The 48,932-nt window shown below is 41.0% G+C and carries 40 protein-coding genes and 3 pseudogenes (1 of these 43 only partly in view); 27 read left to right on the forward strand and 16 right to left on the reverse strand.

From position 1 onward, the window contains the following. Positions 1-16, forward strand: the 3' portion of a protein-coding gene (glpD, locus tag MF4642_RS04590) for a glycerol-3-phosphate dehydrogenase (protein ID WP_078425450.1). 1,502 nt of this gene lie to the left of the window's left edge; only the last 16 of its 1,518 coding nucleotides appear in the window; its start codon lies off the left edge, out of view; its stop codon occupies positions 14-16. A gap of 71 nt (positions 17-87) precedes the next feature. Here the strand turns inward: glpD and MF4642_RS04595 are convergent, their stop codons facing one another. Together MF4642_RS04595 and MF4642_RS04600 are read right to left on the reverse strand one after the other, a co-directional pair. Continuing rightward, positions 88-456 (reverse strand): hypothetical protein, encoded by a 369-nt coding sequence (locus tag MF4642_RS04595; protein ID WP_078390144.1) that lies wholly within the window; start codon positions 454-456, stop codon positions 88-90. A gap of 102 nt (positions 457-558) precedes the next feature. After that, positions 559-2,391 carry a phosphoenolpyruvate carboxykinase (GTP) gene (locus tag MF4642_RS04600; RefSeq protein ID WP_078425451.1) on the reverse strand — a complete coding sequence of 611 codons (1,833 nt, stop codon included), beginning with the start codon at positions 2,389-2,391 and terminating at the stop codon, positions 559-561. 415 nt (positions 2,392-2,806) lie between these two features. Here MF4642_RS04600 and MF4642_RS04605 point away from each other — a divergent pair, with 415 nt between their 5' ends. From MF4642_RS04605 to MF4642_RS04655, 12 genes and pseudogenes are all read left to right on the forward strand, one after another. Beyond that, positions 2,807-3,730, forward strand: coding sequence for a diacylglycerol/lipid kinase family protein (locus MF4642_RS04605; protein ID WP_078425452.1), 924 nt, complete (start codon positions 2,807-2,809; stop codon positions 3,728-3,730). Next, positions 3,727-4,503: a metallophosphoesterase family protein gene (locus tag MF4642_RS04610; protein ID WP_078425453.1), complete on the forward strand. Its 777-nt coding sequence runs from the start codon at positions 3,727-3,729 to the stop codon at positions 4,501-4,503. The genes MF4642_RS04605 and MF4642_RS04610 overlap by 4 nt, the downstream gene beginning before the upstream one ends. A gap of 194 nt (positions 4,504-4,697) precedes the next feature. Further along, a complete protein-coding gene (gene groES / locus MF4642_RS04615) occupies positions 4,698-4,988 on the forward strand; it encodes a co-chaperone GroES (protein ID WP_010326285.1) in 291 nt (96 codons plus the stop codon). A 67-nt stretch (positions 4,989-5,055) separates the two neighbouring features. Then, on the forward strand, positions 5,056-6,690 hold the full coding sequence (gene groL / locus MF4642_RS04620; RefSeq protein ID WP_004694331.1) for a chaperonin GroEL: 1,635 nt from the start codon (positions 5,056-5,058) through the stop codon (positions 6,688-6,690). 478 nt (positions 6,691-7,168) lie between these two features. After that, entirely contained in the window at positions 7,169-10,003 is a 2,835-nt protein-coding gene (locus MF4642_RS04625) for a type VI secretion system Vgr family protein (protein ID WP_078425454.1), read from the forward strand. A 4-nt stretch (positions 10,004-10,007) separates the two neighbouring features. Continuing rightward, a complete protein-coding gene (locus MF4642_RS04630) occupies positions 10,008-11,093 on the forward strand; it encodes a LysM peptidoglycan-binding domain-containing protein (RefSeq protein ID WP_078425455.1) in 1,086 nt (361 codons plus the stop codon). 11 nt (positions 11,094-11,104) lie between these two features. Continuing rightward, positions 11,105-12,094, forward strand: a complete 990-nt coding sequence (locus MF4642_RS04635) for a tetratricopeptide repeat protein (protein ID WP_004694326.1) — start codon at positions 11,105-11,107, stop codon at positions 12,092-12,094. A 231-nt stretch (positions 12,095-12,325) separates the two neighbouring features. Continuing rightward, positions 12,326-12,514, forward strand: a pseudogene (locus MF4642_RS04640) (IS5/IS1182 family transposase); the annotation flags it as partial. Between the two features lie 442 nt (positions 12,515-12,956). Then, positions 12,957-13,349, forward strand: coding sequence for a hypothetical protein (locus MF4642_RS04645; protein ID WP_078425456.1), 393 nt, complete (start codon positions 12,957-12,959; stop codon positions 13,347-13,349). Between the two features lie 923 nt (positions 13,350-14,272). Next, entirely contained in the window at positions 14,273-14,512 is a 240-nt protein-coding gene (locus MF4642_RS17125; protein ID WP_227518515.1) for a hypothetical protein, read from the forward strand. A 146-nt stretch (positions 14,513-14,658) separates the two neighbouring features. Further along, positions 14,659-15,474, forward strand: a complete 816-nt coding sequence (locus tag MF4642_RS04650) for an SPASM domain-containing protein (RefSeq protein ID WP_227518516.1) — start codon at positions 14,659-14,661, stop codon at positions 15,472-15,474. A gap of 272 nt (positions 15,475-15,746) precedes the next feature. Next, a complete protein-coding gene (locus tag MF4642_RS04655; protein ID WP_078425457.1) occupies positions 15,747-17,231 on the forward strand; it encodes an arylsulfatase in 1,485 nt (494 codons plus the stop codon). A 113-nt stretch (positions 17,232-17,344) separates the two neighbouring features. Here the strand turns inward: MF4642_RS04655 and MF4642_RS04660 are convergent, their stop codons facing one another. Further along, positions 17,345-17,821, reverse strand: a complete 477-nt coding sequence (locus tag MF4642_RS04660; RefSeq protein ID WP_078425458.1) for a copper resistance protein NlpE — start codon at positions 17,819-17,821, stop codon at positions 17,345-17,347. A gap of 277 nt (positions 17,822-18,098) precedes the next feature. On the opposite strand from MF4642_RS04660, the gene MF4642_RS04665 reads away from it, so the two are divergent. Then, complete coding sequence (locus MF4642_RS04665) at positions 18,099-18,695, forward strand: 1-acyl-sn-glycerol-3-phosphate acyltransferase (protein ID WP_171253441.1); 597 nt, start codon at positions 18,099-18,101, stop codon at positions 18,693-18,695. 65 nt (positions 18,696-18,760) lie between these two features. Here the strand turns inward: MF4642_RS04665 and MF4642_RS04670 are convergent, their stop codons facing one another. The 4 genes and pseudogenes from MF4642_RS04670 to mrdA form a co-directional block, all read right to left on the reverse strand. Continuing rightward, the gene (locus tag MF4642_RS04670; protein WP_058869234.1) at positions 18,761-19,096 is read right to left on the reverse strand and encodes a hypothetical protein; all 336 of its coding nucleotides are present in this window, start codon (positions 19,094-19,096) and stop codon (positions 18,761-18,763) included. A 164-nt stretch (positions 19,097-19,260) separates the two neighbouring features. Then, positions 19,261-19,371, reverse strand: a pseudogene (locus tag MF4642_RS17130) (sulfite exporter TauE/SafE family protein); the annotation flags it as partial. 885 nt (positions 19,372-20,256) lie between these two features. After that, positions 20,257-20,829 carry a 16S rRNA (guanine(966)-N(2))-methyltransferase RsmD gene (gene rsmD / locus MF4642_RS04680; protein WP_058869235.1) on the reverse strand — a complete coding sequence of 191 codons (573 nt, stop codon included), beginning with the start codon at positions 20,827-20,829 and terminating at the stop codon, positions 20,257-20,259. A 2-nt stretch (positions 20,830-20,831) separates the two neighbouring features. Further along, entirely contained in the window at positions 20,832-22,880 is a 2,049-nt protein-coding gene (gene mrdA, locus MF4642_RS04685; RefSeq protein ID WP_058869254.1) for a penicillin-binding protein 2, read from the reverse strand. Between the two features lie 241 nt (positions 22,881-23,121). On the opposite strand from mrdA, the gene MF4642_RS04690 reads away from it, so the two are divergent. The 4 genes from MF4642_RS04690 (at position 23,122) to MF4642_RS04705 (ending at position 26,037) form a co-directional block, all read left to right on the forward strand. Next, positions 23,122-23,640: a hypothetical protein gene (locus MF4642_RS04690; RefSeq protein ID WP_004980918.1), complete on the forward strand. Its 519-nt coding sequence runs from the start codon at positions 23,122-23,124 to the stop codon at positions 23,638-23,640. A gap of 63 nt (positions 23,641-23,703) precedes the next feature. Beyond that, complete coding sequence (locus tag MF4642_RS04695; RefSeq protein ID WP_004694304.1) at positions 23,704-25,020, forward strand: hypothetical protein; 1,317 nt, start codon at positions 23,704-23,706, stop codon at positions 25,018-25,020. A 77-nt stretch (positions 25,021-25,097) separates the two neighbouring features. Continuing rightward, a complete protein-coding gene (gene adk, locus MF4642_RS04700) occupies positions 25,098-25,757 on the forward strand; it encodes an adenylate kinase (RefSeq protein ID WP_004980915.1) in 660 nt (219 codons plus the stop codon). Between the two features lie 94 nt (positions 25,758-25,851). After that, entirely contained in the window at positions 25,852-26,037 is a 186-nt protein-coding gene (locus tag MF4642_RS04705) for a hypothetical protein (RefSeq protein ID WP_279688797.1), read from the forward strand. A 12-nt stretch (positions 26,038-26,049) separates the two neighbouring features. On the opposite strand, the gene nth is transcribed toward MF4642_RS04705, so the two are convergent. Together nth and MF4642_RS04715 are read right to left on the reverse strand one after the other, a co-directional pair. Continuing rightward, complete coding sequence (nth, locus tag MF4642_RS04710) at positions 26,050-26,760, reverse strand: endonuclease III (RefSeq protein ID WP_010326297.1); 711 nt, start codon at positions 26,758-26,760, stop codon at positions 26,050-26,052. 2 nt (positions 26,761-26,762) lie between these two features. Next, on the reverse strand, positions 26,763-27,557 hold the full coding sequence (locus MF4642_RS04715) for an RnfABCDGE type electron transport complex subunit B (RefSeq protein ID WP_078425460.1): 795 nt from the start codon (positions 27,555-27,557) through the stop codon (positions 26,763-26,765). 347 nt (positions 27,558-27,904) lie between these two features. Between MF4642_RS04715 and gdhA the strand changes: the two genes are divergently transcribed. Then, entirely contained in the window at positions 27,905-29,248 is a 1,344-nt protein-coding gene (gdhA, locus tag MF4642_RS04720; protein WP_078425461.1) for an NADP-specific glutamate dehydrogenase, read from the forward strand. Between the two features lie 75 nt (positions 29,249-29,323). Here the strand turns inward: gdhA and MF4642_RS04725 are convergent, their stop codons facing one another. From MF4642_RS04725 to rlmH, 3 genes are all read right to left on the reverse strand, one after another. Beyond that, entirely contained in the window at positions 29,324-30,106 is a 783-nt protein-coding gene (locus MF4642_RS04725; RefSeq protein ID WP_078425462.1) for an META and DUF4377 domain-containing protein, read from the reverse strand. Between the two features lie 140 nt (positions 30,107-30,246). Then, complete coding sequence (locus tag MF4642_RS04730; protein ID WP_078425463.1) at positions 30,247-31,023, reverse strand: dioxygenase; 777 nt, start codon at positions 31,021-31,023, stop codon at positions 30,247-30,249. 108 nt (positions 31,024-31,131) lie between these two features. Further along, the gene (gene rlmH / locus MF4642_RS04735) at positions 31,132-31,614 is read right to left on the reverse strand and encodes a 23S rRNA (pseudouridine(1915)-N(3))-methyltransferase RlmH (protein WP_004980899.1); all 483 of its coding nucleotides are present in this window, start codon (positions 31,612-31,614) and stop codon (positions 31,132-31,134) included. A 146-nt stretch (positions 31,615-31,760) separates the two neighbouring features. Here rlmH and MF4642_RS04740 point away from each other — a divergent pair, with 146 nt between their 5' ends. Beyond that, complete coding sequence (locus MF4642_RS04740) at positions 31,761-32,702, forward strand: M28 family peptidase (protein ID WP_078425464.1); 942 nt, start codon at positions 31,761-31,763, stop codon at positions 32,700-32,702. 246 nt (positions 32,703-32,948) lie between these two features. Here MF4642_RS04740 and MF4642_RS04745 read toward each other — a convergent pair whose 3' ends face one another. From MF4642_RS04745 to MF4642_RS04760, 4 genes are all read right to left on the reverse strand, one after another. Beyond that, complete coding sequence (locus MF4642_RS04745) at positions 32,949-33,329, reverse strand: VOC family protein (RefSeq protein WP_004980894.1); 381 nt, start codon at positions 33,327-33,329, stop codon at positions 32,949-32,951. Between the two features lie 129 nt (positions 33,330-33,458). Then, positions 33,459-35,888 carry an endopeptidase La gene (gene lon, locus MF4642_RS04750; RefSeq protein ID WP_078425465.1) on the reverse strand — a complete coding sequence of 810 codons (2,430 nt, stop codon included), beginning with the start codon at positions 35,886-35,888 and terminating at the stop codon, positions 33,459-33,461. 148 nt (positions 35,889-36,036) lie between these two features. Continuing rightward, a complete protein-coding gene (locus MF4642_RS04755; RefSeq protein ID WP_078425466.1) occupies positions 36,037-36,627 on the reverse strand; it encodes a 5-formyltetrahydrofolate cyclo-ligase in 591 nt (196 codons plus the stop codon). A 71-nt stretch (positions 36,628-36,698) separates the two neighbouring features. Beyond that, positions 36,699-37,094, reverse strand: coding sequence for a MerR family transcriptional regulator (locus tag MF4642_RS04760; protein WP_078425467.1), 396 nt, complete (start codon positions 37,092-37,094; stop codon positions 36,699-36,701). 82 nt (positions 37,095-37,176) lie between these two features. Between MF4642_RS04760 and MF4642_RS04765 the strand changes: the two genes are divergently transcribed. The 7 genes and pseudogenes from MF4642_RS04765 (at position 37,177) to MF4642_RS04795 (ending at position 47,922) form a co-directional block, all read left to right on the forward strand. Further along, positions 37,177-40,116, forward strand: coding sequence for a heavy metal translocating P-type ATPase (locus MF4642_RS04765; protein WP_078425468.1), 2,940 nt, complete (start codon positions 37,177-37,179; stop codon positions 40,114-40,116). 339 nt (positions 40,117-40,455) lie between these two features. Continuing rightward, positions 40,456-41,367 carry a LysR family transcriptional regulator MumR gene (gene mumR / locus MF4642_RS04770; RefSeq protein WP_078425469.1) on the forward strand — a complete coding sequence of 304 codons (912 nt, stop codon included), beginning with the start codon at positions 40,456-40,458 and terminating at the stop codon, positions 41,365-41,367. A 345-nt stretch (positions 41,368-41,712) separates the two neighbouring features. After that, positions 41,713-42,967: pseudogene (locus tag MF4642_RS04775) on the forward strand (NRAMP family divalent metal transporter). Positions 42,968-43,002: 35 nt separating this feature from the next. Further along, positions 43,003-43,785: a LamB/YcsF family protein gene (locus MF4642_RS04780; RefSeq protein ID WP_078425470.1), complete on the forward strand. Its 783-nt coding sequence runs from the start codon at positions 43,003-43,005 to the stop codon at positions 43,783-43,785. Further along, the gene (locus MF4642_RS04785) at positions 43,778-44,584 is read left to right on the forward strand and encodes a putative hydro-lyase (protein WP_078425471.1); all 807 of its coding nucleotides are present in this window, start codon (positions 43,778-43,780) and stop codon (positions 44,582-44,584) included. Before MF4642_RS04780 ends, MF4642_RS04785 begins: the two co-directional genes overlap by 8 nt. A 33-nt stretch (positions 44,585-44,617) precedes the next feature. Then, a complete protein-coding gene (locus MF4642_RS04790; protein WP_078425472.1) occupies positions 44,618-46,201 on the forward strand; it encodes an urea amidolyase family protein in 1,584 nt (527 codons plus the stop codon). Beyond that, positions 46,201-47,922: an acetyl/propionyl/methylcrotonyl-CoA carboxylase subunit alpha gene (locus MF4642_RS04795; RefSeq protein ID WP_101495438.1), complete on the forward strand. Its 1,722-nt coding sequence runs from the start codon at positions 46,201-46,203 to the stop codon at positions 47,920-47,922. Before MF4642_RS04790 ends, MF4642_RS04795 begins: the two co-directional genes overlap by 1 nt. Positions 47,923-48,932 lie beyond the last annotated feature (1,010 nt).

Consider the following 48,932-nt stretch of genomic DNA (forward strand, 5'->3'; position numbering starts at 1 on the left):
GGGGGATGCTGCATAGTGTTAAGTATGTGTAATGGATACAGTTGATTTCGTTCTATTAAAAAAGCCGCTATCGCGGCTTTTTTAGATTTAAATTTCGATACCGCCGAGCTGTTTACAGTCTACAGGTGTCTTCCATTTTACAGCCGTTCCCCAAACGACTGGGCGAACAATACGCCAAGGCCAAAAGCCAAAACGTTGGCTGGCATTGTAGTTGATGACGACATTACCACCGACTTGATGTGCACGCTCAGCAAAACGCGGATAGAGTTCAACCACGCTGCCATAAGTGCCTTTAGCGACTTTGATGCGCTTTTTGATTTCAAATTGAGTTGAATCAGGTGTGCCTTTGATTGCGCAAACATGAAGTGCTGGCTGAGTTGTTGCTACTTCTGTTTGAGCCATGACTAGGCTTGATAAACCCAGTAGACCGATTGTGAGTGTGAGTTTTTTAAGCATGAATTACCCCTTGATAAGTTTTTGTTGAGTTATAAAGTTTTAAAATTATAAATAGATTAAAAAAAGACCGCTTACGCGGTCTTTTTTGGCTTAATTTAAAGATTAAGCATATTGCTTAACAGCATCTAAAAGTTCGTTTTGGCGAGCTTTAAGTGCAGCTGGTAGGCGTTCACCAAGTTTGTCGAATAGCTCAGTATGGCTTTCAAGCTCTTTGATCCATTGATCTTTGTCTTGAGAAGTCACAAGGTCAAATTGGGCTTTAGTGAAGTCAGAACCTGTCCAGTTCAACTGTTCATAAGTTGGAACTAAACCAATTGGTGTTTCAACTGCATCAGCACGGCCTTCACAACGGTCAATAATCCACTCAAGAACACGCATGTTTTGACCGAAACCAGGCCATACGAAGTTGCCTTCAGCATCACGACGGAACCAGTTCACGTTGTAGATGCCTGGAAGTTTGTTGCCCGCAGCTTTAGCTTTCGCTGCAACTTCTTCACCAAGCTCTAACCAGTGAGAGAAGTAATCCGCCATGTTGTAACCCGCAAATGGAAGCATTGCGAATGGGTCACGACGAACAATACCTTGTTGGCCAACGGCAGCTGCAGTTGTTTCAGAGCCCATAGTTGCAGCTTTGTAAACACCATCTACCCAGTCAAATGCTTCTGAAATTAGAGGCACTGTGTCCGCACGGCGACCACCAAAGATGAACGCTGAAATTGGAACACCGGCTGGATTTTCCCAGTCAGCATCAATAGAAGGACATTGACCAGCTGAAACAGTGAAGCGCGCATTTGGATGAGCCGCTTTTTCTGCGCCAGTGTGAGGTTGACCTTTCCAGTTGGTCAGGTTAGCAGGTGCTTCTTTAGTTAGACCTTCCCACCATACTTCACCATTGTCAGTTACCGCAACGTTGGTATAGATGACATCTTTAGTCAATGTTGCCATGCAGTTCGGGTTGGTCTTGGTATTTGTACCAGGCGCTACACCGAAGAAGCCTGCTTCTGGGTTGATTGCGTATAAGCGACCGTCTTCACCTGGTTTGATCCAAGCAATATCGTCACCAACAGTTTCAATTTTCCAACCTTCGTAGCCTGCTGGTGGAATCAACATTGCGAAGTTTGTTTTACCACAAGCAGAAGGGAATGCTGCTGCGATGTAGTGTTTTTCACCTTGAGGATTAGTCACACCAAGAATCAGCATATGTTCTGCTAACCAACCTTGTTGACGACCCATAGAAGACGCAATACGTAAAGCTAAGCATTTTTTACCTAACAATGCGTTACCGCCGTAACCAGAACCGTAAGACCAGATTTCACGTGTTTCTGGGTAATGCACGATGTATTTTTCATGGTTGCAAGGCCATGCAACATCTTTTTCGCCATCAGCAAGCGGCGCACCAACAGTATGTACGCAAGGAATAAATTCACCGTCTGTACCAAGAACGTCATAAACAGCTTTACCCATGCGAGCCATTTTAGACATGCTAACTGCTACATATGGAGAGTCAGTTAATTCGATACCAATGTGCGCAATATGAGAACCCAATGGGCCCATAGAGAACGGTACTACATATAAAGTACGACCTGCCATTGAACCGTCAAACAAACCATTTAGGCGGGCACGCATTTCAGCAGGCTCTTCCCAGTTGTTTGTTGCACCAGCATCTTCTTGTTTTTCAGAGCAGATGTAAGTACGACCTTCAACACGAGCAACGTCAGAAGGATCAGAATTAGCAAGATAAGAACCAGGATGCGTTTCTTGGTTAAGCGCTTGCATTGTGCCGTTAGCGATCATCAAGTTGATATAACGTTGATATTCTTCTTCGCTGCCGTCACACCATTCAATTTTCGCTGGTTTTGTTAATTTTGCAATTTCTTCCACCCACGCAATAAGCTTAGGGTGACGAACGAATTCTGGTGCGTTCACTTGGGTCATGGTGAGGCCTATCTCAAATATGTACACGTTTGTACAAAGTACAATCTCAGCAATAAAATTTACTGCAGAGATGAAAAGATGAAAAAAAAGTGGCTGTATTAAAGCATAATTTGATAAAAAAAATAAGACCAAAGGCGTATCTAAATTATGAACAGTTCGATGGGGTTGCTCCATTTTAACTATTAAAAAACAATAGTTTGGTTTAATTTTTGACTTTTATTTTGTGTATTTATTATATTTATGAGGATTATTCATTTAAGATATTAGTATTAAAATCATATATTTGCATTTATTTTGTGATTGAGATTTATTATTGATTAAATAAATGGTAGTCATTTGAATTTTACATAACAAAACTGTTAAGTGTTGAATATTTGGACAAAAATAGAGCAATTACTTCAAGTTTAGGTGCAAAATGTCAGAGCAACTCAAACCTTTATCACTTATTTATAATAAAAAATCAGGTTTTCATGCCGCAAATAAAGATGAAGTATATGAACAGTTGGTAGCAGATCTGAGTACCGCGGGTTTTGAAATACAGTCATTTGAGTTAAGTGAGTGCATGAACTTTGATCAGATGATGCAAGAGATTTTACTACGCCATCGTCAAGCGGAAAATGTAGGGGTCGTGGTTGCTGCAGGTGGGGATGGTACTTTAAATGCAGTTGCATCTAAATTGATGGGAACGGATATTCCCATGGGGATTTTGCCTCTAGGTACCTTTAACTATGTTGCGCGAGTGTTGAATATTCCGTTGGATTTATTAGAAGCGGCCAAAGCCATTAGTGAAGGGCAGCCACGTTCTGTACATGTGGCACAGTTGAATCAACATATATATCTGAACAATGCCAGTTTAGGGCTTTATCCTTTATTTATTCAAAAAAGAGAACAGTTTAATAAGCATTTTGGACGTTTTCCATTGCATGCGTATACCTCGGCATTGGATGTTCTCATCCGCGACCGTAAAGAGTTAAAACTTGAAGTGGAAGTCGATGGACAGCGCTATCCAGTGAAAACGCCATTGATTTTCTTTGGCAATAACCAACTTCAACTGGCTGAAATGAAACTACGTATTGCCGAGGCGGCGGAAGCAGGCAAAGTGGCTGGCGTGGTAGTAGCAAAAAGTGATAAGCGGACTTTGTTCAAGACCTTATGGCAGCTGATTAAAGGCAATTTGGATCAGGCTTCCGATGTTTATAGTTTTGCAGCAGATGAAGTGATTGTTCATTCAAAGCGCAATAAGCTCACGGTTGCGGTAGATGGAGAAATTGTCACGATGACACCACCGCTGAAAATTACAGTACGTAAGCATGCATTAAATATTATGGTTCCCGCATGATTTTACATTTGTCGGATTTACACTTTGGGACCGAACGCGAAGCCTGTTTGCAGGCCATTCGTCAGTTATGTGAGGAACATCCTTTTGAAGCCGTAGTGGTCAGTGGGGACTTGACCCAGCGCGCACGGTTTATTCAGTTTTATGCTTGTAGGCAGTTTTTAGACAGTTTGAAGCTGCCGTATTTGGTGGTGCCGGGGAATCATGATATTCCTCTGTACCATGTATGGAATCGTTTTTTTAGCCCTTTTGCACGTTATCAACTGTTTTTTGGGGGGATGGAAAACACCTTAGAAACTGAACATTTTTATGTTATTGGTGTGAATAGTATTCGTCGGCGTTACCATACGCGAGGGCATATTTCACTGAGCCAAATTCAAGAGATTGACCTGAAGTTGCAGCAAGCACCTGCACACAAAATTAAACTGATCGCCGCACATCAGCCTTTTTATACTCCGCCAGACCATAGTCATGGTGTGAAAGACTGTCCAATGCTTGGTCGTATTGCGTTGGAGCAATGGAGCCAGCATGGTTTAAATGGACTCTTGCATGGGCATTTACACCACGCTGCCGTTTATGATTTGAATCAGATTTATCAACTTGGGGTATCACATCCGGTGCTGGATATTCATGCGGGAACGGCAACGTCTTATCGTTTACATGCGGGCTTGCCCAATAGCTTGAATATTATTTTACCGAATGCCGATGTACAACATTTGAGCTTTAACGCTGCAACCAATCGCTTCGAGTTGATGCAGCAAAATACCTCAGATTGAATCGAGTGTTTAAACTTTGATGGGGTTTGCTTAAAAAGAGCGCAAAAATATAAAAATATTTTGTGTTTGCCCTTGAAGCGTTTTATTCCATCCCCACAAAAGTGTCATATCAAAATTTTGTTGATGACCTAGGAATAAGAAGTCATCTTCACATCGTAAACAACGGCATTTTGAAAATGTCTATGGAGCAAGAAATGAGCAAAATTCGTCCTTTACATGACAACGTTGTGATTCGCCGCGTAGAGAAAGAAACTAAAACTGCAGGTGGTTTAATTTTGAGTACTTCTGCTGCTGAACAGCCAGCTCAAGGTGAAATTATTGCAGTAGGTAATGGCAAAATTACAGACAATGGCGTTCGTGCTTTAGACGTAAAAGTGGGCGACAATGTACTGTTTGGTGCATATGCAGGCACTAAAGTTAAAGTCGAAGGCGAAGAACTTCTTGTGATGAAAGAGTCTGATATTTTAGCGGTTCTTGAAGGTTAATTCAGAACGTTCATTTGCTGTTTAAGCAATACAATTGATTAAAATTTAAGAATATTTGGAGTTTAGTATGTCAGCTAAAGACGTAAAATTTGGTGATTCAGCTCGTTCTAAAATGATTGCAGGCGTAAACGTGCTTGCAGATGCTGTAAAAGTAACTTTAGGTCCTAAAGGCCGTAATGTTGTGATCGACCGTTCTTTCGGTGCGCCGCACATCACTAAAGATGGTGTAACGGTTGCGAAAGAAATTTCTCTAAAAGACAAATTTGAGAACATGGGCGCTCAATTGGTTCGTGAAGTATCTTCTAAAACCAATGACATCGCGGGTGACGGTACAACAACTGCAACTGTACTAGCTCAAGCAATTTTAAATGAAGGCATCAAGTCTGTAACAGCGGGCATGAACCCAATGGACTTGAAACGCGGTATTGACCTGGCTGTTAAAGCATTGGTTGCTGAAATTAAAGCAACAGCAAAACCGGCTTCTGATACTAAAGCGATTGAACAAGTGGGTTCAATCTCTGCAAACTCTGACGAAACAGTAGGTAAACTCATTGCACAAGCAATGGAACGCGTAGGTAAAGAAGGCGTGATTACCGTTGAAGAAGGTTCAGGCTTTGAAGATGCTTTGGACGTTGTTGAAGGTATGCAGTTTGACCGTGGTTATATCAGCCCATACTTTGCAAACAAACAAGACACATTAACGGCTGAACTTGAAAATCCGTTCATCTTGCTTGTTGATAAAAAAATCAGCAACATCCGTGAATTAATTACTGTACTTGAAGCTGTAGCTAAAACAGGTAAACCACTTTTAATCATCGCTGAAGATGTTGAAGGTGAGGCCTTAGCTACACTTGTTGTTAACAACATGCGCGGAATTATCAAAGTATGTGCGGTTAAAGCACCTGGTTTTGGTGACCGTCGTAAAGCAATGTTACAAGATATCGCAATCTTGACGGGCGCGACTGTAATTTCTGAAGAAGTAGGCATGACTTTAGAACAAGCTTCTCTTCAAGACTTAGGTACTGCGCACAAAATCACTGTGTCTAAAGAGAATACTGTGATTGTTGACGGTGCTGGTGATGCAGCTCAAATTGCTGAACGTGTTACGCAAATCCGCGCGCAAATTGAAGAATCATCTTCTGAATACGATAAAGAAAAACTTCAAGAACGTGTTGCTAAATTAGCAGGCGGTGTGGCTGTGATCAAAATTGGTGCAGCGACTGAAGTTGAAATGAAAGAGAAGAAAGACCGTGTGGACGATGCGCTTCATGCAACACGTGCTGCTGTTGAAGAAGGTGTGGTTGCTGGTGGTGGTGTTGCACTGGTACGTGCTGCAGCTGCACTTGACGGTGTAAATGGTGCGAATGACGACCAAAACGTAGGTATTAACATTTTACGTCGTGCGATTGAAGCGCCACTTCGTCAAATCGTTGCCAATGCGGGTGATGAGCCTTCAGTTGTGATCAATGCTGTGAAAAATGGTGAAGGTAACTTCGGTTATAACGCTGCTACTTCTGAGTATGGTGACATGCTAGAAATGGGTATTCTTGACCCTGCGAAAGTAACGCGTTCTGCACTTGAGCATGCTGCATCTGTAGCTGGTTTAATGTTGACAACTGAATGTATGATTACTGACGTTCCAGAAGATAAGCCTGCAATGCCTGATATGGGCGGCATGGGTGGTATGGGCGGAATGATGTAATCTGCACCATATTATTTTAGATGTAAAAAGGCCGCTTAAATGTGGCCTTTTTATTATTTGTAAATGTTGGATTGGTTATGGTTCATAATACTTAAAGTAGTTTAGTTAGGTTGTTTAATTAAAATAATTGATTTTTTTAGCCATTTTTTAATCTGAATAAATTTAAGAATTATCAGGCTTTGATATTAATATTATGGTTCTATTTATTGATCATTTATATTTAATATTTTATCGATAAGTTGTTGAAGTTAAATATATATTGAGTTTTTTTGCTGTGTTTGGTGTTTTTTTTTTGGGGGATTTATTTATGGTTATTTAAGCCATTTTAAAATTATTTCGTTGCGCTATTCTAAGAATATAATCAAATAGAGTAACAATAAAAAACATAAATTATCATTTAAATATGGAAGTAATTAGATTAGAATTCCGGCCAATTTGTATAAATGACCACATTCTAAAATTTAATAATAAATCTCTTATGTCTAACAATATTTATGCTGAATTAGAGCAACTTGGATTGACAGCACAGAAACGTGCGATCCATGTGCAATTCTCAAATACGTCTCTAAATAATCAAGTTTTCCTACAACGTATTGATGGGATGCATAGCCTTAATGAGGGGGCTCATCTACAATTGATTTGTCTTTCAACCAACTCTCAAATTCCATTAAAACAATTTATTGGGTGCCAAACTGCTGTTGATATTGTCACAGACAAATCTGAGTTAACTCGTGTTTCAGGTATTGTGGCCCAAGCAGATATAGGTGCGAGTGATGGTTCTCTTACAATCTATCGTTTGACTGTCAAAGATTCTACAGCCTTATGGAACCATCGTCGTAATAGTCGCGTGTTTATGAATAAGTCGGCTGTGGACGTGATCCAAATCGTGTTTCAAGAATGGGTGCAACGTAGTGCGCTCTTCGCTTTAAGTTTGACTTTGGATAAAAGCGGCTTAACCAAAGATTATGATGTTCGTCCATTTATTATGCAGGCCTCTGAAAGCGATTTTGACTTTCTGTCGCGATTGATGAGAAGTGAAGGTATTAACTGGCTGATTGATGAAGCACAGCTTAAAGTGCTTAGTTCTAGTGAACAGATCCAGCCGCAAAGATTAAGATTAATTGATGATAATTCGCAATTTAACGTCCTAGACCGTCGCAGTATTCGCTTTCATCGCAGTAGTGCCGTAGAAAAAAGTGATTCTATTACTCATTTTGTAGGTCAGCGTTCAATCCAACCGACCTCAGTACATGTACAGCGTTGGCAAGCCGATGTATTGGCAACTGAAGAAGGTGCGGGAAGTGTTCAAAGCATGCATAACCATAGTGAAAATTATGACAATGCCAGTTTAGGTTTGGAGCAGGCATGGCATTTTAGCCCTGCATGGATACAGGACTTAAATGGTGAAGATGGTGCGACCAAATCAGGCAATGGTCAGATTGAAAAGTTTAATCAAACCTTAAGTCACTACTACAATGCACAAGCTAAACAATTTTGTGCAACCTCTACAGTACGTGATGCACATGTAGGCTACTGGTTTGAGTTCAATGAACACCCTGAAATAGATCAACACCTAGATGCAGACAAACAGTTTCTAATCACTGCTAAGACTTTTCACAACCAAAATAATTTACCTAAAGACTTGAGTGATCAAGTAGATGCCTTGCTTCAACAAAGCAATTGGCAAGAAAGCAACATTGCAATTAATAAGATAGATGAACGCCAAGCCAACATACTTACGCTTCAACGACGTAACATCGTTACTGTTCCAGACTACAACCCGCTACAACATAGACCGATAGCATCACCACAACGTGCCAAAGTTGTTGGCCCAAGTGGAGAAGAAATCTTTGTTGATGAATGGGGGCGCATCAAAGTTCGATTCCTATTTACACGTAACGAAGATAACACTCATGATGGTGGTGCTGGTTCCAATGATAACGATACGGATTCTGCTTGGGTAGATGTACTGACCCCATGGGCAGGTGAGAGCTATGGGGCAAGATTCCTACCACGCATTGGTGAGATTGTGGTCATTGATTTCTTTGATGGTAATATCGACCGACCATTTGTGGTGGGACGTATCCATGAAGCACAACGCCATCCAACCAAGTTCGACAACAAAGGTAAACTACCTGATACTAAAAAGTTGGCAGGGATAAAAAGTAAAGAATATCAGGGCAGTGGATACAATCAACTTAGGTTTGACGATACGACAGGGCAAATCAGCAGCCAGTTACAGAGTAGTCATGGCGCTAGCCAACTCAACTTGGGCAAACTGAGTCACCCAAAAGACAAAGCTGAAAGTGATGATCGTGGTGAAGGCTTTGAGCTTCGTACTGACCAATGGGGAGCAGTACGTGCAGGACAGGGCTTACTACTTTCGACCTTCAAACAAGATCAAGCCAAAGGTGAACATTTAGATAGTGAGATTGCCAAAAAGCAACTTGAAGGCAGCCAGACCAATAGTAAAGCCTTAAGTGATATTGCCAAGAATCAAAAGACCGATGAAATTGAATCGATTGAGCAACTGAAAGCTTTTGCCGAAGAAATTGAAAAAGATGTTGCCAAGTATAAAAAAGCCATCATGTTACTCAGTTCTGTTGGTGGGATTGCCTTAAGTACCCCTGAAGATATCCATCTTTCAGCCACAGGTATTATCAGCCATACTGCGGGCGATAGTATTAACCTCAGTACCCAAAAGAATCTTTTGGGACAAGCTTTAGGCAAAGTGAGTCTATTTGCTGCACAAGGTGGCATTAAAGCCATTGCCGCGCAAAGTAAAGTTGAAATTCAAGCACAGTCAGATGCTTTAGATGTATTTGCTAAATTGGGAATTACCATCTCGTCTACAGAAGATCGGATAGAAATCAGTAGTCCGAAAGAAGTTTTGATTACGGGTGGCTCATCGCAGATTGCCTTGAATGGCTCAGGAATTTTTCCAAAAACGGGTGGGAAATTTGAGGTTAATGCTGGACAACATATGTTTAAAGGTGGAGCTAAAGTTCAGTCCATACTACCAAGTTTTAGTAGTTTAGCTATGAATAAAGAGAATTATTCGTTTACAAATCGCATAGACACTTTTGATGTTTTTAAAGATACTGACTTTTCTGAGGTAAAATATAGAGCCTTACTGAAAGGACAAAAAACTTACAAAGCTGGAGTGTTAGATGAATATGGTAGAACAGAACGTTTTGTAAGTATTGATAATAAACAGGAGGACATACAGGTTGTAGTAGATGAACCAATTTACGAGTGGTCAATTATTGATGAGGATTTTGAAGAACCAGAAAATAATGAGGTAGAAGGTTAAATTTATGAAATTTGAAGTTTTTTTTAAAGATAGAGCTGGGAATCCTGTTGATGGGTTACGCTATAAAGTATCAGTTTTAAATGATGAACAAAAAAAGACAAAAAGAAAACTAGTTGAGTTCACTACAAAGAATGGTAAAGGTAAGGGGGGCTCAATAGTTGGTATAGAGCAATTAGTTTTTGAAGTAATGGATTTTCCGACACCATATAAATCGTGGACGGAAATAGGTTATTTTTCATATAATAAGAGAATGGGTAGAGATGAGAAGAGAACAATAATAGTTAATGTCCCATCAATAATAATAAATACAAAAACATTTCAAAAGCAAGAAGTGGCGGGTAGCTATGAGCGGAGAACACAAGTTATAAACAAAAAATTAGATAAAAATATTTATTTATATCCAAGTATTATAAAACATACAGTTAAATCGGGTGAAAATTTAAATTTTATTGCAAAACAGCATGGTGTTTCTGTTAATGATATTAGTATGAGGAATAAAGGAATTAATGTAAATGCTATTAAAGTAGGGCAAATTATTATCATAAAAGATGAAATAGATGCTAAAAGAAAAGAATTAGCGGACCATAAAAAATATAAGAAGTATATAAAAGAAAAATTTCAAATATCCAAAAATAACTCTAAAGTTGTAGTGGAAATTGAAGTAGATGTGAAAGGGGCTCAACTTATGTATGTAAATGTATCTGGAGCAATTGCTGCGGTTATTGGGGTGGGTGCTAGTATCCAAATTGGAGTGGCACGAACACCGAAAGGTCAGTGGGGAATATTTCTTGCTCCTGGGGTATCTGGTGTACAAGGAACTCCTTCTGTTTCTGTAGAAGGAGGTTATTTATTAAGTGAGGCTAAAAGTTTAGATGATTTAGCTGGTTTTGGATATTCTATGAATGTTAATACATATGCATTGGTTGGTGCTTCAACTGTTGCAGCTTCAGGTTTAACTCCAGAAAAAATATTTGATGGAGACTTTAATGAAGGAACCACAATGGGCGGGGGACTTGAAGCTGGAGTTGGTATGGGAGCTAATATTCAACATAACCTTAGTTATACATTTGTCATTCCTTTAACAAAATAGGACTCTTTTAAATGAAGTTTTTGTTTACTGCATTGATATTGACATTGAGCCTAACAGGTTGTGATGTTAATGCGGATAAAGCTAGCGCGGAAGGTCAATATATTGATTTATCTGAAATTGATGAAGTAATAAAGAGTCAAGATGATAATGAAAAGTTAAATTATTTCAATGCTTTATTAGCTAAGGCTGAAGATAATGATCCTATTGCGCAGAATTTAGTAGGGGTTGTCTTTGAGAATGGCTATTTAAATCAAAAGATGGACATTAAAAAAGCAGTTCATTGGTATGAAAAGGCAATTAAGAATAATAATGGGGTAGCTGAAAATAATATGGGGAGTTTATATGCTCATGGAAATGGAGTTAAACAGGACTATGAAAAAGCTTATACTTATTTTACAAAAGCAATGAATAAAAACGTGCCAGAGGCTATTAACTCAATTGGATTTATGTATTTTAACGGATTTTATTTTGAAAGGGATCTTAAAAAAGCATGTGAATATTATGAAAAATCAGCAAACTTAGACTACGGTTTGGGAGCTGCAAATACTGCTAATTGTTATTATGAGGGTTGGGGGGGGATAAAAGATAAACATAAATATTTTGAATACTCTTTAAAGGCTGCTGAAAAAAATTATGCACCTTCACAATTTAATGTTGCAGTTATGTATAAGAAAGGAGAGGTAATAGATAAGTCTATGACGAAAGCTGTCTACTGGTACGAAAAGGCAGTAGAGAATAATGAACCTCGTGCTGCTTATAATTTAGCCTCATTGTATGAAAAAGGTGATGGAGTAGAACAAAATTTTGACCTTGCATATGCTTATTATACTTTAGCGAATGAGTTCGGGTTAGAGATAGCTAGAAGCAAGTTGCTTGAGTTAGAGAGTAAAGTCGTTAAAGAAAATATTCGAATTTTAAAGAATGGCGAGAAAATACAAATTGTAATAGATGATCCTAATAGTAAATGGGAGATTAAGGATGAAGAGGAAGGAAAAAAGTAATAAATTTGGAACTGTGAAGAATTGATAGTTGAAAAAGCAGCGATAGACGCAAACACCAACTACCAGCTTCAGTTGTGTATGACCAATATAGCGTTCCATTTGAAGGCTTTAGTGTCGTACCACATGATGATGGAAGTTTATTGCTGAATTTTGGTTCGAACTGGAATTTCTATTTTCATAGTTTTAATGCTGGAAAATATTATCATCTCGTTCAATAATTTAATGAGCAGACTGATGAAAAAGTGGTCTGGGTATCATCTGCGCAGTTTGGTCGAAACTAAGATGCATTGTATCAAATTATTAGGCGATAAACTCAGCGCTAGGAATTTTGACAGCTAAGTCAACGAGATTCATGCACGTGTGGCAGTCTTAAATAAATTTACAGAATTAGACCGAGCTCACACCCAAGTTGTCACTTAAATTTGAGTCGCTTAGGGGTATTTTATTTTTTAAATCTTTGTGCAAAAAATTATAGTAGTATCGATGACTATATTAAAAACATGGATGAAACATAAAAAGTAAGTAAAAGTTTAAATTGGGGTGGAAGATTAGTTTTTGCTTGGGATATTTATGGGAGTGTAAATTCAGTGGCTTAGGTCTATGAAAAAGGTGTTCCAGATGGTACAAGGAAAGAAATTTTAAAACAAACTGGTAAAATTAATGGCGGCCTATTAGGTGCAAGAATTGGAGGGAGCATTGGAACAGCCATCGGTGGTGTAGTAATAGGCGTTGTTGGAGGAACTGTTGGCCTTCCTGTTCTGGCCGTTGTAGGAGTTATAGCAGTTGGAGGTACTCTTATCTGAGGATATGTTGGTGGAGTAACAGGTCAAGCAGTTGTAGAATATGGATATGAAAGATTAAAATGAATATAAAAGATTTAATAGTTATTTTACTAATATTAAGTATTATCTTTTGGGCTATATTTCATCAAATGGCATCAAAATATATAAATAGTAATGAAGTATTAAAGAAGAAAATTTTCGGTATAGATATTTATAAAAACAAATCTATGGATATATCTAATATTGAGTTGGTTATAACAGCAGTTATAATGATTAATGTAATAGATTTTTTTTCTAGAAACTCTTTAGAAAAATTTTTTAAAAAAAGAAGTTTCTTAATATTTAGTAATATTAATTTGAAAACAAGTATATGTATTATAGATCACCATAAAAAACTATGGAATTACATTAAAGTATCTATGTTTTTTATGATCCTGATAATAATTTTTACAATTATTTTTTGGAATTACTAGCAATAGATTTTATAAAAAATTCACTTTGAATGAAAACCTTTAACAAAACAGCCTTTTCGAGGTATTGTATTTGTATGAGTTTTTTACGCTACTATCAATTATTAAAAGTGGATTGAGCTGAACTGCTTGAATTGAGCAGGATATAGGATTTTCCCTATTCTCTTATTGTTCTGGTATTAGGCGGCTTTGTGCAACAAAGCTTCGAACAAATAGACACCCCTTATTATTGATAATTTCAAAACGGTTTCTGTTCAATTGGGCAAGCACACCCATGATTGAACATGCCTCAATATCAATTTTGTATGAAGTTCATATAGCTGTTGTACAATGTAAGGCTATCTATATATTTCTCTACTAAGTTTTAAGAAAATCAATTAAAAAACCTAATTTTACAAGCAAATTCATCATGTGCACTACAAAAGATAATAATTTCTAAGACATGATCTTAATCCGAAGAAAGCTTTAATAAAAAGAGACCATAAAAAATGCAATTACCATTCTTTTGAGTGGTTTTTCTATTTTCAAAGTTTGATAACGTGCTCTACCAAGCAATGCAACTGTGTGAGATGGGTCAGTATTTTTCAGCATGCCTAAATTGGAATTGGCTGTTGATTTTTACTCTTACACAGTGGTTTTGCTGATGAAAATTAAGCTTAGGGATAAGAAGAGAATGAATTATAAAACATTGAAATTATCAAAAGATTTGCAAGCTCATCATATAGCAGCCTTCCTGTTGCATGTTTAACGGCAACGGTCACTCTGGTTAATCCATTCAAAACAAAAAATGGCTTGGGTCTTTAGCCGACTTCATGCAGTGAATGGAATGAAACTACCAGATCTCTTTTCGCAAAATAACTTGTGTACATGGTTTTGTACAGTTGTGAATTTGTGCCTGAACGCTGAAAAAAATGAGGACTCTAAAATTGCGAATGATACCTATACAGGCTGAATCTCCGCCTTTAAGAAGCCTGCAAGTGCAGGGACAAACCTATCGCTATCACGTGATGATCAAACCCACTGGGGCACAGTGCAACTTAGACTGTAGTTATTGCTTCTATTTGCATAAACAAGACATGTTACAGCAACCAAAAGTTCCGCGTATGTCTGAGTCGATGCTTGAGTTACATATTAAGCAATATATCGAAGCGCAAACGGGCAATTAAATGGTTTTCAGTTGGCAGGGTGGTGAGCCGACGCTTATGGGGTTGGAGTTTTTTCAGCGGGTGGTTGAGCTGCAAAAAAATATGCCAAACCTCATCAGCGTATTGAAAATGACTTACAAACCAATGGCACTTTATTGGATGAAGACTTGTGTGCATTTTTAAAACAGCATGATTTTTTGGTAGGTTTATCCATAGATGGGCCTGCCGAGTTACATGATATCCATCGCTATAACAAAGGTGGAAAACCGACGCATGCCAAAGTCATGCAGGCTGCTGCGTTATTGCGCCAGTATCAAGTTCCGTTTAATGCCTTATGTGTGGTGAACCGAGATAATGCGAAACGACCGTTAGAGGTTTATCGTTTTATTCGAGATCAGGTGAGACCGCGCATGATTCAACTGATTCCAGGAATGGAAAGTGCCCAGTTTCAGCAGACAGCACCAGGCCATTGGAATCCTCAAGATTTACCTAAATTGGGCAGTTCAGCAGCGCAACCGGGCAGCTCAGACTCTGTGGTGACAGACTGGACGATTGCTGCCGATGATTGGGGCATATTCCTTTCAACTGTGTGGAAAGAATGGTTACAGAAAGACTTTGGGCAGGTCTTTATCGACCAGTTTGAAAACATGGTTTCAATGATGTTCGGCTATGGGGCGCAGAAATGTGTGTCGGGTCAAATTTGCGGAAAATCCTTGGCGGTCGAGCACAATGGCGACCTCTTCTCTTGTGATCATTTTGTTTATCCCGAATACAAATTGGGCAATATTCGCGAGATTCACCAAGGCGATTTAGTTTTTTCTGAGCGACAAAAGAAATTTGCATACGCCAAATCGAAGTCACTGCCAGAATACTGCCAAAAATGTCCATATCTTCAATATTGCTGGGGCGATTGTCCGAAAGACCGTTTTCTAAAAAACCCTGATGGAGAGGCGGGTCTACATTATCTTTGCTCAGGTTTATAACGTTTTTTTCATACTGCACTTTTAGCTAAAAATGAAATTTCTAAATGGATATGACCGTATTAGGAAACAGTTGTCACTGGTTTTTAGAAAATGCTTTTTCTAAAAATTAAATGTGTAAGGCACTAATATTATTCTAGGTTTAGTGCAAATAGGGTTTGAAACAAGGATGAAAATTCGTTTTATACGAATGTGTTTAAGGAAAATACCATGCAAAAAACTTAATTTCTCGCTCTTTAGCTTTGGTAGGTGGAGCATTACTTTCAACAGCACTTATGGCGAAACCACCCAATATTTTAGTGATCATGTCCGATGATGTAGGCTGGCAGAACGTCAGTGCTTATAGTCATGGTGTTATGGGCTATGACACGCCGAATATTGATCGTATTGCCAAAGAAGGCGTGATGTTTACCGATCACTATGCACAGCCAAGTTCAACCGCTGGACGTGCAGCATTTATTACAGGTCAGTATCCGATTCGTTCAGGTATGACCACAGTCGGTCGTCCAGATTCACCTTTAGGGATTAAAGCTGCAACACCGACTTTGGCAGAAGTACTCAAACCGTTAGGTTATATGAGTGGTCAGTTTGGTAAAAATCATTTGGGTGATCGAAATGATAGCTTACCGACAGTACATGGTTTTGATGAATTCTTTGGTAATTTATATCATTTAAATACTGAAGAATTTCCTGAACAGTATGATTATCCAAAAGATCCTGAATTTGTGAATCAGTATGGAACACGTGGTGTATTACACTGTTATTCGTCCAACGATAATGATGGAACTATCGATCCTCGTTTTGGTGTGATGGGTAAACAAAAGTGTAAAGACTCAGGCCCTTTAACCCGTAAACGTATGGAAACGGTGGATGATGAATTTATCGCTGCCAGTGTCGATTTTATGAAGCGCAGTAAAAAATCGGACAAGCCGTTTTTTGTGTGGCTGAATCCAAGTCGTATGCACATGTTTACCCATTTACGTCCTGAGCATCGTTACTTAGCTGCCAAAGCCACCTCAGAAGATGATTTATACGGCAGTGGTTTGGTTGAACACGATATGCAAGTCGGTCAACTCTTGGATGATATGAAGAAGATGGGGGTGTTGGATAACACTATCATTGTTTATACCACCGATAATGGCCCTGAGCACAGTGCAAAAAATCATGGTGGAACCACACCGTTCCGTGGTGAAAAAATGACCACTTATGAAGGGGGAGTACGTGTGCCAATGATGGTGCGATGGCCGGGACATATTCCTGCGGGACAAGTGAAGCACGGCATTCAGTCGCATATGGATCTGTTTACAACTTTGGCGAATGTCGCAGGGAATAAAAATGTAGTCGAGGAGATGAAAACCAATCGTAAGCAAATTATTGATGGTGTAAACAATATCGACTATTGGACGGGAAAATCAAAAGAGAGTATGCGAGATAATTTTCTGTACTATCATGAATCGATTTTACGTGCAGTTCGTATTAATCAATGGAAAGTTCATTTTGAAACCAGTGAAAATTATTACGACCAATATCAAAAGCAAAAATTTCCAATGATGTACAACCTTCGCCAAGACCCATTTGAGACATTTGATAGTATCAGAGACCGTTCAGATATTATTCAAACCAAGCAATGGATTTCTGAACCTTTAGAGGCACTACTGGGTTCACACATTAAATCTTTGATGGATTATCCACCTGTACAAAAAGCTGCAACACTTGATTTTAGTGAGTTAATTAAAAATTTGCAGAGCCAAAAGAAGTAAATTATCTCAAAAGGGAGCCGAAGTAATTTGGCTCCCTTTTTTTGATGCTTGGGGGAGTTCATGCTGCGACATACAAATAAGCAATTTAAATCATGCATGATGTAGTGAGTATCTTATTCTAAGGATTTGGTGAGTTTAAAGTTGAACTCAGGTTGATCCAGTACTTGGCCTTTATCACCACGCATTTCAATAAATTGCGCACCAATATAATAAATACGGCTATCACCAGATGAGTCTAGCTGTATCAGTTGATCAGAGCCATTCACAAATTGAAATGAGCCTTTCACTTCATTGACATAATTATTATTCGATTTGCCTAAAAATTTTTGTTTCAGCACAAAATGATGATCTAAGGTCAGTTCAAGTTCAGTGTCGATCTCAGAACAATCATGACAGGGTAGAACCCCTTGATATGTGCCTACCCAATCTAAGGCATTTGCTGTGTCTGGTGCATCCATCACGGTTGCGCTAGCACTGTCGTCCAGAGATGTCGTGACATTGTGATCTGGTGGAGGATTGTTTTCATTTGGCTTTGAGCATGCAGTTAACATGGTGAAAGATAGGCATAGTGCTAAAACAGTCTTTTGCATATACAGCACCTGATATTATTCAATGTTTAGTTTTACACTACAGTAGTGCAGGAAATGAATTTGTGAAGATCTGTGAGTGCTTCTGTATCTTCAATAAAGAATACTATTCACGTATTTTTACCTTTAATCTCAAAGACCCTGTTTTTTCTTGAAATATTTGGAATTAAATAAAATATACGTTTATAGATTAATTGCTGTTTTATTGAGCGTCTCGCCGTGTATTTGATCAGCAGCATTGCTAGAATCGGCGCGGATTTTCAGTAATGTGGTATTTTTTGTGTTCGAAAAGCTTGCAGAACAAAGTTTAGCCTTAATGGGGTGGCAGATTGATAATCATTGGGATTTGAATATCGATCAATGTGTGATGATTGCAGCACCACATACCAGCAATTGGGATGCGCTGTACGCTCGTTTGGCATTAAAAGCCTTAGGTGTGCATGTCCGTATCACTATCAAAGACAGCTATATGAAGCTACCATTTGGGCCATTTGTTCGTGCAATGGGCGGGATAGGTATTGACCGTCGTCCGAAGCATGAAGGTGAACCGCGTCCTAGTATGGTGCAACTAATGAGTGATCTTTTTAAAGTACACCCTAAGTTGGTCATGTTGGTCACCCCTGAAGGGACACGTGCCAAGCAGGAACAGTGGAAAACAGGTTTTTACCATGTTGCAGTCAGTGCTGGTGTTCCCATTGCGTTGGCCTATATGGACTATGCGAAGAAAAAAACTGGGGTAGGTAAAATTATTTATCCTACTGGGGATTATGAAAAAGATATGGCTGAAATTATGGCATTTTATGCGCAAATTTCTGCTAAATTTCCTCAAGATTTCAGTGTCGATACTCGCTATCACAACGACTCAACTGCGTCTTAAATTCGAATCATATGAAATAAAAAAAGACAGCTTTCGAGCTGTCTTTTTTTATTGTTAACCGTATTTTAATGGCTCTGCTGAGGATTGGGTAAAACCCCACCTAGCGACTGGCATGCGGCCGTATAACTTTGTAGCTGTGTTTCAATCACTTCGGGCAGGGGCAGGTCAAAAATTTGATCGCCATGTTGATAGCTTTCTACATAGGATTGGGCTTTTTGTTTGCTGCTGGCAAGCACTTGTTCATGATAACTGGTCATGCTGCTGTGGTCTGCCTGATCGCGCTCTATATTTTGACAGTCAAAAGATTGGAGAAGTTTTTCGGCTTGTTTTATTTCTTTGGATGAGCTTATGGAGCAAGCACTGATAAAGCAAATACTCAGTAGTGCAAGAGGCAGTTTCATATATGGTGGGCGGTGGGTTGGAAGGTACGCCAATTGTATAAAGATTTATGAAGTTTGAGGAAGTGCAGTAGTGCCAAGTTGTTTAAAGATAAGCCTATTTTGACACAAAATACACAATTGCTGACCCAAGCCATTGCCAAAGTTTAGAGTCAAGTTTTATAGCACTACAGAAAGCGATAGCTGATACATAGAAAACAGCCTGAACTAAACAATAAACCCAGTACCGTATGTTTGAACTGCCGCTCAGAAATTTTATAAAACAATTGCGCGCCGACCTAAAGCAGATACAAAGCTTAGGGATAAATTTATTCAGTAAGTGAATGAATTAGAAAAAAACCACCCGATTATTTATCTGGATGAAAGTGGTTTTAAGTCACATGATTACAGACCTCATGGCTACTCACGAAAAGGAGTACCCTGTTTAGGGCAATATAATTGGCAATTAAAGAATCAGACCAATGCCATTGGAGCAATCCATAAAGGGTATTTATTTTCAGTCGGTTTATTTGACTGCAAAATCAATTCAGATTTTTTTATTTTTGGATTGAGCAATTCCTCATACCAGCATTACCAGAAAATAGTGTAGTGGTTATGGATAATGCAGCATTTCATAAAAGAGCAGATATTAGGAGTTATTGGAACAACAAGGGCATAAAATTCTTTGGCTTCCTGCATACAGCCCTGATTAAATCCTATCGAACAGATGTGGGCATGGGTTAAACGTAAGCGTAAAGAATGGTTAATCGACTCAGTCGATGAGTTATTTCAAGTTTTTTTTCGAATTCTGTATGAAGAATAAAGTAGTTTGATTATATGCGATATATAGCTGAATACTTAATTTATTATCACACCTAAAACCATAGGAAATGAGGTTTTACAGATGTTTCCATGTGCTAGTGTTTTTAGAATTTAGCTATATTTTAAAATGGCTCTAGACTAGCAAGCAGAATAGATATGTTAGTCTAGAGCCTTAAAATTTTAACGAGTGTACGATTTTTCGTTTGGTGTACATAGTTTTAGACATGAAAAATGACTGAAACCTTAGCTTGATTTTGAATATGTATATTGATCTTCATACATAGCGTAGCTCAGAACCATACTAATATGCGCTAAGACCACTTTCTTTCGTGATGGCGTAAATCAAAAGGACATAAAAGTGTCTAGATTATGGGGGGAACAACTATTTTCTTTTGGTATAAACCTGCACGTACAGACCCAGCTTTGGTGTTCTTCATTTGAATCCACGATGCTGGAAGGTTTAACTGATTCAAATCCCGATCGGCTTCTACATAAATATAGCCATTATTTTGAATCAGAGGATCCGCCAAGAGAGCCAATTCTTCCCATAGCTCTAGGCTATACGGCGGGTCTAAAAAGGCCAAATCAAACTGTTCTTTTAAGGTGGGTAATGTTTGCTGTGCAGTCGCTACTTTTAACTGGGCACGAGACTTAGGGACTTTAAGGAGTTCCAAGTTTTGCGTTAAAAATTGTGCTTGACTACGGTCAGGTTCAATCATCACTACTTTTGAGGCACCACGGGATAAGGCTTCAAATGCCAATGCACCCGAACCTGCACAAATATCCAAAACATTGGTATTTTGCACATCCCACATGAGCCAATTAAACAAAGTTTCACGTACGCGATCGGGCGTAGGACGTAAACCTTCAATACTGGCAAAAGGCAGTTGACGACGTTTCCAGTCCCCTCCAATGATGCGGAGTTGGTTTTTCATAATTAGTCTGACTCCACAGGTGCAGAAGGTGGTGTAGCTGAACGGCTGATATTTGCTGGCGTTGATGCGGGTGCTGCATTGGAAGTACTGGTTGGTGTAGCTGTACTTCTTGTCCCAGTTGTGGTTGCTGGTGGAGTGCTACCACTTGGTAATTCACCCGGTTTAATCCCCGCTGTCATTAGACCACCGCTAATTTGATGGTTTTGAGGACGAATTGGATTTTTATGACGAGTGAGCAACCAGTAATCTAAGATCGGACGAGCCAGCTGTGCCGCAGAACCACCATGACGACCATTTTCCCACACCACTGCAATCGCAATTTCAGGGTTTTCCGCAGGTGCAAAGCCCACGAATAAACCGTGGTCTAATTGACGTTCGGTTAGTAGGGCTTCATTGTAGCGTTTACCTTGAGCAATACTTTTGACCTGTGCAGTACCGGTTTTACCTGCAATTTTATACATTGGCGTGCGAATGCCACGCCCAGTACCTGTTTCAATGACATCGACCATGGCATCACGCATTTTTACCCAGTCTTCGTCTGTACCATTGAACTGGATTCTGCCATCAGGTGCATTTAAGTCTTTATGTGATTTCGCGCCTTTACTTGTTTGTAAAACATGCGGAATCACATGTGAACCATGATTCGCAGTAATGGCAGTTGCCATGGCTAATTGTAGGGGGGTTGCAGTAAAAGCACCTTGTCCAATACTCACTGAAATGGTTTCACCTTTAAGCCATTTTGCATCGCGAGTACGCATTTTCCATTCAGGGTTGGGGTAAAGACCTGTACTTTCACTTGGTAAATCCACACCAGTTTTTTCACCAAAGCCAAACTGACGCATCCATGTGTTCATTTTCTCAATGCCCATACGGAACGACAGAATGTAGAAGAAGGTATCACAAGAGACCACTTGTGATTTATGCAAGTTGACAACGCCGTGTCCTGACTTTTTCCAGTCGCGGAATTTATGCGAATCGCCCGGAAGTGTGAAATAGCCATGATCGGAAATGGCCGTGCCCCAATCAATTAAGCCATAATGAATACCACCTAAACCAAACATTGGTTTAATGGTTGAGCCGGGCGGGTAAGCGCCTTGCACAGCACGGTTATATAGTGGTTGATCGAGGTTATCGCGTAAACCACTATAGTCGGTATGGCTAATCCCAGTGACAAACAGGTTAGGGTTAAAACTTGGACTTGAGACCAAGGCCAGAATTTCACCTGTACGTGGATCCATCGCCACGATTGCACCACGACGACCTGCAAGTTGCTCTGAGGCAACCGTCTGCAAGCCATAATCGAGTGAAAGATATAAGTCATTACCACGAACGGGTTCTTTGCGACCTAAATGACGTAGCACGTTACCATGCGCATCGGCTTCGACAGACTCATTTCCAGGCACACCATGTAGTAAATCTTCATAGGAGTTTTCTACCCCAATTTTACCAATCAGGTTAGTACCCGCATACAAATCTTTATTAATGCTTTTTAATTCTTTATCGTTAATTCGGCCCACATAACCAATCACATGGGCAAACAGTTCACCATGTGGATAGTAGCGTGTCATCTGGGTTTCGATATTAACCCCAGGGAATTGATATTTAACTTCGCTAAAGCGAGCAATATCGTTTTCATTGAGATTAAGTTTAATGGAAACGCGTTCAGTTTTACGTGAGGCTTTAATACGACTGTTAAAGCGTTCAATATCATCTGGTGTGAGTTCTAAGATTGGTGTTAAACGTTCAATCGTGGCATCAATATCCGTCACATCCGCTCGACTCATCGTCGCGGTAAAGACAGGATAATTGTCCGCCAACAGCACGCCATTGCGGTCATAAATATAACCACGTGCAGGGGCTAAAGGTTGTAAACGGATGCGGTTTTGATCGGATGCAGTTGAAAACTCGTCAAATTGAACCAGCTGCAAATAGGCATAGCGAGTGACTAAAATCAGCAAGAAGAAAACCACAATACCCATGGAAATAAAGGTACGATTTCGAAAAATGCGCTTTTCTTGTTGGACATTTTTTAAAGGAAAGTGCTGTTTCATACCAAATCGACTTAAACACATGGATAAAGAGGAAAATACCTGCGCGCTATTCTAACGCATGTCACACTGTTTTGATATTTGTAATCGCGGCTTCTGCTTTTCATTTTTGCCTAAATTTTGACTTTATAGACATCAAAAATATAAATTGCTGTATATAAGTGTTTTATAAATTCTGCTACAGTCAAAATCCTGTAAAAAGGGACCAATTACTAAAATAACATTACGGATAATGGTGACAATAATGACAAGAATTTATCCAGTGTTGGCACTTGTTGCCTGTGCAAACGTAGCCTACGCTCAAGATAATTCCTTTTTGCCAGATGCAAAAATTCCTGCTGGCAGTGCTCAAACATGGAATGTAGGGGCTGGTGTAACGCAGAAATTACTGCACACCAATTTGGAATGGGTGAATCCTTATGGCATTGCATATGCAAAAGCTGGGGTATTTATCAATGATGATTACCCTGTAGGTGGTCAGCTAGGCTTTAGATTTCCAGTTCATTTTACTGGTAAAGATAAAAATGGTTATTATCTCGGTGTTTATGCGGGGCATATTGACAGCAAGAAAGTGGATGGCGAGTACGAATCTCGCCTTGGTGGTGGTGTAGATCTTGCTTATGTGTTACTGAGTCCTGAACGAATCAGCACTTTCAGTGTAGGGATTGGTGCAGGGGAAAAACTCGAAGCCAAATCGGGCTATGTGGTTGCAGAAACTGAACCGAGACTACAATTTTCCTATACTCTAAGTTTCGGTTTATAGACACAATATCTTTTTTAAAACGCTATATAATTCAGTTAATAAAATTAAATATGGAAGTTATGCATGCTTGAGTACGTCAATCAGTTGTGGCAAACCTTTTTGAATCGACCCGATTTTTGGGCTGTACTCAGCATTATTCCTGTGACTGCTTTTGTGACTTGGGCGCACGTTTGGATGGCCCTGAAAATGGTCTTTTACCCGATTACATTTTGGGGTTTTCATATTGGGCCTTTGCCTGTGGGTTGGCAGGGCATTGTGCCCAGAAAAGCGGGGCGTATTTCAGGCATCATTACGGATAACACCTTATCTAAGCTTGGTTCTTTGCGTGAATTTTTAGATGCAATGGATCCTGAGGATATGGCGCGAATCATTGGTGAGCAAGTTGGTTTTGAACTTGAGCACCTGATTGATGAAGTCATGATTGATCGCAATGCAGTACTTTGGGAAAACTTACCTTATTCAATTAAGCGTCGAATTTATGCGCAGGCACACAAACAGCTTCCGGCTGTGCTCAGAGAATTAGTGACTGAACTGACCATGAACGTCGAGTCACTTGTGGATATGCGCGATATGGTGGTCAGCCAAATGGAAGGTGACCGCAGACTAATGGTGCGTATGTTCTTGAAAGTGGGGCAGAAAGAAATCAACTTTATTTGGCATATTAGTGCACTCATCGGGATGTTCTTTGGTATCTTCCAAATGATTGTTTGGTTTGTGGTGCCATGGCATTGGACGGTCCCATTTTGGGCGGCAGTATGGGGCTTCTTAACCAACTGGATTGCGATTTGGATGGTGTTTAATCCAATTGAGCCACACTATGTTCGATACTTGCAACTGACTGAATTAACAAAAGATCGTAAGTTTCCATGGATTAAACCTGTGATTCCGCGCATTGGGACTTATAATGTACAAGGCGCTTTCATGAAGCGCCAAGAAGAAGTGTCAGATGTGTTTGCAAGTGTAGTCACAGAAGACCTGATTACGTTAAAATCTATCATGACTGAAATGATGTATGGCAATAAAAAAGACAAGACCCGTCGTATTGTCAAGCGTCATATTAATGAAATCATGGAAACACCATTGGTGAGAACATCTTTGCAGCTGTCTTTGGGGCCACGTGAATACGCAAAACTCAAGACGGACTTGATTGATCGTTCAATTGAAATTACGATGGTGCCTGTATGCGACCCAGCGTTCAATGCGAGCCGTGCACAGAAAATCTATCAAATGTTTAGAGACCGTATTAGGGAGCTAACGCCGAAAGAATTTCAAAACTTATTACGTCCTGCATTTCAGGAAGACGAATGGATTTTGATTTTATTGGGTGGGGTAACGGGCTTCATTGCGGGTACAATACATTTGTTTGTAGCTTTCTTATAATTAGATGCTAAAAATATGTCGAATTTGTCGGCATGTACAAAGTGTCAAATACATTGTTTAAATGAGGATGTTTTTTTATGCGCATTATCTTACTCGGACCACCTGGAGCAGGTAAAGGTACACAAGCTCAGTTGATCTGTAAGCGCTACAATGTCCCACAAATTTCAACCGGTGATATGCTCCGTGCTGCAATTCGTGAAGGAACTGAACTCGGTCTACAAGCTAAAAGCGTGATGGACAATGGTGGTCTTGTATCTGATGAACTGATCATTGGTTTAGTGAAAGAACGTATTGCGCAACCTGACTGTGTAAATGGCTGTATCTTTGATGGTTTCCCTCGTACCATTCCTCAAGCCGAAGCGCTTGAAAATGAAGGCATCAACATTGATCACGTGATTGAAATTGATGTTCCTGACGAAGAAATTGTACAACGTCTTTCTGGTCGCCGTCAGCACCCAGCATCGGGCCGTGTTTATCACATCGTTTACAACCCACCTAAAGTGGAAGGTAAGGACGACGAAACTGGTGAAGAGCTGGTACAACGTCCAGATGACCAAGAAGCAACGATTCGTAAGCGTTTAGGTTCATACCACACTGAAACTGAACAGTTGGTTGGTTTCTACCAAGGTCGCGCAGCGTCTGGTGAAAATGCACCAACCTACGACAAGCTGAATGGCTTACGTCCAATTGACGAAGTACAAGCAGATTTGTTTGCGATTCTTGATCAAGACAAATAATTGCATGTTTTAAACATGGCAATGTTTTGACATTGAAAGAGCTCTAAGTCATATTAGGGCTCTTTTTCTTGATCCTCTAAAAATGGAGTCGCGTGTGGCACAAGTTGGAATCATTGTTTTAATTATTGTTGCTGCGGCGGTATTGGTGGGTTTGTTTTACATTAGCGTAAAAATGCTACGCGATGTCAGTAAACAAGAAAAAATGTCGAAGAAGCAACCAGAACGTCAGTTACATCCGAAGTTGCAGCAGGATTTCAAAGATAAATCAAATCAACAATAAAAAAACTGAACTTTAATGTTCAGCTTCTATCGTCGTTGTGGCAATACGTGCTGCACCAAATTCAAAACGATCTGGCCAGTTACACACATCTGAAACGATGCATTCATGGCATTTCGGTTTGCGTGCAATACAGCAGTATCGACCATGTAAAATGAGCCAATGATGTGAGTCGACAATAAATTCTTTCGGAATGACTTTTACCAAACGGTGTTCGACTTCAAGCACATTTTTGCCGACCGCTAATCCTGTACGATTGCCTAAACGAAAAATATGCGTATCGACCGCCATGGTCGGTTGTCCAAAAGCAGTATTTAACACCACATTGGCTGTTTTTCGTCCTACACCGGGCAAAGCTTCTAAATCGGCGCGGTTGTTTGGCACGATGCTGTTATGTTTTTCAATCAGCATCTTACAGGCTTTAATGACATTCTCAGCCTTCGCATTATATAAGCCTATAGTTTTAATGTAGGTTTTTAAACCATCGACCCCTAAGGCATAAATCGTTTCAGGTGTATTGGCAACAGGAAAGAGTTTATCGGTGGCTTTGTTAACACTCACATCTGTCGCCTGAGCAGATAAGGTCACAGCCACCAACAGCTCAAAAGGACTCGAATAATTCAATTCAGTTTTGGGGTTTGGACGTTGTGCACGTAAACGTTCAAAAAAGATTTGGATTTGCTTTTTGGTCATGTTTTTTACAGGTTTTCCGCTTGTCGTTAGCATGCTTAAGCTCCCTGTAACTGATGAAGCTGTTGGGTTAAGTCATCTAACAACAGACGTTTTTTCGCATCTTCACGAACACTGAGTTGCTTTTCTAATTTTTTAATTTGTACGCGTAATTTCGCCAGCTCAATGGTGGATTTTGCATCGAGTTTTGCTGCCATTTCTTTTTCTTTTTCAATGATCTGAATGTCAGGTACAGCATCGTTCTGTGCTGAAAACTGGGCAAATAAAGCCGTATCAATTTCCGCACGAACCACTGGACCTTTACGGTGTAGGCGCTGTTTTTCTTCACGTTGAATATGTGCGTAATAGCGTTGTCTTAAATCATCTTGTTCAGCTTTACGCAAGATTTCCGTCGGTATACCGTTTACATCTGGAATAAGGTCAATACAGTCAACAGGACAAGGTGGGATACACAGTTCACAGCCTGTACACAGGTCAGTCAAAATACTGTGCATGAGTTTACCCGAGCCAATAATGGCATCTACAGGACAGGCACTAATACATTTGGTACAACCAATGCATTCATCTTCACGAATGATTGCTTTCATTCTCTGTGGGCGGCCATCGGCTTGAATAGGCCAAACACTTTCTTCTGCAATTAATGCTGGCCGGTTTAGCAACTGAGCCAATGCATCGGCTACAGGCTGCCCGCCGGGTACACATTTATTGGCTGCTTCACCTTCGCTGATGGCTTGGGCATAAGGCAGACATCCATCACGATGTCCGCAGAGTCCACATTGGGTTTGGGGAAGGAGGGTATCGATATTTTGGATCAGGGAAATGTGCGAATTCATGCGTAAACCAATCCTGCATATGAATTTGCAGAGATATTAGAAGAAATGGGTAGATCACTGAATTTTACCATGTTTTTTTTGATTAATCCTGTGTTCTAAAATGGTTCATTAACTGCATCATTTTTGAGCAAAAAATGATTTTAAGCCTGTGTTTTCATTGGTGTTTTTTTATAACAAATTTCTAAGTATATTTTATATAAATAATTGTTATATAAATGATAAATATGTTTTTTAACAGAAAGGTGTTGTGAATTGTTGGTAAAAGATATTTAATTGTTTGCGCCAAAATTTAACATTGTTTATAAAATTTGACCAATTTTGATCCATTTTCTGCTGAGGATTAAGCGTTGAAATATAACAGCCTTAATGAGTTTTTAGATTACGTGAAAACACGTGATGAACATCAACCCGAGTTTCTACAAGCGGTAGAGGAAGTCATGACCAGCCTTTGGCCGTTCATTGAAAAAAATCCTCGTTATGCAGATCACGGTTTGCTCGAGCGTTTGGTTGAGCCAGAGCGTGCGATTCAATTCCGTGTTTCATGGGTGGATGATCAAGGTCAAACCCATGTAAACCGTGCTTTCCGTGTTCAATACAACTCGGCAATTGGTCCATTTAAAGGCGGTATGCGTTTTCACCCATCGGTGAATTTATCGATCCTAAAATTTTTAGGCTTTGAGCAAACCTTTAAAAATGCGTTAACGACACTACCAATGGGTGGTGGTAAAGGCGGTTCAGACTTCGATCCTAAGGGGAAGTCTGAAGGCGAAATTATGCGTTTCTGCCAAGCGCTAATGATTGAGCTATACCGTCACCTAGGTTCAAATACGGATATCCCTGCGGGTGATATTGGTGTGGGTGGCCGTGAAGTGGGCTATATGGCTGGCATGATGAAGAAGCTGAGCAATGACACTTCATCTGTGTTTACGGGTAAAGGTTTGACCTTTGGTGGTTCTTTGGCACGTCCTGAAGCAACCGGCTACGGCACAGTGTATTTTGCTGAAGAAATGCTGAAAACCCGTGGCGACTGCTTCCAAGGCAAAACAGTCACGATTTCTGGTTCGGGTAACGTAGCGCAGTACGCTGCTGAAAAAGCAATGTATCTAGGTGCAAAAGTCGTTTCATTGTCTGACTCTGCGGGTACGGTATATGTAAAAGCAGGCTTTACCGATGCTTTACTTGCTGAAGTGATGGAACTGAAAAATGTGAAGCGCGGTCGTATTTCTGAGTTTGCGTCTAAGCATGGTTTTGAATACTTAGAAGGGCAGCGTCCATGGTCTATTCCATGTGATATCGCATTGCCATGTGCAACTCAAAATGAGTTAGATCAGGCGGATGCTGAAGTACTCCTTGCAAATGGAGTGATTTGTGTCGCTGAAGGGGCAAACATGCCTTCTACCTTAGATGCAGTCGAAAAATTCGTTGAAGCGAAAATTTTATACGCACCAGGTAAAGCATCCAACGCGGGTGGTGTTGCGACTTCTGGCTTAGAAATGTCACAAAATGCTTTGCGTTTGGGTTGGACTTTTGAAGAAGTCGATGAGCGCTTACATGCGATCATGAAAGAAATTCACCGTAACTGTGTGAAATACGGTACGCAACCAGACGGTACTGTGAACTATGTCAATGGTGCGAACATTGCAGGCTTTGTAAAAGTTGCAGATGCAATGCTTGCTCAAGGCGTATTCTAAGTTTATATACACTTAGAAAAATCTCTATAAAAAACCGAGACGATAGCCTCGGTTTTTTTACAGGTCATTGAACGATTACAATAAACCTTTGACTGCTTCACGTTCAATAATCATGTCTTGAATATAAGCATATTTTGATTGGTCAGCCGCAGGGTTGGCAATTTCATAACGTTTAACACGCACGATTTGACGCTCTTTCGGATTGTGGGTGAAGCCATCAATGTGGTTATAGAATAAAGTCCAGTCTTTATCGACCTGTGTTTTTACGCCATTTTCAGCATACTTAATTTCACGAACTTGTAGGCATTCCATACGAGCAACACCTGCAGAACATGTTTTGGTCTCTGGTGAAATTTCTAAGAAAACAGTTTCACCTTGGCTTTGATATTTCGATTCAGCGGTTTGTTTACCCGTGAATACAATTTTTTCACCTTTTGCCGATACCACGGTCAGTGTTGGTGCATCAGGATCATTTAGGTTTAAAACAAACGGTGCCTTACGGTTGTCAAATAAATCTGCTGCAACGCCTTCTTGAGCCATGGCTTTTGGTTCACATGCCATTTGAGTCGCCATCAGGTTACCCGTCACGATTTGATTATTCTCAACTTTCCAACTGGTACCCATACCGTTACAACTGGTTGCAATGCCTAAACGACCTGCTTGTTTGTCAAAGTTTAAAACCAAAGGTTTAGGCGCATCCAAGGTGTTCGCACTCCAATGGTAGTTTGCGAGTGTTTGATCTGCATTTTGTTGTTGTAGTACAGACACAGCCAAATCTCCTACTTTTTGAATATCAGATGATTGGCAAGCAGCCAGTGCGAGAGGGAAAAGGGCAATCGCTAAATATTTTAATTTCATGGCTTACAAGTTCTTGATTTAAAATAACAAGATACATGATATCCGATGTTGTTTTTAAAAGAATGGATACATTCGGTTCTTTTGGGTTTCAAAATGTATCCATAAATATTTTTTGTTAACATATAAGTAAAATTTATACATTAATCGAAACGGTAAATGTCCATGCCCAGTGCACCCATGGTAAAACTGCTATGTACAATATTAAAACGATGACCTGTACCCATCGCAAAGAATATTGGGGCAAAGTGTTCTAACGTTGGGTGGTTACGACGGACAAAAGGAATCGATTCCCAGTCTAAAATGGCGTCAAAGTCCTGATGGCTAAGTTTCGCGACGACATGATTACGAAACGTCGATGCCCACTCAGGTACCGCTTGTGACTGAACATGCCAAGACAACTCGGCTAAGTTATGGGTAATACTCCCTGAGCCAATGAGCAAGACCTGCTGCTCGCGTAGTGGCGCAAGGGTTTGTCCAATTTTATAAATCTCCTCTGCCGACAGATTCATAGGGAGTGAAATTTCCACCACAGGGATGTCTGCATCTGGATACATATGGAGTAAAGGCATCCAAACGCCATGATCACGCGGACGGGTACTGTTTGCATGAGCTGAAAAACCCGCTTCTGCCAATAAATGTAGAATTTCTTCGGCTAAAACAGGCTGACCGGGTGCTGGATATCGAATTTCATAAAGTTCAGCAGGAAAGCCTCGAAAGTCATGCCATGTCTCAGGACGGACTGCAGTACTTACTTCAAGTGAGTTACTTTCCCAGTGCGCGGACATAATCACAATTGCTTGTGGTGTCGGTAAGTTTAGACCCAAACGATGCAACGCAGGCCCAACTTGCTCTGGATTCAACGCAAGCATGGGTGAGCCATGAGAAATGAATAAGCCGGGTAGCGTTTGTAAGTTCATTGTGAAAGCCTAATAGGAGAAGATGAAAAGAATTTTGTCAGATTCTTATCATCTGTGTAATGGGGGAAATATCAACGTATTGTTCCAAAAAAAGAACAATACTTGAGCTTAACCTGCACGATGATAAGGATGATTATGATTAATACTCATCGCACGGTAGAGTTGTTCAATCAGCATCACGCGAACCATCGGGTGTGGTAAGGTCAGTTTGGATAAAGACCAATGCCAAGCAGCTGCTTTACGTACTGCTTCAGAGTGACCGTCAGGCCCACCAATAGCAAGCACAATATCATTGCCCTCAAGCATCCATCCTTTCATGGTTTCTGCCAGTTTTTCGGTGCTAAACTCACGACCACCGACTTCTAAAGCAATCAGCACTTCGTTGCCTTTCATCGCATTTAAAATGCTATCACCTTCAATTTGACGGTATTTCAAAATATCTGCTTCTGAATCATTTTTACCGCGCTTTGCCATTGGCAGTTCAATAATCTGCGTTTGCACAAAGGGTTGAATACGTTTGAAATAATCTTCAAAACCAGTCAGTACCCATGCAGGCATTTTTTGACCAATGGTCAGAATACGGATTTTCATAATGGGTCATGTATAACGAGATGATTCATTATAACGGTGAAAGTAAGGCTTTGCAGTGAGACGAAACAAAATGCAATTGAATTCACTGAGCCAATGTTGCTTAATTCAACAGATGAGAGGAATAAGAAACACTTGGAATAATAACAATGTGGCTCAAAACTTTAAAAAAACAGGCTTTTTTGTTGATTGTTGTACTGGGTACTTTCACAGGGCAGGTATTTGCAAGCAACGCCAAAATGGCTGATGAACAAAACCTACAAGTCTATTTGGAGCAAGTGATTGGTCAGGGCAAAGCACGTAACTATAAAAACCTTGATGAACTGAACCGTGTCTCTGCATGGATCAAAGAACAAATGCGCTTATTGGGCGTTCCGTGTCACTATCAAAACTTTACTGCCAATCAGCAAATCTACCGAAATGTAGTGTGTAGTTTAAACGTCGGACGGGCAGACCGCGTGATTGTTGGGGCGCATTATGACGTCTTTGGTGATCAGGATGGCGCAGATGACAATGCCTCTGGCGTTGCGGGTGTGATTGAAACGGCGCGTATTTTGGCAGAGCAGAAGTCTAAACTGCCTAACAATGTGGACTTTGTGTTCTATAGTTTAGAAGAACCACCGTTTTCTAAAACTGAACAAATGGGCAGCTATGTGCATGCGAAATCGATTCAGTCTCAAAAAGATAAGATTAAAGGTGTGTATATTTTAGAAATGATCGGGTTCTTTAGCGAACAACTAATCCAAAGCTATCCTGTGGGCTTAAAGTGGATTTATCCAACCCATGGTAATTTTATTGCGACAGTGAGTAACGTGAGCTCACGTGACTTAGGCGCAGGCTATTGTACAGCGATGCAGCAACTTGATCAGTTGGAGTGTCAGCGTTTGGTCGCGCCAAGCTTCGCTAATGCTTTTGATTTTTCAGATCACTTAAATTATTGGGAGTTTGATATCCCCGCAGTCATGATTACCGATACCGCATTTTATCGAAATGGTCACTACCATACCAAAGCAGACCGCTTAGCGACGTTGAATTTGTCCAAAATGGCAAATGTGATCGATGGGCTGGTACAGCATTTATTGAAACCTTAATGTATTTTGAGCCATAAAAAACGCAGTTCCCAAGTAGCGAGAACTGCGATAAAAGGTCATCCGTCTGGAGAATCAGATGACCATGCAATTTCAAATCATCAATAAAAAGAAACATACAGCGCGTATCTGTTCTTATTATTTATATCGGGCTTTTTATCGATTTTTCAAGTCTGAGTCATGATTGCAGAAAAGGTTTAATACAAAAAATTCAAACCAACTAAGCGAAAATTTGGAGTTTCATTCGTTTCACGTCATGGAATGTAGGCCAATCATATTTCCTTCGCTATCAAAGGCCAGCACAATAAAACCATATTCACCAATGGCAGTTTTTGCTTCATGAATTTTTCCACCAGACTCAACAAGTCGGCTCGCTTCATTCGCACAATCGTCACATGAAAAATAGATTAAGGTACTGTTTCCTCCTGCGGATAGGCCTGGCATTTTCACCAGTGCACCTGAAGCGCCATAGGCTTGCATGTCTGAGGGGAAAGCCCACATTTGCAGTGAATTATCATCCGCTGGTGGAGTTAATTCAGTTAATTGAATGTTAAAAACAGATTCATAAAATTGTTTGGCACGAGATAAGTCATCCACATAAATCTCAAACCAGCCAATCGGGTTTTTCATTTTAGTTGTCCTACATGTATCCCTTGATCAAATTATTGTAGGAAATAAAAGCATAAAGATGTGTGGTGTTATCTACAGTAAATTGTAATAAAAAAGAGAGCCGAAGCTCTCTCTTTTTACGATGCGGAATTAGTGGCGTGCAGCTTTTTTGCCTTCATCGACCGCTTTCACAATGGGTGCTTTGACCAAAGCTTCAGGCATAGAGGTCAACGCCAGTGGTAAAATCTCATCAATTGATTTCACCGCTTTAATCTCTAAACCTTCTTTAACATTGTCTGGGATTTCAGATAAATCACGGACGTTGTCTTGAGGAATGAAGACCAGCTTAATTCCACCACGGTGTGCAGCCAGAAGTTTCTCTTTTAAGCCACCAATGCGCATTGCACGACCACCGAGACTGGTTTCACCTGTCATGGCAATATCCGGACGAATTGGGATGCCTGTGAAAGCAGAAACCAATGCAGTTGTTAACGCTAAACCTGCAGAAGGGCCATCTTTTGGTGTTGCACCTTCTGGTAAGTGGACGTGAACATCGGTTTCTTCGAAACGTGTCGATTCGATACCCAATTCATCTGCACGGGTACGCACGACAGTCATAGCAGCAGTAATCGATTCTTTCATCACATCACCGAGAGAACCTGTGGTGATGAATTTACCTTTACCTTTAACCGCTGCAACTTCAATGGTCAACAACTCACCACCGACTGAAGTCCACGCCAAACCGTTCACGCGACCGACTTGAGCTTCGTCTTCCGCCATACCAAAGTCAAACTTATGTGGACCTAAGTAGTCTGGAAGATTGGCCGAAGTCACATCAATCTGAAGATTTTTAGACTTCTTGCTGACCGCTTCTTTTACAACTTTACGGGCAATTTTAGAGACTTCACGCTCTAAGCTACGCACACCGGCTTCACGTGTATAACGTTGTACGATGTCACGAATCGCTTCTTCATGAACAGTCAATTCTTTCGCACGTAGACCATTGTTCTTCATTGCTTTCGGAACAAGGTAACGCTCAGCAATATTGACTTTTTCATCTTCGGTATAACCTGGTAGACGAATCACTTCCATACGGTCAAGCAATGCTTCTGGAATATTCATGCTGTTGGCAGTACAGATGAACATCACTTCAGACAGGTCCAGATCAAGATCTAAATAGTGATCGTTAAACTTGCTGTTCTGTGATGGATCAAGTACTTCAAGCAATGCAGAAGCAGGGTCGCCGCGGTAGTCTTGTGCCATCTTGTCGATTTCATCGAGCAAGAACAATGGATTCTTCACACCAACTTTCGTTAAAGACTGCACAATTTTACCCGGCATCGCACCGATATAGGTACGACGGTGACCACGGATTTCCGCTTCGTCACGTACGCCACCGAGTGCCATACGTACAAACTCACGACCTGTCGCTTTCGCAACCGATTCACCCAGTGAAGTTTTACCTACCCCTGGAGGGCCAACCAAACAAAGGATTGGGCCTTTGAGTTTTTTCACGCGCGATTGAACTGCGAGATATTCCACAATACGATCTTTTACGTCATCTAAGCCGTAATGATCTGCATCGAGAATTTCTTGTGCTTTGCTTAAGTTAATGCTGACTTTGCTGGCTTTATTCCAAGGCGTATCTAAGATGGCCTCGATATAATTGCGCACCACAGCCGCTTCACTAGACGCAGGTTGCATCGCTTTGAGTTTACGGAATTCGCTTTCCGCTTTTTTACGCACATGTTCAGGCAAATCAGCTTCAGCAAGACGTTTTTCAATTTCAGCAACGTCATCTTCCGCGCCGCCATTCATGTCAGAAAGCTCACGCTGAATGACCTTCATCTTTTCATTGAGGAAGTATTCGCGTTGATTTTTCTCCATTTGGCGCTTCACTGAGTCATGTAAAGTTTGTTCAATCTGTTGTTCTTCAGATTGTTGCAATAAATACGTCATCAGTTCTTGTAGATGTGCTTCAAACTCATCGTGTTCGAGGAATTTTTGCTTCACATCAATATTCAGTGGAACACGGGTCGCTACGAAGAATAACAATTGCAGTAAATCGTCAATCTTGTTCGCAGCAGCAATCAATTCACGCGCATTACGCAGCTTTGCTTCAGCATATTGAGCAAACAGGGCACGTAATTCTTGAACACGTGTTTCTTGCGTGGTTTCGTCAATGTGGACTGACATTGGGCTAAGCGCATGTTCTGCGGTTAGATAATCATTTTCATCAATGATTTTTTCTAGCTTTGAACGATGCAAGCCTTCAATTAATACTTTTATACAGTTTTCATCATTTTCATGATTCACAACTTGCACAATCTTCGCGACAGTACCGTATTGATATAAGTTGTCGTGATCAATTTCTTCTGAAAGAGAATCTTTTTGAGCAACTACAAATACTAGATTGTCACTGTTACGAGCCACATCAACTGCATTGATCGATTTTTCACGACCTACAAATAGCGCGATTTGCATGTGTGGATACACCACCACATCACGTAACGCTAAAAGTGGTAATACACTTGGAACCTGAGGCTCTAAGGTTTCTTGATTCATAATAATTTCAGACATGGGCACTCCTAATGAGTGACAACGGTGTTGCCATGTTTTTTATAGTGATGGGTATTTTAAAAAATACAAGGGCAGGTCAAAATAAATTGTATAAAAAATGACTAAACATGTGATTTTTAAGTATTCTCAACAGTCAAAAATGTCAATTTTAGCGCTTGAAGCGTAAATGCTGTTGAGGGGTCAGCAGTCCATCTAAAGGCTGATCCCATGTTTCTCGAATCAAGCGCTGTGGAACCAGCTGAAAGTGATGGGCTAAACCCAAACGAAATGGACGGTGATAGGGCGCAGAAGCTAAGGTTTTGTCGTAGAAACCACCGCCCATGCCAATGCGTGTGCCATAAGGATCACACGCCAATAAGGGCATGAGTAGCAGGTCTAAATGTGAAACGTGCTGACCACGTGTTGCCATAGGCTCTTGCATACCCAACGGATGGTGGGAAAAGCGTTTATTTTGAAATTGATGACGTGAAATTTTGACCCACGCTAAACGCTGATTCATATTGCAAATCATTGGTAAATACACTGCTTTTTTTTGATGAAAACAATATTCAATGATTTTACGGGTCTGAATTTCCCCAAAAGCATGTAGATAGATGCCGACACGAGTGGCATGTTTGAATTCGGGTATACCTCTTAGGCGTTGTAAAATTTGCAGTTCGGACTGCTGCTGTTGATAGGCGGAAACTTGTCTGCGTTGTTTGCGAAGCTGTTTTCTGAGTTGGGCAGGTTCAATCGACATGGTGAACGCAGTCCTGAGAATCGAAAAGGTGAGTGTGAAAATGAGCGCCAAATTTCAAAGATGGTATCTGTTTATGGTGCAATCGTTGAACCTTTTTTTAGCTCTTGCAAAATTGGGCAGCAACTGTCGGTGGTGGTTTTACATTCATCCACCCAGCTTGAAAGGCGTTGTTTCAAAGCATTCAGCTCTTGAATCCGTTGATTAATCTTTTCCAGCCGTTGTTGAATCACTTCACGGACTTTTTCACGGTCATCCAACTGCAAATGCAGCAAATCTTGAATTTCACTGAGCTGTAAGCCCGCATCTTTGCCTTTTTGTATAAAGCTTAAAGTTTCAATATCTTGCTGACTATAATAGCGATAGTTTTGTGTGGTTTCAGGAATACGCATCAGACCGATCCGTTGATAATAACGAATCGTTTCCACATTCACCTGACAGTGTTTTGCCAGCTTGCCGATAGTGAGCATAAAATAATCTCCAAAAGGCTTGACTCAGTACCTAGGTACAGACTTTATGCTAACACAATCAAAAAATAAAAGGTGAGTCAGAATGAGTGAGCAACACAAGACTTCTTGCTGTTCCAAACAGAAATTAGCGCCGATGGTGGTGAGTATTGATCCTGTCTGTGGGATGACAGTGGCAGAGGACTCTCCTTATGTGTATGAGCATCAATCAGTTCGTTATTTGTTTTGTTGCTCAGGCTGTTTAAAGAAATTTTCGGCCAACCCAGAGGCTTACTTAACATCAGAAAAAGCGACCAGTGCTTGTTGCAGTAAACCCAAAGTGGATTTAGCTGAGGCATCTTTGCAATCTCAAGATGGGGGTATGGTTTTAGTTTCAAAGCTAGCGTTAGGTTCGGAGAAGACCACATTTATTGATCCTGTATGCGGTATGACTGTGACGGATTTAAGTAAACCTCACACCGAGTGGCAGGGACAGGACTACTATTTTTGTAGTGAAAAATGTTTGCAAAAGTTTATTGCAACCCCAGAGGCTTATGTAAAGGCTGAACCTTCAGATTCTGTAGTTAAAGCCTCAGGTTGTTGTGGTTCGGCCTCGAAAGTGGCTGAGGAAAAAACGTCCTGTTGTGCGCCCAAACCGCAAACAGAAGCAGACAGCAAAGCCAGTTGCTGTGCACCCAAGCCGAAAGTAGAAGCTGCCAAAAGTAGCTGCTGTGGTGGAGGGAAACATCAACATGAACACAGTACTCAATCGGCGTCAGCAGAGTCTATTGACCCGGTGTGTGGCATGTCAGTCGATCCGAATACAGAGTTAAAAACGGATTATCAGCAACAGACTTATTATTTCTGTAATCCTTCGTGCTTAGATAAGTTTAAGGCTGACCCTGAATTTTATCTGATTCCACCCGATCAGCGTCCTGTGCCTGAAGGGGCTGCGGATATGGACTATACCTGTCCGATGGACCCTGAAATTGTACAAAAGGGACCGGGGACGTGTCCGATTTGTGGTATGGCACTCGAGCCGATGCAACCGACTTTAGATGATGCACCGAATCCTGAATTGCTGGATTTTAGCCATCGCTTTTGGATGACTTTGCCGCTGACGTTGATTGTATTTGTACTGGCGATGGGTTCACATATTCATAGTTTCATTTCACCGCATATTCAGCCGTGGATTGAGTTGGTCCTAGCGACTCCTGTAGTGCTATGGGCGGGTAAACCGTTTATTGAGCGTTGCTGGACCTCGTATAAAACCCGCAACTTAAATATGTGGAGCCTCATTGGTGTCGGGGTGTTGGCGGCCTATATCTATAGTGTGGTGGCAACGATTTTCCCAAGTGTGATTCCAATGGAAGCCAAAACGGGGCATGGCGTTGCAGTGTACTTTGAAGCAGCCTGTATGATCGTGTCTTTAAGTTTGCTTGGTCAAATCATGGAGCTGAAAGCGCGTGCCAAGACCGCAGATTCACTCAAAGCCTTACTCAAACTGCAAGTCAACACAGCCAAGTTGGTTCAAAACGATCAAGTGGTAGAAGTGGATATTGGCATGGTCAAACAAGGTGATATTTTACAGATTTCCTCGGGTGAGCAGATTCCACTGGACGGTGTGGTGGTGGAAGGCAAAACCTATGTCGATGAAGCCATGATGACAGGCGAACCTGTACCTGTGAAAAAACAAGTGCATGACACCGTGATCGGCGGTACGGTCAATCAACAAGGCAGTATTCGTATTCAAACCACGGCGGTCGGGGCGAATACGACTTTGGCGAAAATGATTCAGACAGTTGCAGAAGCACAGCGTTCTAAAGCACCGTTACAACGTTTGGCCGATGTGTTTGCCAAATATTTTGTGATTGTGGTGTTACTGATTAGTGTACTGACCTTTGCTGCTTGGATGGTGTTTGGTGGTGCGCAATTTGACTTGGCACTGATGTGTGCGGTGGCGGTCCTGATTATTGCCTGCCCATGTGCGCTGGGTTTAGCAACGCCAATGTCAGTGATGGCCACCACAGGTCGTGCGGCACAAAAAGGGGTACTGTTTAAAGATGCAGAGGCGATTGAAGCTTTAAGTAAAGTGAATACGCTGATTGTCGATAAAACAGGGACTCTGACGGAAGGTAAACCGAGTCTTAAAGAAATTCAGTTGCTCAGCCCAAATGTGAACCAAGCGCAAGCGGAACAGTGGATTGCCTCGATTGAGCAGTATTCAAGTCACCCGATTGCCCAGACTTTGACACAGTTGGTGCCTGCACAGCAATTGCTTAAAGTGGCAGACTTTGAGGATGTGACTGGCTTTGGCGTCAAAGGGCAGATTGGCGAGCAAACCCTCTATATTGGTAGCCAAAAGCTGCTTGAGCAACTCGGCATCACTTTAGATGGTACTTTGCAAAGCCAGTTGATCCAGCAGCGTGCGACAGGCAATGTGATCAGTTTCTTAAGCAATAGCCAAGAAGTGCTGGCTTATATTTCTATTCACGATGCGATTAAGGCCAATGCGCAGCAAGTCATTCAACAGCTGATTGATGATGGTATTGAAGTGGTCATGGCAACAGGTGACCACGAACAAAATGCCCAGTTAGTGGCTAAGGAATTGGGTATTCAACAAGTCTATGGTAACTGTACGCCAACTGAAAAACTGGACATCGTGAAGAAATATCAGGCTCAGGGTAAAATTGTCGCGATGGCGGGAGATGGCATAAACGATGCACCAGCCTTGGCACAAGCCAATGTTGGAATTGCCATGGGTAATGGAACTGATATTGCTAAACAAACCGCACAAGTCACCTTGGTTAAAGGTGATATTCGTGGCGCAGCCGATGCGCTACATATGGCGAAACTGGGTGTGCGTAATATGAAACAGAACCTTGCTTTTTCCTTTGTGTATAACGGTTTGGGTGTACCTGTGGCAGCAGGAATTTTCTATCCATTAACAGGGTTATTACTCACCCCAATGTTCGCTGCGGTGGCGATGTCATTGAGCTCATTGTCCGTAGTCTTAAATGCTTTACGTCTACAAAAGAGTAAATAAGCGCTTTTAGATTTTTACACTCCCTTTTCAGTTGAGTTTTAAAAAGCATCTTTTCAACAAAGGTGCTTTTTTTATGATGATTCGTGATGGAATGAAGCGCAGCGCGAATAAGCATTGATTTTTCAAGCCTCTTTTCTTGATTCAACTTGATTTAAAGAGCCTTGATCCGGTTAGACCGAGTAAGGTTGTAAAAGACGCAAAATTGATGTATTTGGGCAAGGCATAGCGCTTGAATGAGCGTCATCTCGTGAGTCATTTTGAAATTATATAAAACAGTAACTTAAAAAATAGTGGTAACTGCCGTACTATAAGCGGGATGGAGTAAAGGCAGGATTTAGGGTGAATTTAAAAAATCTAGAAGCATTTTATTGGGTTGTGACTTTAAATAGTTTCAATAAGGCTGCCACAAAATTACAAACGACTCAGCCTGCCGTTTCACAAAAAATCACCTCTCTTGAAAATGATTTAGGTTTTAAAGTTCTCGATCGCAGCTTTCGACAGCTTAAACCCACTCATAAAGGCATGACCCTGTTTAAATATGCTGAAAAGTTTATGCGTTTGGAAACCGATTTGGTGGCCGAGCTGACTGAAAACCAGCATCTAACAGGAACAATTCGTTTAGGTGTTTCCGAGACGATCGTTTATACGTGGTTGGTTGAATATATCGAAAAAGTACAAAAAGAGTTTCCCAAAGTTTCTGTGGAAATTGTGGTGGATTTAACCCCAAATTTGCAAGAAGGTGTGCGTACTGGGGATTTGGACATGGCTTTTTTGCTAGGCCCGACTTTGGCTTTCGAGTGTGTAGAGCAGGCGCTGTGTGACTTTGAACTGAGTTTTTTGGCAGCGCCATCTTTTAAAGGTGGTGTAGGTCAAATGTCGTTTAAGACATTGATGTCTCATACCATTTTAACCTATCCAAAAATTACCTATCCCTATAAAGAGCTCAAGGCCAAAATGAAAGAACAGGCACTGGATGAGCCGCTTTCAATTACCAGTTATTCGCTTGCGACCTTATTGCGTCTTGCGGAGCAAGGTTTGGGGATCGCCGTTGTGCCAACCTTAACGGCGCTAAAGGAAATTACAGATGGTCGTTTAGAGATTTTAAATACCCCGATCCAACTCAAAACCTTTCATTTCACCTCGATTTATATGCAAGGAAATGATGCTGCCTTGAAAGAGAAATTAACCGATGTCGCAGTCACTGTTTCTGAAAGTGCAATGAAAAGACTGCTTGAGAAAATTAAAAAATAATTGAGGCGCACGCAGCTTTTTGACAAGTGATGTTTCTTTATCTCAAACCGTAATTTGTTTGAAAAACTATAAAAGCAGCTTATCGTGCGTGATAAGTAAAATTTATCATTAGACTTTTAATAAATAAAAAATAATAAAATACAGTTATTTAGTTTTAATAATGGATGTAAAAAGTCGTATTGTTCATCGCGCTTGCCTATGTTCTTATTTCAAATAGAAGATTTGATCCGCCATGGCTTTGGTTGGGCAATAGGGAATCTTTGTCAGTTAAAGGGATTTAAGAACAGAATTTGTAAGCAAAATGATGTTCTTGGTTCAACTTGAAAATAGCGTTATTAAGCTCAAATGGACGAGGAACGCATTAAATATGTCTTTATTAAAATCTTCTTTTTTATCAGATCGCCAATGGGCCATTGTTGCTTCAATCTTCATGATGGCAACCTCCGCCATGGGACCTGGTTTTCTAACTCAAACCGCAGTTTTTACTGTGAAATTGGGTGCGGCGTTTGGCTTTGCCATTCTCGTGTCTATTTTGATTGATTATGTGGTTCAGCAAAACATTTGGCGTGTCGTAACGCTGACGCAAATGCGTGCCTCGGATATTGCCAATAAAGCCTTGCCGGGCAGTGGTTACTTACTGGCTTTTCTGGTCATTTTGGGTGGCTTCTTCTTCAGTATTGGTAATATTGCAGGCGCGGCTTTAGGTCTCAATGCCTTATTTGGGTTAGACACTAAATGGGGCGGCATTTTAAGTGGTGCTTTAGCCATTTTAATTTTTGCTTCAAGAAAAGCCACGCTGGCCATGGATAAAAGCATGATCGTTTTGGGGTTGCTCAAAATCATCTTGATTATCATTGTTGCTGTCATTGTGATGCCACCTGTGGGCCAAGCTGTTCATCAAACGTTTGCACCCGACCAGATTGATTTTGCCATCATCACCACGATTGTCGGTGGAACGGTCGGCGGCTATATTTGCTATGCAGGCGCCCATCGTTTACTGGATAAAGGCGCGGTTGGCCCTGAAAATATTGATGAAGTCGCAAGAGCTGCAACCAAAGGTATTGTGGTTGTGGGCATCATGCGTTATGTGCTGTTTTTAGCTTTCTTGGGCGTGGTGGTGAGTGGTGCAAGTATTGATTTAGCCAGCCATGATGCCAATCCAGCAGCGCAAGCTTTTCAATATGCCGCAGGGACTTTTGGTTATAAATTATTTGGTCTGATTTTTTGGGCAGCAGGGATCAGTAGTACCATTGGCGCCGCTTATACTTCGGTTTCATTCTTTACCGCATTTAAGAAAAATCTCAGTCCAAAGCAAACCAACTACACCACCATTACATTTATCTCTTTAGCTTTATTACTGTATGTCGTACTGGGCGCAACCCCTGCTGGACTTTTGATTTTTGTTGGTGGCTTTAATGGCTTGGTACTGCCAATTGGTTTAACGATTTTTGTTTATGTAGCTGCTTGTCGTAAAGATATGATGGGGAATTATAACTATCCAAAATGGTTACTTATTTTGGGTGTACTCACATGTATGTTGACATGGTGGATGGGCTATATGTCCTTTACTACAGTCTTTAATTATTTAACCAAACTTTAAGCCAGACGATGGTGAAGTGATAAAGGAATTAAGCCATGTTTGTAGATTTAAATAGTGACTTGGGTGAAAGTTTTGGTTCGTGGAAAATGGGCAATGATGACCAAATTCTACCTGTGGTCACGAGTGCCAATATTGCATGTGGCTTTCATGCAGGTGATCCGCTGGGGATTTTAAAGACACTGCGGAAGGCTGTTGAATTAAATGTCACGATTGGCGCGCATGTATCTTATCCAGACCTTGTCGGTTTTGGTCGCCGTAATATGGATGTGTCACGTGATGAGCTGATTGCCGATGTGCTGTATCAAATTTCTGCACTGGATGGTCTAGCTAAAGTGGCTGGTTCTCAAGTGCAATATGTGAAACCACATGGTGCACTGTATAACATCATTGCACACGACCACGCTCAAGCCGCTGCGGTGATTGATGCTATCAAGATGTATAACCCAGAACTGGTTTTGGTGGCACTGGCAGGTTCCCACTTGGTTGAGCAAGCACGTGCAGCAGGCTTAAAGGTTGTATCTGAGGCATTTGCAGACCGTGCTTATAACAGTGATGGCTCATTGGTTTCACGACGTTTGGACGGGGCTGTTTTACATGACTCAGCCTTGGTGGCACGCCGTGTGGTGTCTATGTTGAAAAATGGCGGCGTTGATTCGATTGATGGTGTATTTACCCCGATTCAAGCGGACACGATTTGCTTACATGGTGACACCGCGGGTGCTTTAGAGATGTCGGCTGCGATTAAAGCTGAACTGCTAAATCATCATATTGAAATTCGTCCCTTTGTCTTAAAGCCTCAGGAAGTACGCAATGTATAAGGATATCCGAGTCGATTCAGCGCAGCTTGAAGCCGCTTTAGCCGCACGTTTAAAAATCCGTGCAGGCTTTGACAAACCAACGGCGGGTATGGCTGCGGGCATGACGCAGGTCAATATGATTTCGGTACCTAAAGATTGGGCTTATGATTTTCTACTGTATGCACATCGCAATCCGCAAAGCTGTCCTGTTTTAGACGTGCTAGAGGAAGGTGTTTATGCCACAAGACTGGCAGAGAACTCAGATATACGCACCGACTTTCCACGTTATCGCATCTGGAAAGAGGGTGAAATGGTCGATGAAGTAACGGATGCGAGTGACATTTATAATGCGCATCCTGACTTGGTAACATTTCTAATTGGCTGTAGTTTCTCTTTTGAAACAGCACTGCAGGAGGCGGGCATTGAAGTTCGTCATATCCATGATCAGACCAATGTACCGATGTATTTGAGTAATATTCAGTGTCAGCCTGCGGGGCGTATTTCGGGCAACATGGTGGTGTCTATGCGCCCAATTCCATCCCATCAAATCGCGGATGCCGTCAAAATTACAGCACGGATGCCAAGTGTGCATGGTGCGCCTGTACATATTGGAAATCCTGAAGGTTTAGGCATTCGTGATGTGAATCAGCCAGACTTTGGTGATGCTTCACGTATTGAGGCTGGGGAAATTCCAGTATTTTGGGCTTGTGGTGTAACCCCACAAGCAGCGGTGATGAACTCAAAAATTCCTTTTGCCATAAGCCATGCTCCCGGTCATATGTTGATTACTGACATTCCTGATCGTGCATGGATAGGTTAAGCGGCACTAAAGAATACTTAAAAGGATAGGCATATGCGTTTTTTATCGGTAAACGCGGATTGTTTTCTTATAGAGCTTGCCAGCCTAGAGGAAACATTGGCGTTGTACAATAAATTGCACACGATGCAATTGAATGGAATTAAAGACTTAGTCCCTGCTGCAAAAACGATTTTGGTTTTTTTTAATGAAATCGAGACCACCTTTAAAACATTGGTTACTTCGATTCAGACTGTAAAAATCGGTTCAGGCGGTGAGCGTAATGCCCAAGAGCTGATTATTCCTATCTGCTATACGGGCGAAGATCTTGCTCAAGTTGCAGAGTTACAAGGGCTTTCAATTGCTGATGTGATTTTGAAGCATCGTCAAAGTGTTTGGAATGTGGCTTTTATCGGTTTTGCACCGGGCTTTGCTTATATGAGCAGTCCCGATCGACCTTTTACAGATATTCCTCGCTTAGCTGTGCCACGTAAAAAAATACCGTCGGGTTCTTTGGGACTGGCAGGACAATATTCAGGGATTTACCCGAAAGATAGTCCGGGGGGCTGGCAGCTGATCGGTACGACTGCTGCAAAAATGTGGGATCTAGAGCGTAAAAATCCAGCGCTACTGTTACCAGGAATGACTGTACATTTTGAAGATGTCACACATCAACCGACCACGGTTAGCGTACCACAGCAAGTCACTCGTACAGTAGAACCTAAACAATCCATGCCTGTGTTTACGGTAACTGCACCGAGTCTACAGATGTTGATCCAAGATGAAGGACGTTTTAACCAGACCAAGATTGGTGTTGGTGTTGCAGGGGCGATGGATGTATCGGCGATGCACAGTGCAAATCGAATTGTCGGTAACTCAACTCCGACGCCTGTGATTGAAGTTTTAAATGGTGGTTTGAAAGCCAAAATGCATCAGTCCGCAGTCATTGCGGTTACGGGAGCGATTTCAAACATCCACGTGAAATTTAGTGATGGACAAAAGACTGACTTTGGCAGTTATCAAGCGATTGCTCTTGATGAAGGTGATGAATTTCAGATTCAAGCACCGACGGCAGGGCTGAGGAATTATCTGGCGATTCGTGGTGGTATCGACATGCAGCCTGTGCTGAATAGTGCCTCATTTGATAGTTTGGCCATATTAGGACCAGAACCTCTAAAAATGGGGGATACGGTTTATCAAGGACAGGTTGAAGTTTCAAATATCAGTAATACTGAAATTGCGAAGTTAAACTTGCCCAAAGTCGGCGATGTAGTAGAGCTCGACATTGTGATGGGACCGCGCACGGATTGGTTCGAAGCGGAGAGCATTGAGCGCTTATGTCAGCAAGCTTGGCTTGTGACCAATGAAAGCAATCGAGTTGGACTGAGGCTTTCAGGTGAACAACCATTGCAACGCAAAATTACCCATGAGTTGGAAAGTGAGGGAACTTGCATTGGTGCTTTGCAGATTCCACCCAGTGGACAGCCTGTATTGTTTATGAATGACCATCCTTTAACTGGTGGCTACCCCGTCATTGCGGCTGTGGCAAAGCACCATTGGGATTTGGTGGCACAGATTCCAGCAGGGTGCCAAATCAAATTTAAAAAAATGACCGAATTTACAGATTTTGAGAATGAATGATGACTACTGAAAAATTATTAATTGCAAACCGTGGTGAAATTGCCGTTCGTATTATTCATGCTTGCCGTGATATGGGTATTTCATCGGTTGCTGTATATGCCGATGATGATATGGACAGTATGCATGTCGAACTGGCGGATGAAGCATGGGGTTTGGCCGGTGCAACTGCACGTGAAACTTATTTGAATATTCCAGCCATTCTTGAGGTTGCTAAAAAATCCAAAGCGACCATGGTGCATCCAGGTTATGGCTTTTTATCTGAACGTGCTGAATTTGCACAGGCCGTAATTGATGCAGGCTTAAAGTGGGTCGGGCCGTCACCAAGTGCCATTGAAAAGTTGGGTGATAAAATTGAAGCACGTAAGATAGCCGCTTCAGTGGGCGCACCTTTAGTTCATGGTACACAAGGCCCCTTAAATAATGCTGATGAAGCACTCGAGTTTGCAAAGCAGTTTGGTTTACCTATTGCGATTAAGGCCGCTTTTGGCGGTGGTGGTCGCGGTTTAAAAGTCGTTTGGAAACTGGAAGATGTAAAGGAGCTGTATGATTCGGCTGTACGTGAAGCACAAGCCGCTTTTGGCCGCGGTGAGTGTTTTGTTGAGCAATACTTAGATCAACCACGCCATGTTGAAGCACAAGTGATTGCCGATCAACATGGCAATGTTGTGGTTTTAGGCACACGTGATTGTTCGCTACAGCGTCGTAATCAAAAACTGATTGAAGAAGCGCCAGCGCCTTTTATCAGCGATGCGATATATCAAGAAATTTTAACTTCGGCTAAAAATATCTGTCAGGCAGCCAACTATGTCGGTGCGGGTACAGTTGAATATTTGCTGAGCCGTGATGGAAAGCTTTCATTTTTAGAGGTTAATACCCGCTTGCAGGTGGAACATCCTGTTACTGAAGAAACGGCCAAAGTCGATTTGGTGGTTGAGCAAATTCGCGTGGCTCAAGGCCATGAACTTTCAATCAAAGAAACCCCGAAAGCGCAGGGGCATGCCATTGAGTTTCGTATCAATGCTGAAGACCCCGCTCGTGGCTTCATTCCTGCTTTTGGTGTATTGAGTTTATTTGAAGCACCATTTGGTCAGGGGGTACGTGTAGACACAGGTGTTCGTACTGGTTCTTTGGTGTCGAGTCATTTTGATTCGCTTATGGCAAAACTGATTATCACAGGCCCAACCCGTGAAATTGCGATCGCTCGCGCTAAACGTGCGCTGAAGCAATTTAAAATTGAAGGGGTTGCGTCGGTTTTAGACTTTCACCGTGTTGTATTAAATGAAGCTGATTTTACCGCCACATTTAATGTTCATACTCGTTGGATTGAAAATGATTTTAAACAGGACTTAAAGCCAACGAAACGCAGTATTCCGAATCATCAACAGCCGATGTTACTCAGTTATATTGAAATTGATGGGAAATTACATCGTTTAGGCTTACCTGCGGGTATGTTTGCACAAAACCCTACAATGACGTCTCAAGACCAACCAGCTACAGAAACAGCAGTGAGTGCTGAACACTTACTTGCACCAATCAATGGCGTAATTAGCGCTTGGAAGGTAGAAAACGGGGAGCAGGTCGCAGAGGGGCAGGTGGTGGCGATTATGGAAGCCATGAAAATGGAAGTCCCTGTACTTGCACATCAAAGTGGAGTGATTCAATTGATGGTTCAGCAAGGGGTGACCTGTCACGCAGAGCATATTATTGGATCGATTTGCTAAAAAAATAAATCATGTGAATGCACCTGATGCAGCATTTAGCTAAGTCAGGTTTTTGTTTGAAAACTCTTAAAAGTTGAGGGCTGGTTAGCTTTGTTTTATAGAGAAATGAAGTAAAAAAACGACTCAATAAAGATTTATTAGTCCAATAAAAGCGTTATTTTAAGAGATAGAGAGATTCAATAATCATTTTGTTGGGTAGCTGGAAGATAAGATGAAAACGATAAACTTGAAAAATAAAAATTAAAGAGTATTAGCGATGTATGTAATTATTATTTTTAACTAAATAAAGTACTCCGAAGATGCCGCTGCATGTGTCGTTACCCTGAACCCGATGAGTTCTGAGGGAAATCTTGTTTTTGGCGATCGGAGACAATATTAAACAGAGCTTAAATATATGTAAAATTAAAATAAATATTTGTATTTAAACAATAAAATCTATGAAAAAATACCACATTGCTCAGAAGTATAAATAATTTTCCTACCATATGCCTACTTTTTAATGTTTTCAGCCTACCATTTGCCTACTAAATTTACTTGTAAAATTTAATAAAAAAGGCGAAATAAACCGATTTTTGAGATGTAGAGCTTATTCGTTGGCATTTAATTTAGGCAGAAGCATCTGCTTTTTATCAACAGTTTTCGATATTTGAAATTGCAGAAAGTACATCAGGGTAGTTACTTCGATATTAGAAAATTACGTATCAAAACAGCTGAATAGTTTTTTCTTTAAATTATTTATTTACAATAAATAATTTAAAGTTATTTGATAAAAAAATTGACTGGAAAGTAAACAAGAATTATTTTGATAAAAATTCTTATTACTATTTGCAAATTATGAAAAAGCCCTCTTCAATATCTATGTCTAAAAAACTTTTCCCAATATTAGGGCTTGTTGAGAATTAACAAAGGCTACTGATTAATTTATAATAGTACTATGGATAGATACATACTTACTGATGCCCAATGGGCAAAAATGGAACCTTTTTGCCTAGGTAAAGTGACCGATCGAG

The sequence above is a fragment of the Acinetobacter sp. MF4642 genome (genome assembly GCF_002018925.1).
In the GTDB taxonomy this organism is placed as follows: domain Bacteria; phylum Pseudomonadota; class Gammaproteobacteria; order Pseudomonadales; family Moraxellaceae; genus Acinetobacter; species Acinetobacter johnsonii.

Coding starts and splice junctions, on each gene's coding strand:
- MF4642_RS04765 (WP_078425468.1), top strand. CDS start 37,177: ATGAGTGAGCAACACAAGACTTCTTGCTGTTCCAAACAGAAATTAGCG.
- groL (WP_004694331.1), top strand. CDS start 5,056: ATGTCAGCTAAAGACGTAAAATTTGGTGATTCAGCTCGTTCTAAAATG.
- MF4642_RS04600 (WP_078425451.1), bottom strand. CDS start 2,391: ATGACCCAAGTGAACGCACCAGAATTCGTTCGTCACCCTAAGCTTATT.
- MF4642_RS04745 (WP_004980894.1), bottom strand. CDS start 33,329: ATGAAAAACCCGATTGGCTGGTTTGAGATTTATGTGGATGACTTATCT.
- adk (WP_004980915.1), top strand. CDS start 25,098: ATGCGCATTATCTTACTCGGACCACCTGGAGCAGGTAAAGGTACACAA.
- MF4642_RS04690 (WP_004980918.1), top strand. CDS start 23,122: ATGACAAGAATTTATCCAGTGTTGGCACTTGTTGCCTGTGCAAACGTA.
- mrdA (WP_058869254.1), bottom strand. CDS start 22,880: ATGAAACAGCACTTTCCTTTAAAAAATGTCCAACAAGAAAAGCGCATT.
- MF4642_RS04655 (WP_078425457.1), top strand. CDS start 15,747: ATGGCGAAACCACCCAATATTTTAGTGATCATGTCCGATGATGTAGGC.
- rsmD (WP_058869235.1), bottom strand. CDS start 20,829: ATGAAAAACCAACTCCGCATCATTGGAGGGGACTGGAAACGTCGTCAA.
- MF4642_RS04595 (WP_078390144.1), bottom strand. CDS start 456: ATGCTTAAAAAACTCACACTCACAATCGGTCTACTGGGTTTATCAAGC.
- MF4642_RS04715 (WP_078425460.1), bottom strand. CDS start 27,557: ATGAATTCGCACATTTCCCTGATCCAAAATATCGATACCCTCCTTCCC.
- MF4642_RS04610 (WP_078425453.1), top strand. CDS start 3,727: ATGATTTTACATTTGTCGGATTTACACTTTGGGACCGAACGCGAAGCC.
- MF4642_RS04790 (WP_078425472.1), top strand. CDS start 44,618: ATGCGTTTTTTATCGGTAAACGCGGATTGTTTTCTTATAGAGCTTGCC.
- MF4642_RS04625 (WP_078425454.1), top strand. CDS start 7,169: ATGTCTAACAATATTTATGCTGAATTAGAGCAACTTGGATTGACAGCA.
- MF4642_RS04785 (WP_078425471.1), top strand. CDS start 43,778: ATGTATAAGGATATCCGAGTCGATTCAGCGCAGCTTGAAGCCGCTTTA.
- MF4642_RS04645 (WP_078425456.1), top strand. CDS start 12,957: ATGAATATAAAAGATTTAATAGTTATTTTACTAATATTAAGTATTATC.
- nth (WP_010326297.1), bottom strand. CDS start 26,760: ATGCTAACGACAAGCGGAAAACCTGTAAAAAACATGACCAAAAAGCAA.
- MF4642_RS04795 (WP_101495438.1), top strand. CDS start 46,201: ATGACTACTGAAAAATTATTAATTGCAAACCGTGGTGAAATTGCCGTT.
- MF4642_RS04605 (WP_078425452.1), top strand. CDS start 2,807: ATGTCAGAGCAACTCAAACCTTTATCACTTATTTATAATAAAAAATCA.
- rlmH (WP_004980899.1), bottom strand. CDS start 31,614: ATGAAAATCCGTATTCTGACCATTGGTCAAAAAATGCCTGCATGGGTA.
- MF4642_RS04660 (WP_078425458.1), bottom strand. CDS start 17,821: ATGCAAAAGACTGTTTTAGCACTATGCCTATCTTTCACCATGTTAACT.
- MF4642_RS04760 (WP_078425467.1), bottom strand. CDS start 37,094: ATGCTCACTATCGGCAAGCTGGCAAAACACTGTCAGGTGAATGTGGAA.
- MF4642_RS04635 (WP_004694326.1), top strand. CDS start 11,105: ATGAAGTTTTTGTTTACTGCATTGATATTGACATTGAGCCTAACAGGT.
- MF4642_RS04755 (WP_078425466.1), bottom strand. CDS start 36,627: ATGTCGATTGAACCTGCCCAACTCAGAAAACAGCTTCGCAAACAACGC.
- MF4642_RS04630 (WP_078425455.1), top strand. CDS start 10,008: ATGAAATTTGAAGTTTTTTTTAAAGATAGAGCTGGGAATCCTGTTGAT.
- MF4642_RS04670 (WP_058869234.1), bottom strand. CDS start 19,096: ATGAAACTGCCTCTTGCACTACTGAGTATTTGCTTTATCAGTGCTTGC.
- groES (WP_010326285.1), top strand. CDS start 4,698: ATGAGCAAAATTCGTCCTTTACATGACAACGTTGTGATTCGCCGCGTA.
- MF4642_RS04740 (WP_078425464.1), top strand. CDS start 31,761: ATGTGGCTCAAAACTTTAAAAAAACAGGCTTTTTTGTTGATTGTTGTA.
- MF4642_RS04695 (WP_004694304.1), top strand. CDS start 23,704: ATGCTTGAGTACGTCAATCAGTTGTGGCAAACCTTTTTGAATCGACCC.
- MF4642_RS04780 (WP_078425470.1), top strand. CDS start 43,003: ATGTTTGTAGATTTAAATAGTGACTTGGGTGAAAGTTTTGGTTCGTGG.
- lon (WP_078425465.1), bottom strand. CDS start 35,888: ATGTCTGAAATTATTATGAATCAAGAAACCTTAGAGCCTCAGGTTCCA.
- MF4642_RS04730 (WP_078425463.1), bottom strand. CDS start 31,023: ATGAACTTACAAACGCTACCCGGCTTATTCATTTCTCATGGCTCACCC.
- MF4642_RS04725 (WP_078425462.1), bottom strand. CDS start 30,106: ATGAAATTAAAATATTTAGCGATTGCCCTTTTCCCTCTCGCACTGGCT.